The sequence below is a fragment of the Gillisella vitis genome (assembly GCF_001541345.2).
GTDB lineage: Bacteria > Pseudomonadota > Alphaproteobacteria > Rhizobiales > Rhizobiaceae > Allorhizobium > Allorhizobium vitis.
In genome coordinates this window covers 345,306-401,795 of record NZ_LMVL02000003.1, presented here as the reverse complement: position 1 = coordinate 401,795, position 56,490 = coordinate 345,306, and the positions used below count along the sequence as shown (strand labels likewise).

Sequence of the window (56,490 nt, the reverse complement as noted above, 5' to 3'; positions counted from 1 at the left end):
CGCCTTCTTCACATCCTTCTGCTTACCGGCGAAGCCGCGGAAACGCTTAGTCTTGCCCTTGCGGAGCAGCGTATTCACAGCTGTGACCTTGACACCGAACAGTGCTTCGACGGCAGCCTTGATTTCAGGCTTGGAAGCAGTCCGGGCGACGTTGAAGACCACCTGGTTGAAATCGGAAACCAGCGTGGACTTTTCAGTGATCGATGGAGATACGATCACGTCGTAGTGGCGAAGATCAGTCATTTGAACCGCTCCTCCAGAGCTTCAACCGCAGCCTTGGAAAGCACGAGCTTACCGCGACGCAGAATGTCATAAACGTTGATGCCCTGAACCGGCAGAACATCGATATTCGGGATGTTCGCGGCAGCGAGCTTGAAATTGACGTCGAGTTCGACGCCACCGATCACCAGTGCATTCTTCAGCCCGAGAGCCTCGAACACACCAACGGCGGCCTTGGTCTTGGCATCGGCAGCGACCAACTGATCAACGATGATCAGTTCATCAGCCTTGAACTTGGCAGACAGAGCGTGACGCAGGGCGAGAGCGCGAACCTTCTTGGGAAGATCATGCTCGTGGCTACGAACGACCGGGCCGTGGGCCTTGCCGCCGCCGCGGAACTGTGGAGCGCGAGCCGAATGGTGACGAGCGCGGCCCGTACCCTTCTGCTTGTACATCTTGGCACCGGTGCGCGATACTTCGGCACGGGTCTTGGTCTTGTGCGTGCCCTGCTGCTTCTTGGCAAGCTGCCAACGCACCATGCGCGCAATGATATCTTCACGGGGTTCGAGGCCGAAAATGGCGTCGGACAGGGAAACCGTACCGGCATCCTTCCCCTCGAGGGTCTTGACGTTGAGTTCCATGGTTTGGCTCCCTTACTTCGCTGCCGACTTGACGGCGTCGCGCACGATGATCCAGGAACCCTTGGAACCGGGCACAGCGCCCTTCACAAGGATCAGACCGCGATCTTCATCGGTCGAAACGACTTCCAGATTCTGGGTGGTGACGCGGGTCTGACCCATGTGACCGGCCATACGCTTGCCCTTCCAGACCTTACCCGGATCCTGATTGGAACCAGTCGAGCCGTGTGAACGGTGCGAGACGGACACGCCGTGAGTTGCGCGAAGACCGCCGAAGTTATGGCGCTTCATCGCACCGGCAAAACCCTTACCGATCGTGGTGCCGGTAACGTCAACCAGCTGGCCAGCAGCAAAGTGACCAGCCTTCAACTCAGCACCGATGTCGATGAGGTGGTCTTCGGAAACGCGAAATTCGACGAGCTTGGCCTTCGGCTCGACGTTTGCAGCGGCAAAATTACCGCGCATTGCCTTGGATGTATTCTTGACCTTGGCCTGACCAGCGCCGAGCTGAACGGCGGTATAGCCGTGCTTATCGACAGTCCGCTGAGCCAGGACCTGGCAGTTATCCAAGCGTAGTACTGTTACCGGGACATGCTCGCCGGCGTCATTATAGACCCGGGTCATTCCCACTTTCTGTGCAATCACACCTGAACGCATCGGTTCATTCCTCTTGAGAGTAAAACAAGGGCCCTACGGCCCTTGCCCGCCTCTTTGTTTAAGGATTCCATTCCAGTCCTTCCGGACTTTCAGGTTTCCCGTTTCGAGAAGTCGTTGGCAGGTCTTGCCACGTACCTTCCTTGTTATTTCGGCTCTCGCCGGAATTGGTTTTTAAAGCTTGATTTCGACGTCTACGCCAGCAGCCAGGTCGAGCTTCATCAAAGCATCGACGGTCTGCGGAGTCGGATCAACGATGTCCAGCAGACGCTTATGCGTGCGCATTTCAAACTGTTCGCGGCTCTTCTTGTCGACGTGGGGCGAACGGTTGACGGTGAATTTTTCAATACGGGTCGGAAGCGGAACCGGGCCGCGGACGCTTGCACCGGTGCGCTTGGCGGTAGAAACTATCTCCCGCGTAGAGGCATCGAGAACCCGGTGATCAAACGCCTTCAGGCGGATACGGATATTCTGGCCGTTCATTCGACGTGTCCTTATTCGTTTTTCTTAAACGTCCCCGCTCACGCAAAGACAGTGAATTACCAATTTCTGGCCGGCCCCGTATTGTCAAAAATCACAAGGACGTATCGAGGTCCATGTCACCTTACTGCATCAGGGACCCCACCAGTACAACCCAAGACCGGGTCGCGAAACTTAGCAGAGCCAGAGGAAAGAGGAGCGATGCGCCGCTCTTCCTTGTTCGTGGCGGGGGCATACAACGTCCCCGTCAATTCGTCAACTGATTCCCGGAAATAAAGAAGCGCGGCATTGAATGCCGCGCTTCTTCGTCTGTATTAAGACGACTTATTCGATGATCGAAGCGACGATGCCGGCGCCGACGGTACGGCCGCCTTCGCGGATCGCGAAGCGCAGCTTTTCTTCCATCGCGATCGGAACGATCAGCTCAACCTGAACCGTCACGTTGTCACCAGGCATAACCATTTCCGTGCCTTCAGGCAGAGAAACAATACCGGTAACGTCCGTCGTGCGGAAGTAGAACTGCGGACGGTAGTTGGTGAAGAACGGAGTATGACGGCCGCCTTCTTCCTTCGTCAGGATGTAAGCTTCTGCCATGAACTTCTTGTGCGGCTTAACCGAACCCGGCTTGCAGAGGATCTGACCACGCTCAACGCCGTCACGGTTCACACCGCGAACCAGTGCGCCGATGTTGTCGCCTGCCTGGCCCTGATCGAGCAGCTTGCGGAACATTTCAACGCCGGTAACCGTCGTCTTCGAAGTCGCGCGGATGCCGACGATTTCGACTTCTTCGCCAACCTTGACGATACCACGCTCAACGCGGCCCGTCACAACCGTACCACGGCCAGAGATCGAGAACACATCTTCGATCGGCATCAGGAACGGCTGGTCAATCGGACGCTCAGGCGTCGGGATGTAGGCATCAACAGCCGCCATCAGTTCGCGGATTGCGTCTTCGCCGATCTTCTTGTCCGAATCTTCAAGAGCGGCCAGAGCAGAACCCTTGACGACAGGAATATCGTCGCCTGGGAAGTCGTAGGACGACAGAAGTTCGCGCACTTCCAGTTCGACCAGTTCCAGAAGCTCAGCGTCGTCAACCTGGTCAACCTTGTTGAGGAACACGACGATCGCGGGAACGCCAACCTGACGGGCCAGCAGAATGTGCTCGCGGGTCTGGGGCATCGGGCCGTCGGCAGCCGAGCAAACCAGGATCGCGCCGTCCATCTGCGCTGCACCGGTGATCATGTTCTTGACGTAGTCGGCGTGGCCGGGGCAGTCAACGTGAGCGTAGTGACGGGCAGGCGTTTCATATTCGACGTGAGCCGTCGAAATGGTGATACCACGTGCCTTTTCTTCCGGAGCGGCGTCGATTTGGTCATACGCCTTGAACTCGCCGAAATACTTCGTGATTGCTGCCGTCAGCGATGTCTTGCCGTGGTCAACGTGGCCGATCGTGCCGATGTTAACGTGCGGCTTGTTGCGCTCAAACTTACTCTTTGCCATTTTCGGCTCTCCATTATCTCATCCCCATGAAGGGGGAAATTCCTGTTATCAGTTCCGGCGGGTTACCCCGATCATTTCTGACCGGAGTACTTTGCCTGAATTTCGGCAGCGACATTGCTCGGAACGGGCGAATAGTGATCGAACACCATCGAGTACTGAGCGCGACCTTGGCTCATGGAGCGCAGGTTGTCGACGTATTTGAACATGTTGGCCAGCGGCACATGCGCGTTGATGACAACGGCGATACCACGGCTTTCCTGACCCTGGATCTGACCACGGCGGGAGTTCAGGTCACCGATCACGTCACCCACGTAATCTTCCGGCGTCACGACTTCCACCTTCATCATTGGCTCAAGCAGCTGAGCACCAGCCTTCTTGGCTGCTTCACGGAAGCAGGCACGCGAAGCGATTTCGAACGCCAGAACCGACGAGTCGACATCGTGGTAAGCACCATCGATCAGAGTTGCCTTGACGCCGAGCATCGGGAAGCCAGCCAGCGGACCGGAAGACAGCACGCTTTCGATACCCTTCTGAACGCCGGGGATGTATTCCTTGGGAACCGAACCACCAACGATCTTCGAGTCGAACTTGAAGTCATCGCCTTCAGGATTCGGTTCGAAGATGATCTTGACGCGGGCGAACTGACCCGTACCACCAGACTGCTTCTTGTGGGTGTAATCTTCTTCGTGCTGACGCGTAATGGTTTCGCGATAAGCAACCTGCGGCGCACCGACAGTTGCTTCTACCTTGAACTCACGACGCATACGGTCAACGATGATGTCCAGGTGAAGTTCACCCATGCCGGCGATGATCGTCTGGCCGGATTCCTGGTCGGTCTTGACGCGGAAAGACGGATCCTCAGCAGCCAGACGGTTGAGCGCGAGGCCCATCTTTTCCTGGTCGCCCTTGGTCTTCGGCTCGATCGCGATCTGAATGACCGGCTCGGGGAATTCCATGCGCTCAAGGATAACCTGGTTCAAAGGATCGCAAAGCGTATCGCCCGTGGTGCTTTCCTTCAGGCCAGCCAGAGCAACGATGTCGCCAGCAAAGGCTTCTTCGATGTCTTCACGGCTGTTGGAATGCATCTGAAGCATACGGCCAACGCGTTCGCGCTTTTCCTTGACCGTGTTCATGACCGACGCGCCCTTTTCGAGCTTGCCAGAATAGATACGGCAGAAGGTCAGCGAACCAACGAAGGGGTCGTTCATGATCTTGAACGCCAACATCGACAACGGCTCGGCATCATCAGGATGACGTTCGATTTCACCGTCGGTCTTCACGTCGATACCCTTGATAGCAGGGATATCGAGAGGAGAAGGCAGGTATTCGCAAACAGCGTCGAGCAAAGGCTGAACGCCCTTGTTCTTGAAGGCCGTGCCGCAGAACATCGGATGGAACTTGACTTCAATCGTGCCCTGACGAACGAGAGCACGGATCTTGTCATTATCAGGCATGATGCCGTTCAGGTAGTCCTCCATCGCCTGTTCGTCGATCTCGACAACGGTCTCGATCAGCTTTTCGCGATATTCAACGGCCTTTTCCTTCAGATCGTCGGGGATTTCCACAACGTCCCAGGCAGCGCCCAGCGATTCATCACGCCAGACGAGTGCATTCATCTCGATCAGGTCGACAACGCCCTTGAACTCTGTTTCAGCGCCGATTGGCAACTGCATAACAACAGCGGTGGCACCGAGACGGGTCTTGATCATTTCTACCGAACGGTAGAAGTCAGCGCCGGTCTTGTCCATCTTGTTGCAGAAGATCATCCGCGGAACGTTGTACTTTTCAGCCTGACGCCAAACGGTTTCTGTCTGCGGTTCAACACCAGCGTTGGCATCGAGAAGCGCAATTGCACCGTCGAGTACGCGGAGCGAACGCTCGACTTCAATCGTGAAGTCGACGTGGCCGGGAGTGTCGATGATGTTGAAACGGCGCATCTTGCCGTCGCGACCCTTCCAGTAGGTCGTGGTCGCAGCGGAAGTGATGGTGATACCACGCTCCTGCTCCTGCTCCATCCAGTCCATCGTGGCTGCGCCATCATGAACTTCGCCGATCTTGTGCGACTTGCCGGTGTAGTAGAGAATCCGCTCAGTCGTCGTGGTCTTACCGGCGTCGATATGCGCCATGATCCCGAAATTGCGGTAGTCTTCGATTTTATATTCGCGAGCCATAGTGGACTGCCTTTCGATATTCGATCGTCTAAGATTACCAGCGGTAATGCGAGAAGGCGCGGTTGGCGTCGGCCATCTTGTGCGTGTCTTCACGCTTCTTGACAGCGCTGCCGCGATTGTTGGACGCATCAAGCAATTCGCCAGACAAACGATCGACCATGGTGGTCTCGTTGCGCTTGCGAGCGGCGATGATCAGCCAGCGAATGGCGAGCGCCTGGCGGCGCTCCGGACGGACGTCGACAGGGACCTGGTACGTTGCACCACCAACGCGGCGCGAACGAACTTCAACATGCGGGGCGACATTTTCAAGCGCCTGATGGAAGATTGCGATCGGCTCTGCCTTGGACTTGGCTTCAACGACATCGAAGGCACCGTAGACGATGCTCTCAGCGACGGACTTCTTGCCGTGCAACATGATGGCGTTCATGAACTTGGTGACGACCAGATCACCGAACTTTGGGTCCGGGTTGATCTCACGCTTTTCTGCTTTATGGCGACGGGACATTTTACTTCGTCTCTCAACGGTTAGAACGCTTTATCACGCGGAGAACCTCGCGCAGCGCTGAATTTCAAAGAAGGCTTCCGACTTACTTCGGACGCTTTGCACCATACTTGGAACGGCGCTGCTTACGGTTCTTGACACCCTGGGTATCGAGAACACCACGGATGATGTGGTAACGAACGCCCGGCAAGTCCTTGACGCGGCCGCCACGGATCATGACGACAGAGTGTTCCTGGAGGTTGTGGCCTTCGCCCGGAATGTAGCCGATGACTTCGAAGCCATTGGTCAAACGGATCTTGGCAACCTTACGCAGAGCCGAGTTCGGCTTCTTCGGGGTCGTGGTATAAACGCGGGTGCAAACGCCGCGCTTCTGTGGATTTTCCTGCAAGGCAGGAACCTTGTTGCGCTTTACCTGCGCCTGACGCGGCTTGCGGATCAGCTGATTTACGGTAGGCATAGAACCATCCCTTATAATTCTTGTCACTTGAGCCTTTTCAGGCCCGTTTGTGCCGTTTCCGGCGGCGCTCGCACAATTTTCGCCATGCGCGAATGTGGCCCGATCCGGACTTCCGGATGGACCACAAAAAGCAGAGGACGCATGCGACTGCGTCATGCGTGCAGCATTCATGTCTTCAAAGTGCGTTTGGATCCTAAGCCTGGGGCAAACTTCAGAACAATATGTCCTGAAAATTATAACCGTGCATTGGCTCCGATGCGGGGCGTACTACTGTTTTCACCCCGTTCCGTCAAGCCATGGCGCAAAATTAATAGCTCTCCAAAGCCCTATGGCCGCTTTGGTCCCGGCCTGTTTGTGATTATGACGGGTTTCGCTCGATTATGCAATTGTCATCAACCGATTCCGACCTTGCACATACCGATTTTCAGCCTGCGATAGAAGAATCGTTTTCATGCCTGTCAAACGGCGGGTTTTGCACATGAAGCTGAGCGATTTGGGATTTGCAACCAGCCTTCAGCTTGACGACGGCGGATGGCTCTATAACGATGACATTATCGATTAGGTTATTGTGCCGAGGCGATTCCCGTCTACAAGACTTTCTAACCGTTGCTATCGCGGTCACCTGGCGGCTCGCTTGTCTCGAGCTATAAGAAAGGCGACCCGTCATAAGGACCGACTGATGATTTCGACCCCTGACAATGACAATAATTCGGACGGACCAATGGTCTTCATCATCATTGCCAAGGCCTATGAAGAAACGGGCACAGAAGGGATCGACCTGCATATTTTGCTGAGTGCGCCAGATGACGACTCCGCCGTGCGCGAGGCTTTGAATGCACTGGCCGAGGAAGGCTTTCTGGAGGCCGACCTGGACCAGATCGGCATGGTGACAGAGCCTCCTTCCGACGAGCCGCATGCCTCGGCGTATCAGGGCGCACTCGAAGGTGAAGTGGCAATCATCCGCTTCAACTGAGTGAGCGATGAATGACAGGACATGTCATCGAAAAGGTCCTTGTCTATGCAGCCGACCGCAACCGGCTCTTGGTCTTCGATGAGCCGGATTTTCCACATATCCTACCGCAGGTGCCTGGTGGCACCGTTGAACATGGTGAAAGCCCGAGCGCTGCGGCTTGGCGCGAATTCGAAGAGGAGACAGGCTTTGCCTGTCCCTCGCCTCCCCGTTTTCTGACTTCTGTCGATTATCGGGATGCTCGAGATGGGGTTTCCATCCACCACAAGCGCCATTTTTTCCACCTGCCTTTGCTTCACACTCTCTATCCGCAGAGCTGGATTCACAGCGAAACAACGCCTCACGGCGGTGGTGCTCCGGTGCGTTTTTCGTTCTTCTGGTTAGCCCGAGATGAGGCAAGTCAGCGGCTAGGCTATGAGCACGGCGCTGCCCTGCCCCTGCTTCCTTAGATCTGTAAGGTTCTCATTGAGCCAAGCACCGGATTACGTTTCCCACTGGTAAGCCCGAACAAACTCCGACCTTCGCTAGGCAACATCATAAAACGGAAAAGCCGCCCGGATCGCTCCGGACGGCTTTTTTATTTCGATTGCTCAGCACCAATTACTCGGCGGCAGGAGCACCCTCGCCTGCCATGTCGCGCAGCATCGGGGTTGCGAGATCCGCACCGGTTCCCTTGCGACGTTCCTCGAGAATGAGGTCGTCACGCGAGGTGGCGATACGGCGGATCTGCGTCATGGTACCACCGGTACCGGCCGGGATCAGACGACCGACGATGACGTTTTCCTTTAGGCCCTGCAACGTATCGGTCTTGCCGGCAATTGCCGCTTCCGTGAGAACCTTGGTGGTTTCCTGGAAGGACGCAGCCGAGATGAAGGATGGCGTCTGCAGCGAGGCCTTGGTGATACCGAGCAATACCGGGTCGCCAAAGGCAGGCTTCTTGCCTTCTTCAACCAGACGCTCGTTGGCTTCGTCCAGCTCGATACGGTCGACATTGTCGCCAACGATATACTGGCTGTCGCCGCTGTCGGTGATTTCGACCTTTTGCAGCATCTGGCGAACAATCACCTCGATGTGCTTGTCGTTGATCACAACGCCCTGCAAGCGATAGACTTCCTGGATTTCGTTGACCAGGTAGCTTGCCAGCGCTTCGACACCCTTGATCGCCAGAATATCGTGCGGAGCCGGGTTACCGTCGAGGATATAGTCACCCTTCTCGATATAGTCGCCTTCCTGAAGATGGAAGGGCTTGCCCTTCGGGATCAGGTATTCGACAGGCTCGACACCGTCTTCCGCCGGCTCGATGATAACGCGACGCTTGTTCTTGTAGTCGCGGCCCAGCCGGATCGTACCATCGATTTCAGCGATGATGGCGTGATCCTTCGGACGACGGGCTTCGAACAATTCGGCAACACGCGGCAGACCACCGGTGATGTCCTTGGTCTTGGCGCTTTCCATTGGCGAACGAGCAAGCACGTCACCCTGGGAGACACGCTGGCCGGGTTCAACCGACAGGATTGCATCAACCGACAGCTGGAACCGGGCTTCACCACCACGCGGAACCTTGAGCACATTGCCCTGAGTGTCCTTGATGACAATTGCCGGCTTCAAATCGGCGCCACGTGGCGTCGAACGCCAGTCGATAACCTGACGCTTGGTGATACCAGTGGATTCGTCGGTGGCTTCCAGAACGGAAATACCGTCGACCAGATCCTCGAAATGAACGACGCCTTCGACTTCGGTCATCATCGGGCGTGTGTATGGATCCCACTCAGCCAGACGCTGACCGCGCTTGACCTTGTCGCCATCGTCGACAAACAACTTGGAACCATAGGCAACACGCTGCGAGGAGCGCTCGACACCGCGTTCGTCCAGGATCGTCACCGCGATGCTACGGCCCATGGCGACATAAATGCCGTCAGAGTTGCGCAGCATGTTGCGGTTCTTAATCTGGATCGTGCCTTCATAGGAGGCTTCCAAGAACGATTGGTCAACCACGTTGGCCGTACCGCCCAAGTGGAATGTACGCATGGTCAGCTGGGTACCTGGCTCACCGATGGACTGTGCGGCGATAACACCCACAGCTTCACCCATGTTCACAGGTGTACCACGGGCAAGGTCGCGACCGTAGCAGATCGAGCAGACGCCGGTCTGAACTTCACAGGTCAGAGCCGAACGAATACGGATCGACTGAATACCAGCCTTCTCGATTTCGATGACATCGGCTTCAAGGATCATGCGGCCTGCATCAACGATCCGCTCGCCCGTGACAGGATGATCGATATCGTCCAGCGCCGTACGGCCGAGAACGCGTACACCAATCGAAGCCACAACCTGACCGGCGTCAACAATCGCCGTCATGGTCAGGCCCTTGTCGGTACCGCAATCGACCAGATTGACGATGCAATCCTGCGCAACGTCAACCAGACGACGGGTCAAGTAACCCGAGTTCGCGGTCTTCAAGGCCGTGTCTGCAAGACCCTTACGGGCGCCGTGGGTCGAGTTGAAGTACTCGTTAACGGTCAGACCTTCCTTAAAGTTCGAAATGATCGGTGTTTCGATGATTTCGCCCGATGGCTTGGCCATAAGACCACGCATACCACCCAGCTGACGCATCTGGTTCGGAGAACCACGCGCACCGGAGTGAGACATCATGTAAATCGCATTCATTGGCTTTTGACGGCCAGTTTCCGGATCGAACTCAACAGCCTTAATGCGGGCCATCATGTCTTCCGCAACCTTTTCAGTCGCCTTACCCCAGGCATCAACGACCTTGTTGTACTTCTCACCCTGGGTGATCAGACCGTCGTTATACTGCTGTTCGTATTCCTTCACCAAGGATTCGGTGTCGCCTACGATCTTCACCTTGGAGTCCGGAATGACCATGTCATCCTTACCGAAGGAAATGCCTGCCTTACATGCATGGCGGAAGCCAAGCTGCATGATTCGGTCGCAGAAAATCACCGTGTCCTTCTGGCCGCAATGACGGTAGACCGTGTCGATCATCTTGGAGATGTTCTTCTTGGTCATTTCCTGATTGCAAGTGTCGAACGGCACGTTGACGTTCTTCGGCAGAAGTTCGCCAATGAGCATACGGCCCGGTGTAGTTTCGAAAATCTTCGAAACAGGCTTGCCTTCCGCATCCACGGTCTTGAAACGACCACGGATCTTGGAGTGCAGCGTCACCACCTTGTTTTCAAGGGCGTGATGCAGCTCACCAATGTCGGAGAAGACCATGCCTTCGCCCGGCTCATTCTGGTTCATAATCGACAAATAGTAGAGACCGAGAACCATGTCCTGCGAAGGAACAATAATCGGTGCACCGTTTGCCGGATGCAGAATGTTGTTGGTAGACATCATCAACACGCGGGCTTCCAGCTGGGCTTCCAGCGAAAGCGGAACGTGAACAGCCATCTGGTCGCCGTCGAAGTCGGCGTTGAAAGCCGTGCAGACCAACGGATGCAGCTGGATGGCCTTGCCTTCAACCAGGATAGGTTCAAAGGCCTGGATACCCAGACGGTGCAGCGTCGGAGCGCGGTTCAGCAGCACCGGATGTTCGCGGATAACCTCGTCGAGAATATCCCAAACTTCCGGCTTTTCCTTTTCAACCAGCTTCTTGGCCTGCTTGACGGTCGAGGAATAACCCTTGGCGTCGAGACGGGCGTAGATGAAGGGCTTGAAAAGCTCAAGCGCCATTTTCTTTGGCAGACCGCACTGGTGCAGCTTCAGTTCTGGACCGGTTACGATAACCGAACGACCGGAATAGTCGACGCGCTTACCGAGAAGGTTCTGACGGAAGCGGCCCTGCTTGCCCTTGAGCATATCGGACAGCGACTTCAGCGGGCGCTTGTTTGCACCGGTAATGACGCGGCCACGACGACCGTTGTCGAACAGCGCATCCACAGATTCCTGCAGCATGCGCTTTTCGTTACGGATGATGATGCCCGGCGCACGAAGCTCGATCAGGCGCTTCAAACGGTTGTTACGGTTGATCACGCGGCGGTAGAGATCGTTCAGGTCGGAGGTTGCAAAACGGCCACCATCCAGCGGAACCAACGGACGCAGGTCCGGCGGAATCACGGGAACGACCTTCATGATCATCCATTCAGGACGATTGCCTGACTCCATGAAGTTCTCAACGATCTTGAGACGCTTCATCAGCTTCTTCTGCTTCAGATCAGACGTGGTGTCGGCAAGGTCCTGACGCAATTCGCCGGCGATGCGCTCGAGATTCATCGAGGCAAGCATTTCAAAGATGGCTTCAGCACCGATCATGGCGGTGAACTGGTCTTCACCATATTCATCGACCGCCATCATGTATTCTTCTTCGGACAGAAGCTGATTCTGCTTCAGGGCGGTCAGGCCGGGCTCCGTGACGATGTAGTTTTCGAAGTAGAGAACGCGCTCCACATCCTTCAACGTCATGTCGAGCAGGGTCGAAATGCGCGACGGCAGCGACTTCAGAAACCAGATATGGGCAACGGGAGCGGCCAGCTCGATATGGCCCATGCGCTCACGGCGAACGCGCGACAGGGTGACTTCCACGCCGCACTTTTCGCAGATGATGCCCTTGTACTTCATGCGCTTGTACTTGCCGCACAGGCACTCGTAATCCTTGATCGGACCAAAGATACGGGCGCAGAACAGTCCGTCGCGCTCCGGCTTGAAAGTGCGGTAGTTGATGGTCTCAGGCTTTTTGATTTCGCCATACGACCAGGACAGGATCTTCTCCGGCGAGGCAATCGAAATCCGGATGGAATCGAAATGCTGCGCAGGGACCTGCGGGTTGAAAAGGTTCATGACCTCTTGGTTCATGCCTATCTCCTTGTGGGGCCTGAGGCCCTCAGCTTGGCAACGAATGTGGCCCTTCCCGGGAAGCCACAACGCGCCTTAAAACGACAATAACCGCTGAATGCGGCAAAAGTCCCCACGCCGGTTGATGTTTACAACTGGCGGAGGACGGCGCGCGCATCGAAACGCGCGCGCCCCACTGTCACTGTTATTCCGCAGCGTCCGGCAACGGGTTGACGGTATCGGTCGTCTCGAGTTTGGAATTCTCCAACTCGACCGACAGACCAAGCGACCGCATTTCCTTGACGAGAACGTTGAAGCTTTCCGGAATACCGGCTTCGAACGTATCGTCGCCACGCACGATCGCCTCGTAGACCTTGGTACGACCGGCCACGTCGTCCGACTTCACCGTCAGCATTTCCTGCAGGGTGTAGGCAGCGCCGTAAGCTTCCAGAGCCCAGACTTCCATTTCCCCGAAACGCTGACCACCGAACTGTGCCTTGCCGCCCAAAGGCTGCTGGGTCACAAGCGAGTAAGGACCGATGGAGCGTGCATGGATCTTGTCGTCAACCAAGTGGTTGAGTTTGATCATGTACATGTAACCAACGGTGACCTTACGGTCGAAGGTTTCACCCGTACGTCCGTCATAAAGAACCGACTGGCCGGATGTGTGCAGACCGGCGCGGGTCAACATTTCCGAAACGTCGCTTTCATGCGCACCGTCGAAAACCGGCGTGGCGATGGAAAGTCCGCTCTTGGCCTGATCAGCCAATCGCAGGAGCGATTCGTCGTCGAATCTGGCAACTTCGTCATGCGATTCACTGGCGTAGAGATCAACCAGTTCGGTCCTGAGCTCGGTGATGTCGAGATGCTTCTGGTAATCCTCAAGCATCTGCCCGATCTTGCGACCCATGCCGGCGCAAGCCCAGGCAAGGTGGGTTTCAAGAATCTGGCCGACATTCATACGCGACGGCACGCCAAGCGGGTTCAGAACGATATCGACATGCGTACCGTCTTCGAGGAACGGCATGTCCTCGACCGGAACGATGCGCGACACGACGCCCTTGTTACCGTGACGGCCGGCCATCTTGTCACCTGGCTGGATCTTGCGCTTCACAGCAACAAAGACCTTGACCATCTTCATGACGCCCGGAGGCATTTCATCGCCGCGCTGGACCTTTTCGACCTTGTCCATGAAGCGCTGCTCAAGGCGCGACTTGGATTCGTCGTACTGACCACGAAGCGCTTCCAGCTCGCTTTGAACCTTCTCGTCTTCAACGGCAAACATCCACCATTGCGAACGCGGATATTCAGAAATGACGGCGTTGTTGAGTTCGACGCCCTTCTTGAAACCCTTCGGACCGGCAATCGAAACCTGACCACGCAGCGTATCGAGCAAACGACCATAGACGTTGCGGTCCAGGATTGCCTGTTCGTCGTCCCGGTCCTTGGCGAGACGTTCGATTTCCTCGCGCTCGATGGCCATGGCGCGCTCGTCCTTTTCAACGCCGTGGCGGTTGAAAACACGAACTTCGACAATGGTCCCGAACGTGCCCGGAGGCATGCGCATCGAGGTATCACGGACGTCGGAAGCCTTTTCACCGAAGATGGCGCGCAGAAGCTTTTCTTCCGGCGTCATAGGGCTTTCGCCCTTCGGAGTGATCTTGCCGACCAGGATATCGCCCGGCTGCACTTCCGCACCGATGTAGACGATACCGGCTTCATCGAGGTTGCGCAGTGCTTCTTCCGAAACGTTCGGAATATCGCGAGTGATTTCTTCCGGTCCAAGCTTGGTATCGCGGGCCATGACTTCAAACTCCTCGATATGGATCGAGGTGAAGACGTCTTCCGAAACGATACGCTCCGACATGAGGATCGAGTCCTCATAGTTATAGCCGTTCCAAGGCATGAACGCGACGAGCGCGTTGCGGCCAAGCGCCAGGTCACCGAGGTCGGTCGACGGACCGTCCGCGATGATATCGCCCTTGTTCAGAATATCGCCGACGGCGACCAGCGGACGCTGGTTGACGCAGGTATTCTGGTTGGAACGCTGGAACTTCTGCAGACGGTAGATATCAACACCGGACTTGCCGGCATCGAGATCTTCCGTGGCGCGGATAACGATACGCGTCGCATCCACCTGGTCGACCACGCCGCCACGACGGGCGCCGATAGCCGCACCGGAGTCACGCGCCACGATCGGCTCCATGCCGGTCCCAACGAACGGGGCTTCAGCCCGCAGCAGCGGAACAGCCTGACGCTGCATGTTGGAGCCCATCAGCGCGCGGTTGGCGTCGTCGTTTTCCAGGAATGGAATAAGAGCGGCGGCAACGGACACGAGCTGCTTCGGCGAAACGTCCATCAGGTTGATGGTGTCGCGCGGCGACAGCATAACTTCCCCAGCGTGACGGCAAACGACGAATTCCTCGACGAATTTGCCTTCCGCGTTCAGCTCGGCATTGGCCTGGGCAACGTAATACTTGGCCTCTTCCATGGCGGAGAGGTAGATCACGTCCTTCGTCACAACGCCGTCGATGATCTTACGATACGGGCTTTCGATGAAGCCGTATTTGTTGACCCGTGCGAAGGTGGCAAGCGAGTTGATCAGACCGATATTCGGGCCTTCAGGTGTCTCAATCGGGCAGATACGGCCGTAATGGGTCGGATGCACGTCGCGCACTTCAAAGCCAGCGCGCTCGCGGGTCAGACCACCCGGTCCAAGAGCCGAAAGACGGCGCTTGTGGGTGATTTCCGACAGCGGATTGACCTGGTCCATGAACTGGCTGAGCTGGGACGAACCGAAGAATTCGCGCACAGCAGCAGCGGCAGGCTTGGCGTTGATCAGATCCTGCGGCATGACCGTGTCGATTTCGATCGACGACATACGTTCCTTGATGGCGCGCTCCATGCGCAGCAGCCCCAGACGATACTGGTTCTCCATCAATTCACCGACGGAACGAACACGGCGGTTGCCGAGATTGTCGATATCGTCGATTTCGCCCTTGCCATCGCGCAGCTCGACCAGCATCTTGACCACGGCCAGGATGTCTTCCTTGCGCAGAACGCGCACGGTATCGGCCACTTCGAGGTCGAGACGCATGTTCATCTTGACGCGGCCAACAGCCGACAAGTCATAACGCTCGCTGTCGAAGAACAGCGAATTGAACATGGCTTCAGCCGAATCCATGGTTGGCGGCTCGCCCGGACGCATGACGCGGTAGATATCGAACAGCGCATCCTGGCGGTTTTCGTTCTTATCGGCAGCCAACGTGTTGCGGATATAGGCGCCGACATTGATATGGTCGATGCCCAGAACCGGGATCTCGTCGAAGCCTGCTTCCAGAATGATCGGCAGGGTCTTTTCGTCGATTTCGTCGCCAGCTTCGAGATAGATCTCGCCGGTTGCGAAATTGACGATGTCTTCAGCCAGATAATTGCCGTAGAGGTCTTCGTCGGTCGCCTTCAGCGCCTTCAGACCCTTGTCCTGCAACTGGCGCAGAAGACGCGGGGTGAGCTTCTTACCGGCTTCGACAACGACTTCGCCGCTATCGGCATCGACCATGTCGACGAGCGTCTTGGAGCCCTTCAGCGTTTCCGCCTGGAACGGCACACGCCAGCCCTTGCCATCGCGCTTGTAGTCGGACTTCGAATAGAAGGTCGACAGGATTTCTTCGCCGTCCATGCCAAGCGCCATCAGCAGCGAAGTCACTGGGATCTTGCGGCGGCGGTCGATACGGGCGTGGACGATGTCCTTGGCGTCGAATTCGATATCGAGCCATGAACCACGATACGGAATGACGCGGGCGGCAAACAGCAGCTTGCCGGAAGAATGGCTCTTGCCCTTGTCGTGGTCGAAGAACACGCCCGGCGAACGATGCATCTGCGAGACGATAACGCGCTCGGTGCCGTTGACGATAAACGTGCCGTTATTGGTCATCAAAGGCATGTCGCCCATGTAGACCGACTGTTCCTTGATGTCCTTGATCGAGCGGGCGCCCGTATCTTCATCGATATCGAACACGATCAGTCGCAACGTGACCTTCAGCGGCGCTGCATAGGTCAGATCGCGCTGGCGGCATTCATCAACGTCGAACTTCGGCGGCTCGAATTCGTAGGACACGAATTCCAGCATCGAGGCACCGGAAAAATCGGTGATCGGGAAGACGGACTTGAAAACGGTTTGAAGTCCCTCGTCGGGACGACCGCCTTCCGGCTCGTCAACCATGAGGAACTGATCGTAAGATGCCTTCTGAACCTCGATGAGGTTCGGCATTTCTGCGACTTCTGGAATTTTTCCGAAAAACTTGCGTACGCGCCTGCGACCGTTAAAGGAAAGGGTCTGAGCCATCGTCGCTCCTTGTCAGTTTGCACCCGGGCCTGCAACAGACGAACACCGCTGGCCAGGCGGCTCCGTCAATCATGGATTGTCAATCTCGTTCCAGTTCAGGCGGAAAGGCCGGTTTGCCTTGAGCGCCTGATCGGAACCATCCTCTTGAGAACCCATTACCCAAAAGCCGTTTTACCGGCTTTTGGGTAATAATTTCCGTCAGGAGAACAGCTCCGGAGAGAGTTTGCACCCTCGCCGGAGCCAAAAGTATGAATTACTTGACGTCAACCTTGGCGCCAGCGTCTTCAAGCTTCTTCTTCAGGTCTGCAGCTTCAGCCTTGGAAACGGCTTCCTTGACAGCCTTCGGAGCGCCTTCAACGAGGTCCTTGGCTTCCTTCAGGCCCAGACCGGTGATTGCGCGAACTTCCTTGATCACGTTGATCTTGTTAGCGCCGGCATCCGTCAGGATAACGTCAAATTCAGTCTTTTCTTCTTCAGCAGCAGCAGCTGGGCCGGCAACAGCGGCAACAGCAACAGGAGCTGCAGCAGAAACGCCCCACTTTTCTTCGAGCAGCTTGGAAAGCTCAGCAGCTTCCAGAACGGTCAAAGAGGAAAGGTCTTCTACGATCTTAGCGAGATCAGCCATTTTACTAGTCCTTTATCAGTGTTCGGTTCGAAACGAACTGGTTTTGGGTATGAACAGCGAAAAACCGCCTTACGCGGCTTCGTCCTTCTTGGCATAAGCCGCAAACACGCGAGCAAGCTGAGCTGCCGGTGCCTGAACAACGCCTGCGATGCGAGTAGCCGGGGTCTGAATCATGCCGACCAGCTTTGCACGCAGCTCGTCCAGCGAAGGCAGGGTCGCAAGCGACTTGACTGCATCCACGGAGAGCGTGGTTGTTCCCATGGAACCACCGAGAACAACGAGCTTGTCGTTGGTCTTGGCAAAGTCCATGACGACTTTCGGAGCCGTGATCGGGTCGACGCTGTAAGCAATCAGCGTCTGGCCCTTGAAGAGATCTGTCATCCCTTCCGACTCCGTGCCCTGAAGAGCGATCTTGGCCAGACGGTTCTTCGCGACTTTGACGGTGCCGCCAGCAGCGCGCATTTTTGAACGGAAGTCGTTCATCTGCGCAACCGTGACACCAGCATAGTGGGCCACAACAACCGAACCAGAAGCCTTGAAGACTTCGTTCAGTTCTGTGACGAATTCGCGTTTTTCCGCTCTTTCCACTGTCTGTCTCCAGTAGACGGGACCGCAATCCTGCAGGCCCCATCGGGTTTGCCTTTGCCTCAAGGGATCTAAACTCGTCAGATCCCAAGCGACGCTTGAGGATCCTGTCCCCCCGCACTGTCACCCGAAGGCGTCAGGCACAAGGCACACAAGGCTCGAACCGACACTTCCGTAACGCCTTGGCGTCCGTGAAGAATTTCGGGTCTTACCCGTCTCATGCAGGCAGATATTAAGGCCGCAAGGCCGCCCACAATCTCGGACAGGAAATCCGGTTATAAAACCGGACATTCCCGGTCCCGAAGGACCGGGAATTCTTGAATACGGGGTAAAACACCCCGAAAAATTAAGCTGTGACCGACGAAGGGTCGATCTTGACGCCAGGGCCCATGGTCGAGGAAATCGCTACGCGCTTGACGTAGTTACCCTTCGCGCCAGCTGGTTTTGCCTTGATGACGGCATCAGCGAAAGCCTTGATGTTTTCTTCAAGAGCCTTGGCTTCAAACGAGGCCTTGCCGATACCGGCATGGATGATACCAGCCTTTTCGACGCGGAACTCGACGGCGCCACCCTTGGATGCCTTGACAGCACCTGCGACGTCCATGGTCACTGTGCCAACCTTCGGGTTCGGCATCATGCCACGCGGGCCGAGAACCTTACCGAGGCGGCCGACCAGCGGCATCATGTCAGGCGTTGCGATGCAACGGTCGAAGTCGATCTTGCCGCCCTGGACGATTTCGACCAGGTCTTCAGCGCCAACAACTTCAGCGCCAGCTGCACGGGCTTCATCAGCCTTAGCGCCACGAGCGAAGACGGCAACGCGAACGTCGCGACCAGTGCCATTCGGCAGGTTGACAACGCCACGAACCATCTGGTCGGCGTGACGTGGGTCAACGCCAAGGTTCATAGCGATTTCGATGGTTTCATCGAACTTAGCAACCGCACGTTCCTTGACCATCGAAATGGCGTCGGACAGAGCAACCAGCTTGGTGGAATCAACGCCTTCGCGGATCTTCTGAATACGCTTTGCAAGCTTTGCCATGATTAACCTACCACTTCCAAGCCCATGGAGCGGGCAGAGCCCTCAACCATTGCCATAGCGCCGTCAACGTCGGCAGCATTCAGGTCCTTCATCTTGGCTTCAGCGATCGTGCGAACCTGAGCCTTAGTGATAGTACCAGCTTTTCCACCCTTGCCCGGAGTCTTAGAACCGGACTGAATCTTAGCTTCCTTCTTCAACCAGTAAGTCACTGGCGGCTGCTTCATGATGAAGGTGAAGGACTTATCCTGGTAATAGGTAATGACGACCGGGATCGGCATGCCCTTTTCCATTTCCTGCGTAGCGGCATTGAACGCCTTGCAGAATTCCATGATATTTACGCCACGCTGACCAAGCGCAGGACCGATTGGCGGGGACGGGTTAGCCGATCCTGCCTTGACCTGAAGCTTGAGCTGGCCTGCAACTTTTTTAGCCATTTCTCTCTGCCTTTCTATCAGACCGGTGGCCCGGCCCACTCATGCCGGACATGCCGGCGGCTGCGGTTGCGTGGTGCGTATGAACGGTCCGGCTTAAGAGACCGCCGCACTCCCACGCGAAACGGGAGGTTTCCCTCCCGCAGCAATCAGACCTTTTCGACCTGACTGTATTCAAGCTCGACCGGTGTAGCGCGACCAAAGATCGACACTTCGACCTTAAGACGCGACCGCTCTTCATCGACATCCTGAACAACACCGTTGAAGGATGCAAAAGGACCGTCGGAAACACGAACCTGCTCGCCGATCTCGAAGGACAGCGACGACTTGGGACGCTCGACACCCTCTTGAACCTGACCGAGAATCCGGTCAGCTTCATAGTCAGGAATCGGAACCGGCTTATTGTCGGAACCAAGGAACCCCGTAACCTTCGGGGTATTCTTGATCAGGTGATACACCTCATCCGTCAAATTCGCCCGCACCAGCACATAGCCGGGGAAGAACTTGCGCTCACTATCCACCTTGCGGCCGCGACGAACCTCGACGACCTTTTCAGTCGGAACGAGGATTTTCTCAAAGAGATGCTCAAGGCCCTTCTGGCGAGCCTTCTCTTCAATCGATTCCGCGACTTTCTTTTCAAAATTAGAATATGCGTGGACGATATACCAACGTGCAGCCATGTTCGTTCCCGTCCTGTTAATTGCCGAGATTCAGGACAAGGCTCAAAACCCAGCCAATAACCTGATCCGCCGCAAAGAAAAACAGCGAGGCAAAAATCACCATGGCCAACACCATCAACGTCGAGATCACAGTCTCGCGGCGCGACGGCCAGGTGACTTTGGACGTTTCGGAGCGAACCTGCTGCAAAAACGCAAATGGATTAGTCTTCGATGCCATCTAATGCCCACGCATTTACGGCACGTAAAGCTGAAAAGATCAGCCCCACGCACCGCGTGTCTGTTTGAGTGTTACATAAACGCCGATTCTCACTTTAACAAGGGCAAAACCGACATTTAAACAAATTCTACAACACCAAAATCCACAAGTCGAAAAAATCAATTCCAACACTGTGTGAAAAATGGCAGGGGCAGTAAGGCTCGAACTTACGACCTGCGGTTTTGGAGACCGCCGCTCTACCAACTGAGCTATACCCCTATCTGCACGTCCGAGTGATGTGCCGATGGCCATCCCGTCCGTTGCTTGGCGCTCCGTTTAAGACGGTCGGTGACGATTGGCAAGAGGGTTTTTTGCACATTCAAAACAAAATACCGTTTTCCTACCAGTGACGACTATAGCTCGCCCGGAAGGTCGTCGAGGGATCATCGAGCAGATTGGTCATAGCGGCGGAAAGACCAACATCGCCGAAAACCTTTTTCTCAATACCGACAGATCCCGTGGTTGTCGCATCAAGCTGATCGATACCCGCTTCGCTGTAAAGCGACGCCGACCAATCCGGCATGGACAGATCCAGCCGCTGGCTCGCCGACAGCCCCGCACCGTCACCACTGACCCGGCGCACCTCGATAATGCGCGTCGAACCAAGCGTGAAATCGGGCGTCAGCGTCCAGTTCCAAGCGCGCTCCATCGACAGGCTGGATGCACCCGTTGCGGGCGTGAAACTGGTATTGAGGTAGGTCGCAGGCCCATTCGTTTTATCGTTGCCTTCCAACCGCAACCGTCCCCAGAGCCGCACCGGCAGAGTGGATTGATCCACCTGCCCGCTCTTGGTGGCAATGATCGAGGTATCGACACCTATTTTTGGTTCAAAGGCATTGCGCAACTGAACGCCGGTTTGAATGGCAACGCCGCTCGTGCCGTTGCGTGAGACGTTCCAGATCAGCGGTCGGCCCAAGTCGGCGGCCTGGCCAACCCAGGAAAATGGTAGAATCAAAAAAGGCGCAATCGCAACCGCGCACATCAGACGAATCATAGATACATCTTTATGTGTTCAGGGTGGGCTCGGCCCCAGGCAAAACGGGACGGTGTAGATAGTTATATCACTATATTACAGAACAGCATTTCCGACCGCAAATCACATTTTTGCGTTGCAGCATAACAAGGCTTTGATCAGCTCTTTGCCTTCTTGGCATTCAATCGCTGTTTTCGGGTTTTGGGCTTCAGCTTTTTGGAGAGTTGATAAAACCACCTCAGGATCTTGGTGACGGAAATCAGCTTATCGATCTCCTTGTTTGCGCCTTCAAGGCGGCTGGCCAACACGTCGGCAGCAGACAGAGCAACCGCCCCCTCGCTCAAGTCTGGAAATCGTTGCAGTAGCGCAGCATAGGCATTTTTCTCAGCCGCGCCCGGTGCAACCAGTTTGCCGGAATGGATGAACAATCGCAGCACGACCTGTTCGAATGTCCAGTCATGCAGATGAAAGACTTTCCATTTCTCGCTGCGACGAGCTGAAAATCCATCCAACAGGATGGTCTTTTCGGGCAGGTGCTCGCTCAGCCACAAGGCCAAGGCAAAACCGCTGGTGGGAATATGATCGTCAGGATAAAAACTGGAAAAATGGCTGGAGAGATCCAGATGGCCGACCGCAGCCCCTTCGAATTTTGTGGTATCACTGAACAATTCGCCAGGATGGGCCCTGACATTCATCACGCCCAGAAATGCATCGCCCGGAAAATAGCCAAGCACGTTCTTGACTTCCTTGCGGTAAACGATGTTGGCACCAACCGAACCACTGCGCGCAACCAGCAGCGACGGGCGATCGAACGGTTTGTCGAGGATCTTGTAGACCTTGTTGAAAAACACGAACAAAGCGGTTTGCGGCAGTTCGCGCCGCAGCCTTTCCACATTGGCCTCCTCACTGTTGGCGACGAGGACAATGTGAGTGAAACGGCCGAGCAACGCCTGCCAGTCCGTAAAGGCCTGAATGCCGGCGGTCGTGGGGAGCGCGCTGCCGTTCTGGACTGTCATGGTCACAGGCTCTGCGTGACGTGCAGCATGCGTTCGCGGGCAGCAAACCACTCTTCTGCATAGTCGTCACTCTTGTACTGTTCGAAATAAGGACCGCCATCGGTGAAATGGACGATCTTGGCAGCCGGGTCATGGTCATATTCATTGACCAGATAATTCCAATGCAGCGGCAGCCCACCAATCAAATCGTCACTTTCAAGCCATTTGAACTGGTGCAGTTGCAGACCGGTTGCGGTGTTGACGTAATCCTTGGTCAATGCTGTGCATTTGGCATTGTTGAACAGCATGACGCTCGACCAGTTCTTCTTTTCGTATTTGGTCTGAGTCTGACCGAGAAACTTGGTTTCCACTTTCGGCTGATAGTCATGCTTGACGCACATTACGGCGTAGCGGTCGTCGCGCAGCGCCCAGAGTTCGGCCAGATCGGCACGTGCCAGCATGTCGCAGTCCATGAACATGCTCCAGCCCTGGTAATCGCTCAGATAAGGCACGAGAAACCGGGAGAAGGAAAACTCCGTCGATTGCAGCGGATTGCGCTCGCGTGTGAAAATACCGGCCAGATTGTCGAGGACGATGGGCGTGAAGGCGACAGGAATGGACGAGTGTTCAAGAATACTCTGGGCGAGCACATGATAGGCCACGACTTCCTTTGTATCGAAGCCAATGAAGATCTGAAGCTTGTTGTCCAACACCGCAACTCCTGAAATTGTACGTCTGTTTTCTATTAAAGGATAGGGGCCGGTGCAGACAAGAGAACCAAGCTCTTAACTGCATTAGCCACCAAGAATTTGCAGTACGGCTTGGCGTTTGCAAATATTCTCATGGTCTCCATCGCAATAGCGTCCAATTTGAGGAAGACCATCCCTGAAAACTGGCTCAGTCCAATCGTAACGTCCTAAACGAAGAAACCCCGCTGTTGCCAGCGGGGTCCATTTCATCCCCTAAGGGAAGACATCATTATTCGATGATCGAAGCGACGATGCCGGCGCCGACGGTACGGCCGCCTTCGCGGATCGCGAAGCGCAGCTTTTCTTCCATCGCGATCGGAACGATCAGCTCAACCTGAACCGTCACGTTGTCACCAGGCATAACCATTTCCGTGCCTTCAGGCAGAGAAACAATACCGGTAACGTCCGTCGTGCGGAAGTAGAACTGCGGACGGTAGTTGGTGAAGAACGGAGTATGACGGCCGCCTTCTTCCTTCGTCAGGATGTAAGCTTCTGCCATGAACTTCTTGTGCGGCTTAACCGAACCCGGCTTGCAGAGGATCTGACCACGCTCAACGCCGTCACGGTTCACACCGCGAACCAGTGCGCCGATGTTGTCGCCTGCCTGGCCCTGATCGAGCAGCTTGCGGAACATTTCAACGCCGGTAACCGTCGTCTTCGAAGTCGCGCGGATGCCGACGATTTCGACTTCTTCGCCAACCTTGACGATACCACGCTCAACGCGGCCCGTCACAACCGTACCACGGCCAGAGATCGAGAACACGTCTTCGATTGGCATCAGGAACGGCTGGTCGATCGGACGCTCAGGCGTCGGGATGTAGGCATCAACAGCCGCCATCAGTTCGCGGATTGCGTCTTCGCCGATCTTCTTGTCCGAATCTTCAAGAGCGGCCAGAGCAGAACCCTTGACGACAGGAATGTCGTCGCCTGGGAAGTCGTAGGACGACAGAAGTTCGCGCACTTCCAGTTCGACCAGTTCCAGAAGCTCAGCGTCGTCAACCTGGTCAACCTTGTTCAGGAACACGACGATCGCGGGAACGCCAACCTGACGGGCCAGCAGGATGTGCTCGCGGGTCTGGGGCATCGGGCCGTCGGCAGCCGAGCAAACCAGGATCGCGCCGTCCATCTGCGCTGCACCGGTGATCATGTTCTTGACGTAGTCGGCGTGGCCGGGGCAGTCAACGTGAGCGTAGTGCCGAGCAGGCGTTTCATATTCGACGTGGGCCGTCGAAATGGTGATACCACGTGCCTTCTCTTCCGGAGCGGCGTCGATTTGGTCATACGCCTTGAACTCGCCGAAATACTTCGTGATTGCTGCCGTCAGCGATGTCTTGCCGTGGTCAACGTGGCCGATCGTGCCGATGTTAACGTGCGGCTTGTTGCGCTCAAACTTACTCTTTGCCATTTGAATGCTTCCTGTGAACGTAAAAGGTTGACGCGGCGAACCGGTTTAGTGCCGCCGTTTAAGGCTTTCGGTCCGATTGCGCAAGCCATAAATGCGCATGGCCCAAAGCGGGTGCTTTCCGAGGGTGTCCACCAGCGCAATTCCTGCAAATGCGCGTGATAACGGCACAGATCGCAAATCGGAAAACGGCTGAAGATAAACTGAAAGAGACTATGGAAACTGGAGCGGGTAGCGGGAATCGAACCCGCGTATTCAGCTTGGAAGGCTGCTGCTCTACCATTGAGCTATACCCGCGGCGGTTTTAGATCCAGGTGTCGAAATGGTGGAGGGAGTTGGATTTGAACCAACGTAGGCTGAGCCAACGGATTTACAGTCCGTCCCCTTTAACCACTCGGGCATCCCTCCAGTATTTCGACCGGATCAAGCAACCAAGCTTACTATCCCGGTGCGTTGAACTTCGCTTTCAAGCTTGGCTCACCGCGTTCCGTGGCGGCTATATGACGGCCCGAAACGGAGATGTCAACACGCCTTCTGTGGAAAATTTTCATGTTTTTTCCTCGTTCGGGCATCCCGGCAAACCGGGGGTCTCTATCCCCTGGCACGCAAGCCCGCTATAAGGCGCCATGAGCAAAGATAACCCAAACGACACGTCCGACCGCGATAGCCACTATGCAACTTTGCGCCGTCAGGTGCGGGATGCAAAGCGTGAACGCGGTGAGATTCCCACCCCGCAACCGCAAAAGCGGCGCAAGTCCAACGCCGATTGGACACCGCCGCCAATCGCCCCCGATCAGGTATTTTTATACGGCCTGCATACGGTGCGTGCCGCCCTCAACAATCCCGAACGCAAGCCGATCAAGCTGTCGCTGACCCAGAATGCGCTGGTACGGCTGGAAATCGGCCCGGTCGACGCCCTGCCCTTTCCTGTGGAAATCGTCACGCCGCAGGATCTCGACAAGCATCTGGGGCCGGAAGCCATTCACCAGGGCGTCATGCTGGAAACCCGGCCGCTGCCGCCTCGCCGTCTTGAAGCGCTGAAGGAAAGTCCACTGTTGCTGGTGCTGGACCAGGTGACCGATCCGCATAATGTCGGGGCAATCATGCGCACCGCCGTCGCGTTCGGTGCTGGCGCGGTGATCACCACCATGCGCCACAGCCCGACCGAATCGGGCGTGCTGGCAAAATCTGCCTCAGGTGCGCTGGAATTGATTCCCTATATCCAGATCACCAATCTCGCCGATGCGCTGGGTGAGTTGCATAAGCTCGGCTTCGTGTCGATCGGGCTCGATTCGGAAGGGCCACGCCCGCTGGAAGAGACATTCAGTGGCGAAAAACTGGCGTTGGTGCTGGGTTCCGAAGGCAAGGGCCTGCGCCAGAAAACGCGTGACACGGTCAACGCACTGGCGCGGCTCGACATGCCCGGCGAGATCAAATCGCTGAATGTGTCGAATGCGGCGGCTATCGCCTTGTATGCTTCACGCCAATTCCTGCTGCGCAAAAGCTGACATCACTGCGTCGGTTCCAATGTCCTCGACCTTGGAACCGACCATCTCCCAAGTCTTTCCAGGAATGCTGCCCAGAGAATAGTGCCTCTGAGGCAGAGCCTATCATTCCCGCCCGGTCATACGCCAATACGGCTTGCTGATATCATCGCGGTACGTTTGACATTTGGCGAGACGTCAAAATCTTCGGAACCAATGCCCAGCCCTATGGTTGTCCTTCTGAACAGAAGAAGGAGGATAACCATGCCAACCACAATTCCTGAAAGACCAGAAGGCGCACCGCGCGGCCCGCAGGGCACCCCCGGCATTCCAGATCGCAAACAGGATGGCGCGGTAAAACCGCCAATCCAGGATCAGGGCGACACCAAAAATCCGAATGATCCGGTGCCGAGCCCGCCGTTGCTGCCAATCGGCGACCCTGCTGGAATGGCCTGACAACTCTCTTGGAATACTCTCCCCGGCGCATTGTGAAGCGGCGGGGATATTTTTTTTGCATCGATTGCGAGGCAATGCCATCCGGTTCAAGGCAGTCGCTGGCTTTTGCATCCACCGATTTTCTGGCTCATCGTAACCATGCCGCAAGCTTTGCGTGAAATAAATGCCGCCAATCATGCATGGCTGAATCAGAGCCATGAGAGGAGGCACCCATGAGCGACAATGTCATAAAATTCAGAAAACCCGTACCGCCGAAACAACCGCGCCCGGGATTGCGCAAACTGGTGGTCGTTCTCTGTGTTGTCGCGGCTTTCGCGCTTGCCTGGGCATATTTCGCGTTTATCGCACCCGGCGGAATTTGACGAAAGCCGTCGCGACGCCGATCCTAGGAGCGGCAGTTTAAACGATGGAATTGATGTGAAAAAATGGTGCCCCCGGCAGGATTCGAACCCGCGACCCCCTGATTACAAATCAGGTGCTCTACCAACTGAGCTACAAGGGCAGTGGCGTCTGACTACCAGATTTTCGTTCGCTGTAAAGAGGCAATTGTCAAAAAGCTTTGGGCGACAGTGGCCAAAATTCATTTGGTTGGCGTAGGTCTTGATTGCCGGGAGACCGATCGCTTTGTCCAGACACAGCTGGATATCCAAAGCTTTCGACAACAGGAAAATCCTTGGCACGGGCCGGACTTATCATGTACGAAGAAGGCCCTTTCCAACAGGTTTTTTCGCATGGCGCGTTCCTTCCGGTCGCTTTCTTTCGTCGCAACGAACACTCCGGAGGCACTTGCATCCCGCGAAGAGCTGATTCGAACCTATGGCTACACGCCTCCCGAAGACGCCGATGTGTTGGTTGTGCTGGGCGGCGATGGCTTCATGCTGCAAAACCTGCATGACACCATGAATTCCGGGCGGCTGATCTATGGCATGAACCGAGGAAGCGTCGGCTTCCTGATGAATGATTACCGGATTGAAGACCTCCCGGAGCGAATCGCCATCGCCACCGAGAATGATTTTCATCCCCTGAAAATGACCGCGCTCAGCGAAGACGGCACGCAAACCGTCGCGCTTGCCATCAACGAGGTCTCGCTGCTACGACAATCCTATCAGGCGGCGAAATTAAGGGTACTGATCGACGGCCAGGAGCGCCTCGATGAGTTGATCTGCGATGGGTTGATGGTGGCGACGCCGGTCGGCTCCACCGCCTATAATCTTTCCGCCCATGGGCCGATTCTACCGCTCGATGCGCCCTTGCTGGCGCTTACACCCGTCTGCCCGTTTCGGCCCCGGCGCTGGCGCGGTGCCTTGCTTCCCGACCGGGTCACGGTGACGATCGAGGTTCTCGAAGAACGAAAGCGCCCAGTGAATGCCGTCGCCGACAATATCGAGGTCAAGTCGGTGCTCACCGTCCAGATCGAACAGGCCAAGGATATTACCGCGCGGATATTGTCAGATCCCGATCATTCCTGGTCGGAACGAATCCTCGCCGAGCAATTCGCCAATTGAAACATATTGTACAGCACAAGGGGCGTAAGCCGGAGTGAACCGATGCAGATGAAGGGACGCCTGGATTTTTCAGCATCCGCCACCGCTTTTGCCGTGGCGCTGACGGTCTGCACCCTCCCCTTCTTGTTCACGAACGCTAGCGCCTTGGCACAGGAAGCCGAAACGGTACCATCAGCTGTGACATTCCTAATCAGCGGTGGCTATTGGGAGGATCCCGGCACGGCAAACAGCACCGGCATCGTCAAAAGCCCTGGCGTCATCGACGCAAGCAAGGACGGGACGCGGCGCGGTTATTACCGGCTCTACGCCCTGCGCCAGCCGGATCGCACCGCCAAGGTTTTCCTCAGCCAGATGTCCGTTGCCGATCAAGGATCACAGATTGTCGACACCGTCGAATTGCAGGAAATCACCGATCTGCATGCCTATGTCACCGATATTCGCAGCGAAGATCCCTCCGGGGTCAATCGCGGTTTCGGTCTTTCGGCAACCGTCTATCTGAAGCAAGACGCCCGCTCGAACGATCCGGAAAGCTGGACGGTGGTTGTCGATGAATTCGGTGAAATCCAGGTCGAGCGCGAGAGCCACTGAATAACATCAAATCGCTCTGGCCCGTGGCTGGCTGTAATTATAGGCAATGGACTGCTTGAAACTGTCCAGCCTGCCAAGGATCAACTCGGCATACGCGCTCAGGGAAAGGCTTCTGTCTTCGACCTTCGTCAGGCCACGGGACACAGGCACCAACAAATCACCGGGAACGGTTCCGCGCAAGGAGTGGATGGCCAGCGGATCAGCGCCTTGCGCACCCAATCCTGGTGCAAGAATGATCGAACGGGGCATAAATTGCCTAAGGCGGCGGCCTTCCGCAGGAACCGTCGCGCCGATGACCGCCCCAATGGCACTGAGATCACCGTCCGCAATCGTGTCAGGGATAAAACCACCGATCAGCCCAGCCAGCCGGTCCGAGATAAGCTGGTTGCCTGTCATCTTGTCCTGTAACCAGCCTGCGCCCGGATTGGACGTGCGGCAGAGGACAAACAGGCCTTTGCCATGCGCCTGCGCCGCCTCGACAAAGGGGGCAAGCGTGTCGGGTCCCATCAGCGGATTGACGGTCAGGCAATCCGCCTCGAAGTCACCGCTCCCCCCTTCAGCGCCGGGAACCAGATAAGCCCTCGCATAGGCTGAGGCTGTTGCGCCGATATCGCCGCGCTTTGCATCGAGTATAACGCCAATGCCCGCCGCCCGCGCGCGTGCCATGCCCATCGACAGAGCCTTCAAGCCTTTGATGCCGCAAGCCTCGAAGTAAGCCGACTGGAACTTGACGAAGCCAACATGTCCCTCGATCGTATCGAGAAGAAAGTCCACATAGTCTTCGATCCAGCAGCCATCGCCATTCTCGAAGAGTGCGGGGACATCGCCAAGCGCTGGGTCAATTCCTGCGACCAGATCACCATAGTGCTCGACATTGGCTTTAACGATTTCAGTCCATGTCGGCATGAGGTACTTCCCTTTTGCTCGCGATCCGAAAATCATTATACAAAAAAACCGCCTGAACAGAAACTCAGACGGTTTGCATTTCACTGCATGCAAGAGGCGCGGCACAAGAACCGCCAAACCTGGCCCGACATCAGTCGATATCGGAAACCGAATCAGCACTACCGCTAATGCGATGGGCGAGTGCGGCCTCCATGAACGGGCTTATGTCGCCGTTCAGGACATCGTCTGGCGCCGTACTTTCGACGCCAGTGCGGAGATCCTTGACCAACTGATAGGGCTGCAACACGTAGGAACGAATCTGGTGACCCCAGCCGATATCGGTCTTGGAGGCAGCCTCAGCATTGGCCGCTTCCTCGCGTTTCTTCAGCTCGACTTCGTAGAGACGGGCGCGCAACATGTCCCAGGCCTTGGCCTTGTTCTTATGCTGAGACCGTTCCTGCTGACACGAGACCGCAATCCCACTTGGAATATGGGTGATGCGCACTGCCGAGTCGGTGGTGTTGACGTGCTGACCGCCTGCACCGGAGGAGCGGTAGGTATCGATACGGCAATCGCTTTCGTTGATGTCGATCTGAATCGAATCATCCACCACCGGATAGACCCAGATGGAGGAAAACGAGGTATGGCGCCGCGCATTGCTATCATAAGGCGAAATGCGCACCAGGCGATGCACGCCCGATTCGGTCTTCATCCAACCATAGGCATTATGGCCCTTGACCAGAATGGTGGCCGACTTGATGCCAGCTTCTTCGCCGTCATGCACTTCCAGCAATTCCACCTTGAAGCCATTGCGCTCAGCCCAGCGGGTATACATGCGCAGCAGCATGTTGGCCCAGTCCTGGCTTTCCGTGCCGCCAGCACCGGAATGTACTTCGACATAGGTGTCATTGCCATCGGCTTCGCCGGACAGCATGGCTTCAACCTGCAATTTACCAGATTCGGCTTTAAGGGCTTTCAGGCCTTCCTCTGCCTCCTTGACGATGCTCTCGTCGCCCTCTTCCTCACCCATCTCGATCAGCTCGATATTATCCTTCATCTGCTGTTCAAGACGGCGCACGCCGGCAATGCTGTCTTCCAGCTGCTGGCGCTCGCGCATCAGCTTCTGGGCCTCAGCCGCGTCGTTCCAGAGGTTGGGGTCCTCAGCCTTGTTATTCAACCAGTCCAGTCGTCTTACCGCCTGATCCCAGTTAAAGATGCCTCCTCAGCAGGCTTATGGCCTGCTTGATTTCGTCGACGACATTTTCGATTTCGTTACGCATGGGTCCTTTTCTCGGAATCTGGTTTTTCGATATCGTGCCCGGTCCATAATTGCCGATGCCCCGGAAGTAAAGTCCGGGGCATCGCTACACGCTTGATCGTTCTATTAAAACAGGCCGGGCGTCCCAGACTGAACGGCCTGATTGACCTGCGGCGAGCTTTTCATGATCTCGTCCGGCTGCATATTGCTGTCCATGCCAATGACCGAGAGGCTGTCGGCCGGGCCGGTGCCGGGCTTGAAGGCCTCGACAATCGTATCCGGATCGCCCTCGACCGCCGCCATGCCGGTCTTGCGGTTGACAGCAATCATCTGCATACCGTCAGGCACCTTGAACTTGCTGGGCGGTGTGCCCTTCACTGCGGTCTGCATGAATTCATTAAACACCGGTGCCGACATCGAGCCACCCGTCGCACCCCGGCCCATTGGGGTCGGATTGTCGTAACCGATATAAACACCGGCGACGATATTCGGGGTGAAGCCGACGAACCAGGTATCCTTGGCGTCGTTGGTGGTGCCGGTCTTGCCCGCCACGTCGCGGTCCAGCTTGATCTTGCCATAAGCGGTGCCGCGCTGGATAACACCCTGCATCATCGAGGTGATCTGATAGGAGGTCATCGGATCAAGCACCTGCAACCGGTTATCGGCCAGAACCGGCTCATCCTGATTGTGCCATTCGTCCGCATTGCAGCCTTCGCAGATCCGCTCTTCATGCTTGAAGATCGTCTTGCCGTAGCGGTCCTGGATCCGGTCGATCAGGGTCGGCTTGATCTGCTTGCCGCCATTGGCAATCACCGCATAGGCGGAAACCATGCGCATGACTGTGGTTTCACCTGCCCCGAGCGACATAGCCAGCACGGGCTGCATGTGATCGTAAATGCCGAAGCGTTCGGCATATTCGGCCACCAGATTCATGCCCATGTCATTGGCCAGGCGCACCGTCATAAGATTGCGCGAATGCTCGATGGCAAAGCGCAGCGTCGCCGGACCGATGGAGCCGCCGCCATCGTTCTGCGGCCGCCAGACCTCGCCACCGGACACGAATTCCACCGGAGCATCGAGCACGACGGAAGCCGGTGTATAGCCGCTATCCAGCGCCGCCGCATAAACGAACGGCTTGAAGGACGAACCCGGCTGACGCATGGCCTGTGTCGCGCGGTTGAATTCCGATTGGGCGTAGGAGAAGCCGCCAACCAGTGCCAGAACACGACCCGTATGCGGGTCCATGGCAACGAAACCGCCTTGGACTTTCGGCGGCTGCCGCAGGCGATAATTCGTGGAGGTATCGGCGCCGATCTTTTCGGCATAGACCACGTCACCGGGCTGCAAGACACCGTCAGGCGATTTGGCCGTCTTGCGGTCACCGCGTCCCGACCGATAGGCCCAGTCCATGGCATCAGCCTTGATGGTGCCAGTCAGACGCTCGGGCACCACTTTGCCCGCGCCGTCACGATCCGGTTTCAGGCCGATCTGCACCTCGGTCTTGGAGGTCGAAAGCACGACCGCGACTTCCCATTCCGGCACGTCGGCAAGGCTTGCCACATCGGCTAGCGGAACGCCCCAGTCAGACCCCATTTCAATATGGGTGATCGGACCGCGATAGCCGCGCCGTTCGTCATAGCTCAGCAAACCATCCTGAAGCGCCTTGCGGGCGGCGACCTGTAGCTCGGGATCGAGCGAGGTGCGAACCGAAAGCCCACCTTCATAAAGGGACTTGGTGCCGTATTTATCGATAATCTGACGGCGGACTTCTTCGGAGAAATAATCCGAGGCAAAAACATTGCCGCCACCGCGCCGCAGGTTGACGCCCAGATCTTCCTTCTTGGCCGCCTCACCATCGGCCTGGCTGACGAAGCCGTTTTCTACCAGCCGGTCGATAACCCAATTGCGGCGCTCGATAGCAGCCTGGGTATGGCGGTAGGGATGGTAATTGGCCGGGCCTTTAGGCAGCGAGGCAAGGTAGGCGGTTTCGGCAATGGTCAGTTCGGTAACAGGCTTGTCGAAATAGGTCAAAGCCGCAGCAGCGATACCATAGGAATTCAGGCCGAAGAAAATCTCGTTCAGATAAAGCTCGAGGATCTTGTCCTTGGAATAGGCTTGCTCGATGCGGAAGGAGAGAATGGCCTCCTTGATCTTGCGGTCCATGGTCTGGTCGGAAGACAGAAGAAAGTTCTTGGCGACCTGTTGGGTGATGGTCGAAGCGCCGACAGGACGGCGACCGGAGCCGAAATTCTGCAAGTTTACCAGGATGGCGCGGCCAAGGCCCCAGATATCAACCCCGGGATGGGTGTAGAAATTCTTGTCTTCCGCCGACAGGAACGCCGCCTTTACACGATCGGGAATGGCCTGGATCGGCATGAACAACCGCCGTTCATGGGCATATTCGGCAATCAGCGCGCCGTTACCGGCATGGACGCGGGTCATCACGGGCGGCGCATACCGGCTCAACACCTCATAATCAGGCAGATCCTTGGTAATGGTCGTCAGATAGATGGCAGCAGCGGCCGCCGCGGCAAGCGCGGCAACGGAAGCCAATCCGAAGAGATATCCAATCAGTCTTATCATCGTGAAGCTACCGGCAATCGCTTTCGGTTCGCATACGCCTGTATGTCAAGCATCGCTTATATCGTGGCGTTTTGCATACGACGCCACCAATTACAAGTCGGGAGGCGCATTGAACACCACCGCCCGGGTGTTTCCTGGTGTTGTTGTGACAATGTGCGTAAAATAGGGCCTCGCCCCTGTTACACACAGCCATCGCGATCAACTTTCATGTTTCCGCATTACTCTTCGATAGATCGGCACACGCAGAGACATTCACAGTAAACACCAGGCTTTGCCTTTAGAACATTTCCAGCCAAAATGTATCGCGGTTTGGCGTCCCGAGCGTCAACCACCTTTGGCAACAAGCGGCTGGCGATATTTCTTCACCGCCTCGGCGATCAGTTTCACCACTTTGCCGCGCCAGGCCGGATCGAGCAAGAGCTTCTCGTCTTCCTTGTTGGACAGAAACCCAAGTTCGAGCAGCACCGACGGCACATCCTGGGCCTGCAACACCCGGAATCCGGCAAAGCGATGCGGATTGTTGATCAGGTTGATTTGCCCGTCGAACGACGTCACCACCGATTTGGCCATGGCGATGGAAAAGGCCTGGGTCTCGCGCCGGGTGAGATCAGCCAGGATATCGGAAACCTCCTGCGGTTCGGCGCTCGCATCGACACCACCAACCTCGTCCGATTGGTTTTCACGCGCCGCTGCCGCCTCAGCAAGATGGTCGGATGCCTTGTCTGAAATGGTATAAACGGTTGCGCCGCGAATATTGGCCTGGCCCAGCATATCGGCATGCAGCGAAATAAACAGGTTTGCGCCCTTCTGCCGCGCCAGCGTCACACGCTGCGACAGGGAAAGAAACGTATCGCCATCGCGGGTCAGGAAGGCCTTGACGCCCTTTTGCCGGTTAAGCTCGGCAGCCAGCGCCCGGGCAAAGCCAAGCGTCACAGTTTTTTCCGGCGTATTGGTGGTCTTGCCTGTGGCCCCGGTATCGATACCGCCATGGCCGGCATCGACGGCAATCAGAAACTCGCCATCCGTCGCTGGTGCCGCCTGTTCTATGCGCGGGCTCTTGCCATTGTTGTAGGCATCGGCCTCCCAGGCCTGGGAAGCGACCAGTTTGGAAAATGTGTCATTATCGGTCATCTCCGCATCGAGAATCAGCCGAAACCCCTGCCCCTCGTCGTTCTGACGAATGTCTGTCAGGACGAGTTTGGCAGGGCGTGCCGTCGTCAGCACGATACGGGAATGGGTGGCGTCGATGGAGCCGAAACGGATATCCCGAAACAGGCCGCGCGCCACCAGTGCATCGGCTGGAAAGGCAAAGACGGTGGCTGGCAGATCGACGACGATGCGATCCGGATTGCCGATATAGCGCACGGTCGTTTCCGGCTTCTGGTCGAAATCCATGACGATACGGGTGCGGGCATCGTCACCGGCAACCCGGGCTGCAAACGCGGCGAGACGATCCGCCGAAAAGGCTTTTGCAGGCGCGAAACCCGAGACAATACAGGCCAATAGCCACAGGATCGCCACGCCAGGCCGCTTGCCTTGCCTCATGCTTTCCATCGTTGAACGCACCATCCGTCCATGCCGCGACACCATTTCACTCACGCTTTAAAAGTCCCGATCATTCACACCCATCCTTCAACCCTGCCCAAACGACCGGACCGACTGGCAACTGGAAATTACAACCACCGGCGGCACATGATGCGATCCTAACCGTAAACCGGAGCGCGCATACCGACTATCCATCATTCCTCATCGGCGCGCGCAAGTGCAACAATTCTAATCTATTGGTCTTATCAATATTATGGCAGGGCAGGCTTTGCCGCTTGCCAATGTGACACAGACGACATACAACAGAAATAAGGGTTAAAATTGTCGACGGGATAGAGTCATCCGACGGCTGCCAACCAATAACGGACCTGGCGCCATTTGTCTGATTTTTCATCCGCCGCCAAGGCATTTTTGTCCCGAAACTGAATCGTCCAGCCGGAATCTCCGGCAAAATAACAGGGCGGGAAACCGCCAAACGCTCTTTTGAGCATTCATTGGGCCTTATCAAGAGGCCTTTGTCATTGTCGCTTTTGTTTTGGTATTTGATGTCGTTGCAGCAGCCTTTGTCCAATGTTGTCCGCCTTGGGGCCTTTGATGCCCTGAACGCTGACGGACTGCTGCCAGGAAAGATACCGCAGACGAGAGCACCGATATCCGGCGCATCGCTCACGAGATCAGCCCCGCTTGGCACCAGGCCTGCGGCATTGCTCGCCACCGGTCGCGCCGAGGAGCAGAGCTTACATGGCAGACAAAATGCTAATCGATGCGTCTCACGAAGAAGAGACGCGCGTCGTTGTCGTTCGCGGTAACAGGATCGAAGAATTCGATTTTGAATCCCAGCATAAGAAACAGATCCGCGGCAACATCTATCTGGCCAAAGTCACACGGGTCGAGCCTTCCTTGCAGGCCGCCTTCGTCGATTACGGCGGCAATCGCCACGGCTTCCTGGCTTTTGCAGAAATCCATCCCGATTATTATCAGATTCCGCTTGCCGATCGTCAGGCCCTGCTGAAGGCTGAAGCCGAAGAGCACGGACGTCACGACGACGGCGATTTCGAGCCGGTGCGCAGCAGAGATCCCGGCGAACGCGACCAGCCGGTGATTGCCGATCCGGCCGAATTCGCCAATGAAGCCGAAGAAGTCGCTGGTCTCGCTGTCAACCAGGCCGATGACGATCACGCGCAAACCACAGCCGAGCAACCGGCAGAAACAACAGATTCGCCGCAATCCGAAGCAGTACCGGCTGAGCAGCAAGCGGACGAGGCAACCCCTGAGGCCGCAGCCAAGCCCAAGGCACGCCGTCCGCGCAAGCCCCGCAAGAAGGCAGGCGATGTTGAAGCCAGTGCCGATGAAGCCTCCGCAGAACCGGTCGCCGTCGAAAGTGACGAGACACCGGATGACGGATCGAGCAATGGCAGCATGGCCGCCATGGTCGACACGGACTCGATCTCCGAAGAAACCGATAGCCGCCATCGTCATGACGATGATGACGACGACGATGATGATGACGGCGAAAAGGAAGAAATCGAATCCGTTGGCGCCGAAGACGCCATGGAAGAGGTTCCTGACCGGGTGCGCCGCACGCCGCGCAAGCAATATCGCATCCAGGAAGTTATCAAGCGCCGCCAGATCCTGCTGGTCCAGGTTGCCAAGGAAGAACGTGGCAACAAGGGTGCTGCGCTGACCACATATCTGTCTCTGGCAGGCCGCTATTCTGTTCTGATGCCAAATACGGCCCGCGGCGGCGGCATTTCCCGCAAGATTACCAACCCCGCCGACCGCAAGCGGTTGAAGGAAGTGGCTCGCGATCTGGAAGTGCCGCTGGGCATGGGCGTTATCCTGCGCACCGCAGGCGCCAATCGCACCAAAGTCGAGGTCAAGCGCGATTTCGAATATCTGATGCGTCTCTGGGAAAACGTTCGCACCCTGACGCTGAATTCCACCGCACCTTGCCTCGTCTATGAGGAAGGCTCGCTGATCAAGCGCTCGATCCGCGATCTTTACAACAAGGATATCAGCGAGATCGTGGTATCAGGCGAAGAAGGCTATCGTGAAGCGAAAGACTTCATGAAAATGCTGATGCCGAGCCATGCCAAAGTGGTTCAGCCCTACCGCGACATTCACCCGATCTTCTCGCGCTCCGGCATCGAGGCGCAACTGGACCGGATGTTGCAGCCGCAGGTGACGCTGAAGTCCGGTGGGTATATCATCATCAACCAGACCGAAGCGCTGGTGTCCATCGACGTGAACTCGGGTCGTTCGACCCGCGAATATTCCATCGAAGACACGGCGCTGCAAACCAATCTGGAAGCCGCGGAAGAAGTGGCCCGCCAGTTGCGCCTGCGTGACCTTGCCGGTCTGATCGTCATCGACTTCATCGACATGGAAGAGAAGCGCAACAACCGCTCTGTCGAGAAGAAGCTGAAGGATTGCCTGAAAAACGACCGCGCCCGTATTCAGGTCGGACGTATTTCTCATTTCGGTCTGCTGGAAATGTCGCGTCAGCGCATTCGCGCCAGCGTGTTGGAATCGACCACCCAGGTCTGCCAGCATTGCTCCGGCACGGGCCTGATCCGCTCGCAGTCCTCCGTTGCCCTGCATGTGCTGCGCGGCGTCGAAGAATATCTGCTGAAAAGCACCACACACGACATTACCGTGCGTACCCTGCCGGAAACGGCGCTTTATCTGCTCAACCACAAGCGCGGCTCGATTGTCGATTATGAAAACCGCTTCGGCGTGTCGATCATCATCGACTCGGATGCCAGCGTCGGCCACCAGCATTTCGCCATCGACAAGGGCGAGCCTGTTGCCAATCCCGTCCGCATCGAAACCTTGCTGCCGCTGATCAGTGAGCCGGAAGAGGACGATCCGATCATCGAGATCGAGGAAGAGGATGACGAGGACGTCGTCGAGGCTCCTGTTCAGGCACAGCCCGCATCAAGTGGCAATGCCGCAGCAAACGCCGCCGAAGACGGTAATCGCAAGCGCAAGCGCCGCCGTCGGCGCCGTGGAAAGAATGGCAATGGCCATGCCGATGGACAGCAGAACGCTGCCAGCGGTGACGAAGGCGACGACGATAGCGAAGGCGAGGACGACGCCGAAGATACGGCAGAAGACCGTGACGATAGCGTCGAGGCCTCCGAAGCGTCTGAAGACGGCAACAGCGAAAGCCAGCGCCGCAAGCGCCGCCGTCGCGGCAAACGCGGTGGACGTCGCGGTCGCGATGAAAATGGCGTCAGCGCCGATGCCGAAGGCAATGACACTGCCGAAGATGACGACTCTGCTGAAGAGTCGGCGGAAGCCGACACCGATCAGGTTGTCGCCGTTGTTGCGGCTCAGTCCGAAGCAGTCGCCGACAGTGTTGAGGTCAATGTCCCAGCGACAGAAGCCGTGAAAGCTGATGAGCCAGTGGCTGCCAAGCCACGCCGGGCTCGCAAGCCGAAAGCGTCAGCCAAAACCGAAGCCGCCGACAGCGTCGAAACGATAGCGGAACCTGCTGCTGTGCCTGAGGCTGTGGTTGTCGAAGCACCGGCTGCTGCCGAGCCTGTCGCCGCCTCCCCCACCTCGGAAGAGCCGGCAGCAGCACCTGCTCAGGACGTCTCTGCGCCAGAGCCTGCGGTCGAAGCGCCTGCTCCTGAAGTTGCGAGCGAGCCAGAGGCCGTAAGTGACGCCAGTGCCGAAAAGCCGGTGCGCGCCAATCGGTCGTCCAATGTCAGCACATCCGAACCGGTCGTTACCTCGGTGACCAACGGCGACGAAGCTCCGAAGCCCAAGAAGGGCGGATGGTGGCAGAAGCGTGGTTTCCTCTAGGAGGGACTTGCGTCTTAAACATTCAAAAACGGCCACGCTCCAGCGTGGCCGTTTTCGTTTAATGGCAAGCGTTCATCAGTCCTATGGTCTGTGAAACAGTGTGATCAGCCGAAGTCCGGCGCGGTCTCAGATAATGGCTTTATACGCTGCATGACCAGCGTCGGTCTGCCCATATAGGTCACCTCACCCTTACGAATATAACCGCTTTTCTTCGCAACCCGGATCGACGCCTGGTGCTGTGGGTCGAAAAGGCAGACTGTTTCTCCATGGGCAAAATTCCGGTCACCCCAGCCAAGCGCGGCGGCGACGGCTTCGGTGGCAATGCCCCGGCCATGGGCGTCCGCAATCAGCACCCAGCCAATTTCCGGCACCTCGTCCAAGGGCGGGGTGATATCGCGCTTGTAATTGGCAAAGCCGACTTCGCCGAGAAAGGCGCCGCTGGTCCGGTCTTCGACAACCCAATAGCCGAAGGACAGCGCCTGCCAATGGCCGATATAGCGCAGCAGCCGCGACCAGCTGTCGGATCGGCTCGATGGCTTCCCGCTGATATAGCGCACCACTCTCTCGTCCGACCACATCCTGGCCGATGCCTCGAAATCCTCCAGGCGATGACCGCGCAACCGCAGCCTTTCCGTTTCAAGAACAGGCACACGCGACACCATTGGCTCATCCTGCATTTGACATCCCCTGCTGCGTCTTGAACGATCCTGACAAACAGAATCAACCCTTTCACAGATTGATTCAAGAGCTTGCGACATTGAGTCTGAGATCGATCTCAAGCCATTGAAATCTTGGAAAAATCACGCAAGCCAGTTGGCGATGCGGTCGGTGGCATCGGTCAGGTCTGCCAGTGTTCCGGCATAGGAAATCCGCAAGGCCCGGTGACCTTCCAGCGGATCGAAATCCAGGCCAGGCGTTGCCGCCACATGGGTCTGCGCCAGCAGTCTTCGGGCAAATTCCATGCTGTCATTGGTGAAGCGGCTGACATCGACATAGGCATAGAAAGCGCCATCCATGGGAGACAGCAGCGGCATGCCCAGCGCCGGCAGTCGAGCCTGGAGGAAGTCGCGATTGGCGCGGCAACCGGCTCGATACTCTTCCAGTTCGTCGCCTGCCTCCAGCGCAGCCATGGCGGCGATCTGCGATAATTCGGGTGCAGAGATATACAGGCTCTGGGCGACGCATTCCACGCCACGCACCAATGCGGGGGGCAGGACCATCCAGCCGATCCGCCAACCGGTCATCCGATAATATTTGGAGAAGGAATTGATGACGACGGCGTCAGGCGCAAATTCCACAGCACTTGCCTCCTCAACGCCATAGGTCAAACCGTGATAGATCTCGTCAGAGATGAAGCTGACGCCGTTGTCGTCGCACCACAGCGCCAGACGCTGTAACGCAGCCCGGCCTGTGACCGTACCAGTGGGATTGGCAGGGCTTGCCAAAAGCACGCCTTTTAGCCGCACACCCACCGCCCTTGCCGCACGCTCCAGGCTATCGGGCGTCAGAGTATAATCGGTCTCAGGGCCAACAGGCACTTCAATCACCACCAATCCCAGCGCCTTCAGGATGTTGCGATAGGCCGGATAGCCGGGACGGGCGATGGCCACCGCGTCGCCTGCCTCAAACAGCGCCAGGAACGCCAGGTTGAAACCCGCCGACGAGCCGGTCGTCACCATGATCCGTTCCGCCGCGACCTCCGTGCCGTGGCGACGGTGGTAATAATCGGCTAGCCCCTGACGCAGGTCGGCGCGGCCGAGGGCGTCGGTATAGCCGATCTGGCCCGCCCGCAAGGCCACTTCCGCCGCCCGGATCGCTCGCTCGGGCGCTGGTGCGCCAGGCTGGCCAACCGCCAGCGAAATTACCGGATGGCCAGCGGCCTTCAACCGGTTGGCCTCGGCCAGAATATCCATGGCGTGGAACGGTTCGACAGCACTGCGGGTGGAAAGCATAACCAAGATGGATCTCTTTCTATTCTATTAGGAGGCTTAGACGGACATGCGCCCGACATTTGCCGCATTGCGCACCCTATCACAATGGTAAGAGCCGTGCCGGAATGCGTTTTCCCGCTTTTCCCGGTCGGGGAATGAGCTACGGTCACACGTCCAATTCGAGTCGGATTGAGCAGGAAAATAACCGGATAGACTAGACCGCCAGCGCTGCGGCTGGCACAAAGCCCCAAGACCGGCAAGGCGGACATGCATGCCGCCGAAAACGCAGGCCAAAAATGATGGCCGAAGACAATGGCCAGAGACGAGGATTGACATGAAGACACGATTTTTTCGCAGCGCCGTTTTGGCAACGCTCATTGCCTCGACCGGCCTCGGCGCACCAGCCTACGCGCTGGATGACAAGCAGAAGCAAGAAATCGGCGACTTCATCAAGGAATATCTGATCGCCCATCCGGAAATCATGCTGGACGTGCAGGATGCCCTGCAAAAGAAGCAGGAAGCGGTCCGCGCTAGCCAAGCCTCCAGCGGTATTGAGCGCAACAAGGCGGAGATCTTCAATTCGAAGGATGATATCGTCCTTGGCAATCCAAAGGGTGACGTGACCATTGTCGAGTTCTTTGACTATAATTGCGGCTATTGCCGCCATGCGCTGGCGGACATGGATACCATTCTGAAGACCGACAAGAATGTACGGTTCGTGCTGAAGGAATTCCCGATTCTTGGGCCGGATTCGATGGCCGCACACCGGGTTGCAGACGCTTTTCGCAAGCTGGCTCCGGAAAAATACAGCGACTTCCACCACGCCCTGCTGGGCAGTGAAGGCCGCGCCACGGAGGCAAGCGCCATTGACGCCGGTGTGACGCTGGGAGTTTCGGAAGCAGCCCTTCGTAAGGAAATGACTGATAGCCCCAATGACACATCGGTCAAAAAGGTCTATCAACTGGCCCAGGCCCTGGGCATCAACGGCACACCCGCCTATGTGATCGGCAACGAACTGGTTTCCGGTGCCATCGGTGCAGATGCTCTCCAGGAGAAGCTGACGAATGTTCGCACCTGCGGCAAATCAACCTGCTGAATCCACCAGATAGTCTCGATATCCAGCTGATTTTACAGTGAAGCCATAGGGAGAAAAGCGCAAAGGGCTTTTCCTTCAACGGATGCCGGTTTATAGGAGGCGGTCGAAAACGCGACGGAACAGCAATGAGCAGAACAATTTTCGTGCTGAACGGCCCCAATCTGAATGCGCTAGGCAAGCGGGAGCCAGGGATTTACGGCGGTAAGACACTGGCCGACATTGAGGCGGATTGCATTCGGTTCGGTGAGCAGCTCGGCATTCTTGTCGACTGCCGCCAGAGCAATCATGAGGGCGATCTGGTCGATTGGCTGCATGAAGCGGGCGATAAAGCTGTCGGTGTCGCGCTCAATGCCGGTGCCTACACGCATACATCGATCGCACTGCATGACGCCATGCGGGCGATTGCTGTTCCGGTCGTTGAAGTTCATATTTCGAATGTCCACGCGCGGGAAGAATTCCGCCATACCTCGATGATAGCGCCCGCCGCCAAGGGAGTTATTTGCGGTTTCGGGCCGCATTCCTACCTCCTGGCGCTGCAAGCGCTTGATAACCTCACACGATAGAACAAGAAATTCAGGGACAACCTCCATGGCAGAGAAGAAAACCGGCATCGATCAGGCGCTTATCCGCGAGCTGGCGAATATCTTGAACGAGACCGATCTGAGCGAGATCGAAGTGGAACAGGATGCGCTGAGAATTCGCGTTTCCCGCGCTGCGCCGCAAATGGTGGCTCCGCAGATGATGGCAATGCCGCAGATGCAGTATGGCGCGCCTTATGGTGCCCCGGCACCTGCCGCAGCACCTGCTCCGGTCGCGGTCGCGGCTCCTGCTGCCCGCGATCTGTCCAAAGCCGTCACGGCGCCCATGGTCGGCACGGTCTATATGTCGCCCGCCCCCGGTTCCAAGCCCTTCATCGAAGTCGGCGCGACGGTCAAGGAAGGCCAGACGCTGCTGATCATCGAAGCCATGAAGACAATGAACCAGATCCCTTCGCCTCGTTCCGGCAAGGTCGTCGAAATCCTCATCGACGATGCAAGCCCGGTCGAATACGGCGAAGCCATGGTCATCATCGAGTAAGCCGATGCCAGTCATCTCAAAAATACTCATCGCCAATCGCGGCGAAATCGCCCTTCGCGTGCTGCGCGCCTGCAAGGAGCTTGGCATTGCCTCCGTTGCCGTGCATTCCACAGCGGATGCCGACGCCATGCATGTGCGCCTTGCCGACGAAAGCGTCTGCATCGGCCCCCCGCCTTCGCGTGACAGCTATCTGAACATTCACCAGATCGTTGCCGCCTGCGAAATCACCGGGGCGGATGCCGTCCATCCCGGCTACGGCTTCCTCTCGGAAAACTCCAAATTCGCCGATATTCTCGATGCCCATGGCATTACCTTCATCGGACCGACCGCCGATCATATCCGGCTGATGGGCGATAAGATCACCGCCAAGGAAACCGCAAAATCGCTCGGCATTCCCGTGGTTCCGGGTTCTGCTGGCGAAGTAAAGCCGGAAACTGCCCTGGAAATCGCCCGGGAAATCGGCTTTCCCGTGCTGATCAAGGCGACGGCCGGTGGCGGCGGACGCGGCATGAAAGTCGCAAACACCGAAGCAGAGCTGGAAGAAGCCGTTTCCACGGCCCGTTCGGAAGCCGCAGCTGCTTTCGGTAACGACGCCGTTTATATGGAAAAATATCTCGGTACGCCCCGGCATATCGAAATCCAGGTATTTGGCGATGGTGAAGGCAATGCCATTCACCTGGGCGAACGCGATTGCTCGCTTCAGCGCCGCCACCAGAAGGTCTGGGAAGAGGCCAATTCCCCTGCCCTGACCCAGGAACAGCGGATGAAGATCGGCCAGATCTGCGCCGACGCCATGAAAAAGCTGAAATATCGCGGCGCTGGCACGATCGAGTTCCTCTATGAAAACGGCGAGTTCTATTTCATCGAAATGAACACCCGTTTGCAGGTGGAGCATCCGGTGACGGAAGCCATTACCGGCATCGATCTGGTCTATGAACAGATCCGTGTTGCTTCGGGCGCAGGCCTTTCCGTGACGCAGGAAGAAGTGGAATTCCGTGGCCATGCCATCGAATGCCGCATCAATGCCGAGGACCCTCGCACCTTCACGCCATCTCCAGGCACGATCACCCATTTCCACGCTCCTGGAGGACTTGGGGTGCGGGTGGATTCCGGCGCGTATGCTGGCTACAAGATCCCGCCCTACTATGATAGCCTGATTGGCAAACTGATCGTGCATGGTCGCACCCGCGAAGAATGCATGATGCGCCTGCGGCGGGTTCTCGATGAATTCGTCATTGACGGGATTAAGACGACCCTGCCATTGTTCCAGGATCTGATCAACAATCCGGATATTGCCAAGGGCGATTACGACATCCATTGGCTGGAGCATTATCTGGCCAAGACGTCCGCGAAATAAGGACAGAGAATGGGTCGGCGCAGCAGCAAGGATAGAAGCATCACACCCGACATCCTGTTGCGCGCCTATTCCATCGGCCTGTTTCCCATGGCCGAATCCAGCGACGACCCAGAGCTGTTCTGGGTCGAGCCGGACCTACGGGGCATCATCCCCCTCGACAGTTTTCACTATTCCAAAAGCCTGGCCAAAATTATCCGGCAAAAGCCGTTTGATATCCGCTTCGATACGGCTTTTGCCGCGGTTCTGGACAAATGCGCCGAGCCCGCGCCAGACAGGCCCAGCACCTGGATCAACCAGACAATCCGCGGTCTATACACAGCCCTGTTTCAGATGGGCCACGCCCATAGCGTCGAAGCCTTCGAGGGCGATGAACTGGTTGGTGGCCTTTACGGCGTGTCCCTGGGGGCGGCCTTCTTCGGCGAAAGCATGTTTTCCCGCCGTTCCAATGCATCGAAAATCTGTCTTGTGCATTTGGTGGAAAGGTTACGGGCGCAAGGCTTCGTGCTGCTCGATACCCAGTTCACCACCGAGCATCTGAAAACCTTCGGTGCGATAGATGTGCCGAAAGACGAGTACGCAAAGATGCTGGAAGAGGCCGTAACCATGGCGAATGTGCCGTTTCTATTGCCGGAAGAAACCAGTCCGGAATAGTCTGTTTTTCAACATTCCGCTCTGGGCTTATTTTACTGGTTTCGGCACATCGGAGGTCTCCTTGCAATCCTTCAGCCAGACATCGTAGATCGGGTGTTCGATGGCGTTCAGCGCAGGGCTATCGGCAAACATCCAGCCTGAAAAGATCTGGCGAATGCGGCGATCCAGGGTGATTTCCTCGACCTGCACGAAGGCGTCGACATGCTGGGCCTCGGTTTCATCGCGGGAATAACAGGCCTTGGGCGTCACCTGCAAGGCGCCAAACTGGACTGTCTCATTGATATAGACGTCGAATTCAGTAATCCGCCCGGTGATCTTGTCCAATCCTGAAAAGACCGCGACGGCGTTGGAAATGCGGGCGGCATCGGCTGGAGCAGTGGCCGTCATCGAGAACGCTGCCGTGAGGCTCGTTGCGGCCAGAACCGCTCTCAACACCCTTTTCGTCTGTTTCACAGATCGTATTCCTGTCGTTTCCGGCCGTCGTCGCTCAGATGGGCCAATTTTCAAATGCGCCGACTACCGGACCGGTGATCCGAATTGCAGACACGTCTGCCCACTGCGCAAAAACAAATGTCAGCAGCAAAGCGCTGACAAACCCATGTACCGGAAATTTGTGGCCAAAACCGGAAGAGCGCATAACGTGTTAACCCCGTCATGCGCTCACAAAGTCTCTATTAGTTGCCCGGCGTCCAGGCGTCGTAGTCACCGGTGACGCGCGGACGGGCACCGGTCGCAGCAATCGAGCCCTGTGGACGATAGGCTTTGGCGGTGCCGGTCAGGTTTGCCTCATGCGGCTTTTCCCATTCCCGTGGCACGTAATTGTCCTTGGTGGGCGGCACATCGGTACGGTGATGCATCCAGCCATGCCAGCCGGGCGGAATGGCGGAGGCGTCAGCATAGCCGTTATAAATCACCCAGCGGCGTTGCAGGCCAAAGCTGCTCATGCCGCCTTCATAATAGACATTACCGGCCTCGTCTTCGCCAACACGCTTGCCTTCACGCCAGGTGAAGAAACGGGTTCCGACGGTCTGGCCACTCCACCAGGTGAAAATCTGCAACAAAAGCTGCTTCATGTCTTTTCCTCGGCTCCGCCACGGTCCGGCGGCTTTCAATGATGATTTGCTTATGACGCCTTGACGGGCTCTTGTCCAGAGAGTCGGGTCAAAGCCCTGTTCATTTCAGCTTGAACTTGAAGCCGAAATGGCTCTTCTTGAAGCCCAGCCGTTCATAAAACCGATGCGCGTCAAGCCGCATCGCGTTCGACGTCAACTGCACCTGCCGCAAGCCCTGCTCTCGTGCCTGTTCAAGGCAAAACTCAATCATTTGTGCCCCGATCCCCTGCCCCCGGCAATCGGCCCGTGTCTGCACCGCCTCGACAATCATCGAAGACGAACCGCGCCCGGTCAATGTCGTGGTGACCATGGTCTGGAAGGTGCCAACCACCGCGCCATCACGCTCCGCCACATACAGGATCTCATTGCTCGATGCGGCAATGCGTTGAAAAGCAGCAAGATAGTCCGGAAGGGCATCGGGGACCGTGGTATCGCCATGTCCGCCGAGATCGTCGGCGGCAAACAACGCCACCACCGCGACAATATCCGTTTCTTGCGCCGGGCGAATGGTCAAGGGAGGCATGATGATCCTGAAGGTTTCGGGCTGATGGTTATATATGCCCTAGAATGGCCCGGATAAAACATTGACCAGCGGCTTTTCCATGACCAAGCCTTCGATGCCGCTGCCCGCTGCCCCGCAATTTTGGGTGCGATCGACCTCCACGAAGCCGTGGGTGGTGTAAAAAGTGACGGCACCGGTATTTTTGGGCTCCACGTCCAGCCGCAGGATCTCGGCGTCCGGGAAGCAGGTTTCCAGTTCGGCCAGAATGTCGGTGCCAATGCCCTGACGGTGAAAGCTGGGATGGACGTAAAGCTGATGCAGAATGGCGGTCTTGGCCATATTATCAGCCATGGCAGCAAAACCCATGCCGCCGAGGCGCTTGCCATCATCAGCCACCAGAAATTCGCCGCCCTTTTTGGCCAGCCTCGCTTTCAGCGCGGCAGCCGAATGCCAGGTATCAATAATCTTCTGCACCTTGGCCACGCCATAGAGGGCGTCATAGGTGGCATGCCAGGTTTCCCCCAGCAGCACCCGCACCTTTTCCAGATCCCGGTCATTGGCGGTGCGGATGAAGAACATCGGACGTTACTCCTCCAGGCCCAGTTTGGCCTTGACCAGCGCCTGCACTGCCTGTGGGTTGGCCTTGCCGCCAGTCGCCTTCATCACCTGACCGACAAACCAGCCGGCCAGCGTTGGCTTGGCCAGCACCTTGGCGACCTGATCGGGATTGGCGGCGATGATCTCGTCCACAGCCTTTTCGATGGCGCCGGTGTCAGTCACCTGTTTCATGCCCCGGCTCTCAACGATATCGGCGGGATCGCCGCCTTCGTTGAAGACGATTTCAAACAGGTCCTTGGCGATCTTGCCGGAAATGGTCTCGGCCTTGATCAGGTCGATGATACCGCCGAGCTGGGCAGGCGAAACCGGAGTCTCTTCAATGCCTTTGCCCGCTTTGTTCAAGGCGCCCAGCAAGTCGTTGATCACCCAGTTGGCAGCGATCTTGCCGTCCCGGCCCGCAGCCACGGCTTCGTAATAATCGGCGATCGCCTTTTCAGACACCAGAACCGAGGCATCGTAGACGGAAAGACCCAGAGAGGCGACAAACCGCGCCTTCTTGTCGTCGGGCAATTCCGGTAGGTCCTTCTTCAGGGCCTGCACAAAGGCATCGTCAAATTCCAGCGGCAGCAGGTCAGGATCGGGGAAATAGCGATAATCATGCGCGTCTTCCTTGGAGCGCATCGAACGGGTCTCGCCCTTGCCCGGATCAAACAGCCGGGTTTCCTGATCAATCGAGCCGCCATCTTCCAGAATAGCGATTTGACGACGGGCTTCATATTCGATGGCCTGGCCGATGAAGCGAATGGAATTGACGTTCTTGATTTCGCAGCGCGTGCCGAATTCGCCGCCCGGCTTGCGCACCGAGACGTTGACGTCGGCGCGCATCGAGCCTTCGTCCATATTGCCGTCGCAGGTGCCGAGATAGCGCACGATGGAGCGAAGCTTGGTCATATAGGCCTTGGCTTCGTCGGACGAGCGCATGTCCGGCTTGGAGACGATTTCCATCAGCGCCACGCCGGAGCGGTTCAGATCGACATAGGACATGGTCGGATGCTGGTCATGCATCGACTTGCCGGCATCCTGTTCCAGATGCAGCCGTTCGATGCCGATTTCGATATCCTCGAAATTTCCCTGACGGTCCGGGCCGAGCGAAATAATGATCTTGCCTTCGCCGACAATCGGGTCCTTGAACTGCGAGATCTGGTAGCCCTGCGGCAGATCGGGATAGAAATAGTTCTTGCGGTCGAAAATCGAGCGCTTGTTGATTTTCGCCTTCAGGCCGAGACCGGTGCGCACCGCCTGGCGAACGCATTCCTCGTTGATAACAGGCAACATGCCGGGCATGGCCGCATCGACCAAGGAGACGTTGTCGTTCGGTGCATTGCCGAATGTGGTCGATGCTCCGGAAAACAGCTTGGACTGGCTCAACACCTGGGCATGAACTTCCATGCCGATAACGATTTCCCAATCGCCGGTCGCGCCGGGAATCAGGCGTTTCGGGTCGGGGGTGCGCGTATCGACAAGGGTCATGACATGCTCTTTTCAGACCAATTCCGGCAAAACCAAAAGAGATTTCGCCTGAGGAATTGCACAAACATAAAGAAGCCGGAGCGGTCGGCGATCTGGAAAAAACAGCAATGCTCCGACAGGTGATTTTCACCTTCCCGGTTAAAACAAATGCGCGCAAGGCGCAAGACGGCGCAGTGACCTCGCCGGTCAAGGAATGGCCTGGCACCACTGAAAAAAGCGGATGACGTGGCAAAATTAGCAATTGCTCGCAAAATGCAGGGCAAAGCAGCCGTAACAGCCTTTCAAGGCGGATGACGCGCCCTGGAAAACAGGCTATGGGGGCGGCGGAGAACAGTCCTTGGAACCAGACATGACCGCCCAATTGCCCCGCTTTGCCGTTGTCGTCCCTATGAAGAATGAGGCGGATAATATCGACCTGCTGATCGGCGAGATCGAAGCGGCCTGTCAGGGCGAGAATTTCGAGGCGATTTTCGTGGATGACGGATCGACGGACGCCACACTTGCCCGGCTAAGGCAAGCAGCCAGCCTCAAGCCATGGGTGCGCGTGCTGCATCATCCCGTCTCCGGCGGTCAATCGGCCGCGATCCATTCGGGCGTCAACGCGGCGCGTGCGCCGATCATCTGCACCATGGATGGCGACGGCCAGAACCCGCCCTCGGAAATCCCCCGGCTCGTCGCTCCGCTTTTGGGCGATAACACCGCTCCCGATCTGGGCCTGGTCGCCGGACAGCGGGCCAAGCGGCAGGACACTTTGTCGAAGAAGATCGCCTCGCGGCTGGCCAATGGCATTCGCCAGAGTATCTTGCAGGACAAGACCCGCGACACCGGCTGCGGGCTGAAAGCCTTTCGGCGCGATGCCTTTCTAGACCTGCCGTTTTTCAATCACATGCACCGCTATCTGCCGGCATTGTTTTCCGCCTATGGCTGGCGAGTGGCGCATGTCGATGTCGGTCATCGGCACCGCCATGCCGGAACCTCCAATTACAACAATCTTCAGCGCGCCCTGGTCGGCATTCACGACCTGATCGGCGTCAGCTGGTTGATCAAACGCCGCAAGACCGTGCGCCCGCAGGATATCGGACCGTCATCCCATGAATGATCTTCTCGCCTATTTCAAAATCCATGACACCAACGACCTGATCTGGCTGGCGCTGGGGGTGATTGCCCAGTTGATGTTTTCACTGCGATTCATCATCCAGTGGCTCGTCTCGGAAAAGCAGAAGCGCTCGGTCATTCCCGCCGCATTCTGGTGGTTTTCGGTGATCGGCGGCATCATGCTGTTGGCCTACGGCATTCACCGTGGCGAGCCGATCATCATGCTTGGCCAGGGCCTTGGCATCATCGTCTACATCCGCAACCTGATGCTGCTGCATCAGGGCCGCAAGACCGACCTGCCCTCCGAATCCAAATCATAACCCGGCGGCCCCGATGCGCATTACTCTGACCACCAGCGTCTTCCTCATCCTTGCCATCACGCTCTACCGGATCGTGATGCTGCATTTCGACGGCACAGACCTGTTTGTGGATGAGGCGCAATACTGGCTATGGTCGACCCATCTCGACTTCGGCTATTATTCCAAACCACCGATGATCGCCTGGGTGATCCATCTGTTCACATTGATCGGTGGCAGTCAGGATATTTTCTGGATCCGTGTGGCAAGCCCGCTGTTCCATATGGCAACAGCGCTGCTGCTAATCCCGGCAACGGCCCGCCTGACGGGCTCTGAAAAGGCCGGGCTGTGGACGGGACTAAGCTATGCGACCCTGCCGGGTGTGGCGTTATCCTCGGTGTTCATGTCGACCGACACGATCCTGTTTCCCTTCCTGGCGCTGACGTTATTGTGCTATTCGCATCTGATCGAGCGCCGCTCGGCTGGCTATGCGGTTCTGATGGGCATTGCCATCGGCTGCGGCACTCTGTCGAAATATGCGATGCTGTATTTCGCCGCGACTGCGATCATTGCCGCCATCGCCCTCCCCAAAGCCCGGATCGCCCTGAGAGACACGGTGCTTGCCATCTTCGCGGCAGTCGTTGTTATCGCTCCGAATATCTGGTGGAACAGCACACATGGCGGCGCCACGCTGAAACACACTTCGGAAAATGCCGATTGGCACGGGCTGAACTTCAAGATCGGCAAGGCGGCGGAGTTTCTCGGCAGTCAGTTCGGCGTGGTTGGACCGGTGTTGTTTGCCGCGCTGCTGATCGTGTTTTACCGGCTGCTGCGGGGCCGTGCCTCCACCACCGAAAAACATTTGTTCATCCTCTCCTGGCCGATCATTCTCGCCATCGTTTTCCAGGCCTTAATGTCGCGCGCCTATGCCAATTGGGCAGCCACCGCTTACGCAGCAGGGACCATGTTGGCGGTCTGGCATCTGCTCCAGTCCTCGCCCCGGGCGCTGAAAATCTCGCTGGCAATCAACGGCATCATCGCAATTGCCTTTCCGCTGCTGACGGCCTTTCCCCAGGATGTCACAACACCAAAAGGCCAATCGGTGCTGGCCCGCTATCTGGGACGGACCGATTTGAGCTGGGCGATTGCCACGACGGCTGCGAGGACCGGCACCGCGACCATCGTTGCTGACAACCGCGATATTCTCGCCGACCTGTTTCACACGCTGCGCGACGAACCCTTCGCCATCAAGGCCCGAACCGTCGGTGGTTTTCCGCGCAATTATTATGAACAGGAATTTCCGCTGACCTCGGCGCTCGGAACGGAAACCGTACTCTATGTGACCGGAGCCAATGTCACCTGCCACGGCGCGGTGGTCGATCCCGTTGCCGATCTGACGCCAAAGGATGGCTATCTCATGGGGCGCAAGCTGAAAGCCTACGCAATATCTGCCAGTTGCCTGACCAACCAGCTGACATAAGCCGCCCGCCCCTATTCGAACCCGCCACCGGGGCCATAGGTAAAGCTGCGTTTTTCAACGAGACGCTTCGACATGCCGACCGTTTCCACATCCCTGTCCAACTTCGGATTATAGACCACTGAAAGCCAGTGGACGCTATAGCCATGATGCTCGAAAAAGCCGACGGCCTGACGGTTGCGGGCATGGGTTTCCAGATGGGCTTCCTCAAAGCCCAAGTGAACGATATCCTCCTCGATGGAGGCAAGAAGCGCCTTGCTATAGCCACGCCGCTGGTAATCCGGATCGATCCAGAAATCGGAAATCTTGTCATCCAGATTTTCGCGCGCCGCCCAGCCGACAGGGTGGCCTGCATGTTCGACCACGGACATGGTGATCAGGTTCGAGCGGGCAAAATTGGTGAATGCGTTTCGGGCGGTGTCGACCATCGTCAGCGTTTCACCGACGGGAATCATTGCCTGTTCCCAGGCGCGAAAGCCGATATCGGCCAAAACCCCTGCTTCGTCGGAATGCGCGCTGCGAATCGTCGACATCGGCTCCTCACCTGAATGATCAATTCAGTAGATCACCGGGAATGCAACAGCGCCAGTGGCGTTAAGGTTTTATGAACACTTTGGTGATGAGAGCGTTTAATAAAGCCGTCGCCGCAGCCGCACCTTGGGAATTTCCAGTTCCATGACAGCGTCGCGTTCCATGCCTTGCCAGACGGTCTCAAAACCGCAGCTTTTATAAAGGACCTGGGCGGCAAAATTGTTCTGGTGGGTGGAAATTCGGGCCTGCTTCACGCCTTCGCGCCGCATCGTCTCGCAAAAATGCAGCACCAGGGACCGGCCAATGCCACGCCGATGATGGTCCGGCGAAATCCAGATATCGGAAATCACATCCCGCTCTGCCTCACGCGCGCCCCAACCGGCAATCGCCCCTTCGATCTCGGCGATCGTCACATCCAGCGCAGGCTCGAAGGGGAAGCGCAAAAACGCCTCCTTGACCTTTTGCGCGACAGCCGGATCGGTCATGGCGCGATCCAGCGGCCCCGTGGAGCGCCAGCTGTCCCAGCCGATGTGGCCGACCATCTGCCGGTCAGCCTCCTCCATCGGCCTCAGGATCAACAGCTTACCACCATTGAGCGGGCGTGAACTTTCCGGCGGCCTGTTCGATGACATGAGCGGTCTTGAAAAGGGTTTCTTCCTCGAAGGGCTTGCCAATCAGTTGCAGGCCGAGCGGCAGGCCTTTGGCGTCGAGACCAGCGGGAACCGAAAGGCCCGGCAGACCCGCCATGTTCAGCGTCACCGAGAAGATGTCATTCAGATACATCTTCACCGGATCGGCGGCCAGATCCTTGTCGCCGATGGCGAAGGCCGAGGATGGAGTTATCGGCGTCAGGATCGCATCGACACCATCGGCAAACACCTGTTCAAAATCGCGCTTGATCAGCGTGCGGACCTTCTGGGCGCGCAGGTAATAGGCATCGTAGTAGCCAGCCGAAAGCACATAGGTGCCCATCAGGATACGGCGCTGCACTTCCTTGCCGAAGCCTGCCGCACGGCTCTTCTCATACATATCTGCAATGTCCTTGCCGTCGACGCGCAAGCCATAGCGCACGCCGTCGTAGCGGGCGAGGTTCGATGAGGCTTCGGCGGAGGCGACGATATAATAGGCAGGCAGCGCGTATTTGGTATGCGGCAGGGAAATCTCGACAATCTCGGCACCGGCCTCCTTCAGCCAGGCCATGCCCTTCTGCCAGAGGGCCTCGATTTCTTCCGGCATGCCATCGACGCGGTATTCCCGGGGAATGCCGATTTTCATACCCTTGACCGACTGGCCGATAGCAGCCTCATAGTTTGGAGCGAGCAGATCGACCGAGGTCGTGTCCTTCTCGTCGATGCTGGCCATGGATTTGAGCAGGATCGCGGCGTCGCGTACGTCGCGGGCAATTGGCCCGGCCTGATCAAGCGACGAGGCATAGGCAACCATGCCCCAGCGTGAGCAACGGCCATAGGTTGGCTTGATCCCGACGGTGCCGGTGAAAGCTGCTGGCTGGCGGATGGAGCCACCCGTATCGGAGGCGGTGGCACCAGCGCAAAGCCGCGCGGCGACAGCAGCCGCCGAACCGCCGGATGAGCCGCCCGGCACCAGCTTTTCCTCAGATCCCGTGGCGCGCCACGGATTGACCACAGGGCCATAATGGGAATTTTCATTGGACGAGCCCATGGCGAATTCGTCCATGTTCAGCTTGCCCAACATCACCGCGCCATCGTTCCAGAGGTTCTGGGTAACGGTCGATTCGTATTTCGGCTTGAAGCCGTCGAGAATGTTGGAGCAGGCCTGGGTATGGACGTCGCGGGTGGCGTACAGGTCTTTCACGCCGAGCGGAATGCCTTCCAGCGCGCCAGCCTTGCCGCTGGCCAGCCGCGCATCCGAGGCCTTGGCCATATCGCGGGCAATCTCTGGCGTCACCGTCACATAGGCATTGATCGCACCATTGGCGGCTTCGATGGCGCCCAGATAGGCATCGGTCAACTCGACGGCGGTGATATCCTTGGAAACCAGTTTTTCGCGGGCTTCGGCAATGGTGAGGCTGGTGAGTTCGCTCATGAATACGGTCACTTTATAGTTGGCGCGGCTGCGTCGAGGGCGTCGATGGCACAGTGGAAAACCCAAACGGCTTATTCAACAACCTTCGGCACCAGGAAGAAATGGCGGTCGGTTTCCGGCGCATTGGCAACGATATCATCAGCCTTGCCGCCATCGGTAACGGCGTCCTTGCGCTTGCGCATCGCCATCGGCATGACAGAGGTCATCGGCTCGACGCCATCAACATTCACTTCCGACAATTGCTCGACAAAACCGAGAATACCATTCAACTCCCCCATCACCCGTTCAGCCTCGTCTTCGGGCAGAGCAATACGGGCAAGCTTGGCGACACGCTTGACGGTGGTGAGATCAACGGACATCGGCATTCTCCAGATCGATTATCAGACCCGCTATAATCGCCGAACCGCGCCCGCGCAACGGGCAGGTTTTTACGACCCTCGAATTTTCACCTCTGGCCCAGATTTTTACCCCTGGAATACTGACCCAGGGGTAAAGACTGAGTTTTTTAGCAGGGCATCATGTCAAAGCGACAGCGTCTCGCCCGGCTTGGGTGCCTTGACCTCGGTTTTCGAGCCTTCCATGCCGCCCACGAATTTTTCCGGGGTCTGGTCGATGATCGGGAAGGTGCCGTAATGGGCGGGGATAGCGGTCTTGAAGTTGAAGAATCGCTGGCAGGCAAGTGCTGCAACCGCACCGCCCATGGTGAAACGGTCACCAATCGGTACGATGCCGATATCGGGCTGGTGCAATTCGTTGATCAGCGCCATATCCGAGAAAATATCGGTATCGCCCATATGCAGCAGCGACGCTTCATCCTGGAAATGCAGCATCAACCCATTGGCATTGCCCAGCGCATGCGACACGCCATCCTCGGTGATCTGTGCGGAGGAATGCAGCGCATTGGTGAAGGTCGCGGTAAAGCCGCCGAGATCGATCGTGCCGCCCGTATTGCCCATTTCGATTTTGGACACACCCTTGGCGCCAAGCCAGGCGGCGAGATCGGCATTGGCCAGCACGGTCGCGCCGGTATCCTTGGCAATTGCCACGGTATCACCCACATGGTCGCCATGACCGTGGGTGAGCAGAATATGAGTGACGCCCTTGGTCATATCCTTCATATCCAACCCGGAAAAGCTGGCATTGTGGGTCAGGAACGGGTCGATCAGAATGGTCGCCTTGGCGGTTTCGAGACGAAAGGCCGAATGGCCGAGCCAGGTGAGTTTCATGGAATATCCTCTATGGATGAATGAAAATGGTTTGCCCGCCAAGACATATGGCATAAGCAGCGCAAGAAAAGACCAAACCACGAGGATATCCCCGTATCCCCACAGTTTGGCATGAACACACTATTCACATTTTGAGAAACAGTTATGGCGACCTTGGACATCGAAGAACTGGCGCAAAGCCTGCAACCGGGTCAGGCCATAGCGGGGCTTGATCTCGGCACCAAGACCATCGGCCTTGCCATGTCCGATCTCGGACGCCGCTTTGCCTCGCCGCGCACGGTGATCAAACGGACGAAGTTTACCAAAGATGCCGAGGTTCTGCTGGCTTTTGCCGCCAAGGAAAAAGTCGCCGCCTTCGTCATTGGCCTGCCGATCAACATGGATGGCTCTTCCGGGCCGCGTGTCCAGGCCACCCGCGCCTTTGTGCGGGCCATGGCCGAGAAGACCGACATTCCCTTCGTCTACTGGGATGAGCGGCTATCGACGGTCGCGGCAACGCGGGCGCTGCTGGAAATGGACGTGTCGCGGGCCAAGCGTGCAGAACGGATCGATTCGGCCGCGGCCAGCTTCATTCTTCAAGGGGCGCTGGACAGGCTGTCTGGCCTTGCATCTCCGCTCTGAAGCTGACGCGCTTTCCACCAAGCAGCAATCTGCTTACGGCGACGAAAAGCAACTAGGCTGAACAGCACAGTGCTATCGACGACGATGGCACGCATGACCAACGGCGGAATGCTTTCTGGCGCGATGCCCAGAACATTGCCATAGATGGTAAACACCAGATCATGGGTCTGGCGGGTCAGCATGAAAAAGCCGAAGCTCATGTCGTTGAGCGACAGATAATACCAGCTTCCCAAAAGCAGGATTGGCCCAGCCCAGAAGATCAGCAGATATTTCATACCAGCCTCCCCTTAACCGAGACGGATAGACGCGGCAGGAGATGGTCGAAAAGATCATCCGGTGCCTTCAGCACCAGCCAATTGATCGCCGCCATGACAGACAGCACCAATGCCGGCACCGCAATATCCAATGCCAAAACGGCAAAGAACGCCATCATGACGCCCAGTGCCAGATATTTCCGAAGGCCAGTCATCATTACCCGCCCCTATTGGTTGCATTCACCAGCAGAGTTAACGGTTAATGAATGCCGCACAACGTAAACCTTTTATTAAGGTTAATTTTTGGAGGTGGGGCTGTGGATAGATTGGCGGCGGGTCTTCACCCCACATTAAAAGCGCTTTTTCAGAAAAAATTGTCCATGGGCTTTTTCGCCTGCCTCAAGCTCGCCAAACAGCTGAAATCCAAGCTTTTCATAGAACGGACGGGCCTGAAAATCGAAGGTCTCCAGCCAAAGTCCTTCGCTTTCGTGGCGGCGGGCGATCGCCTCTGCTTCCGCCATCAGGCGTCGGCC

The 56,490-nt window shown here is 57.0% G+C and carries 58 protein-coding genes and 4 tRNA genes (2 of these 62 running past the window's edge); 18 read left to right on the top strand and 44 right to left on the bottom strand.

Annotated features, from left to right (window positions below):
• The 8 genes from ASB66_RS11975 to rpsL form a co-directional block, all read right to left on the bottom strand.
• On the bottom strand, nt 1–243 hold the 5' portion of the coding sequence (locus ASB66_RS11975) for a 50S ribosomal protein L23 (RefSeq protein WP_015915740.1). Its footprint begins 51 nt before the window's first position; the window shows 243 of its 294 coding nt (coding positions 1–243); it begins with the start codon at nt 241–243; its stop codon lies off the left edge, out of view.
• Nucleotides 240–860: a 50S ribosomal protein L4 gene (rplD, locus tag ASB66_RS11970; RefSeq protein WP_060715703.1), complete on the bottom strand. Its 621-nt coding sequence runs from the start codon at nt 858–860 to the stop codon at nt 240–242. Before rplD ends, ASB66_RS11975 begins: the two co-directional genes overlap by 4 nt.
• A 12-nt stretch (nt 861–872) precedes the next feature.
• A complete protein-coding gene (rplC, locus tag ASB66_RS11965; protein ID WP_060715704.1) occupies nt 873–1,514 on the bottom strand; it encodes a 50S ribosomal protein L3 in 642 nt (213 codons plus the stop codon).
• A gap of 171 nt (nt 1,515–1,685) precedes the next feature.
• Entirely contained in the window at nt 1,686–1,994 is a 309-nt protein-coding gene (rpsJ, locus tag ASB66_RS11960; protein WP_006728688.1) for a 30S ribosomal protein S10, read from the bottom strand.
• A gap of 321 nt (nt 1,995–2,315) precedes the next feature.
• On the bottom strand, nt 2,316–3,491 hold the full coding sequence (gene tuf, locus ASB66_RS11955) for an elongation factor Tu (protein WP_060715705.1): 1,176 nt from the start codon (nt 3,489–3,491) through the stop codon (nt 2,316–2,318).
• Between the two features lie 71 nt (nt 3,492–3,562).
• Nucleotides 3,563–5,662, bottom strand: coding sequence for an elongation factor G (gene fusA / locus ASB66_RS11950; RefSeq protein WP_060715706.1), 2,100 nt, complete (start codon nt 5,660–5,662; stop codon nt 3,563–3,565).
• Between the two features lie 34 nt (nt 5,663–5,696).
• Entirely contained in the window at nt 5,697–6,167 is a 471-nt protein-coding gene (gene rpsG / locus ASB66_RS11945) for a 30S ribosomal protein S7 (RefSeq protein WP_015915736.1), read from the bottom strand.
• 82 nt (nt 6,168–6,249) lie between these two features.
• Entirely contained in the window at nt 6,250–6,621 is a 372-nt protein-coding gene (gene rpsL, locus ASB66_RS11940; RefSeq protein ID WP_003507760.1) for a 30S ribosomal protein S12, read from the bottom strand.
• Between the two features lie 679 nt (nt 6,622–7,300).
• Between rpsL and ASB66_RS11935 the strand changes: the two genes are divergently transcribed.
• Nucleotides 7,301–7,594, top strand: a complete 294-nt coding sequence (locus ASB66_RS11935; RefSeq protein WP_015915734.1) for a hypothetical protein — start codon at nt 7,301–7,303, stop codon at nt 7,592–7,594.
• A gap of 11 nt (nt 7,595–7,605) precedes the next feature.
• Nucleotides 7,606–8,040: an NUDIX hydrolase gene (locus ASB66_RS11930; RefSeq protein WP_060715707.1), complete on the top strand. Its 435-nt coding sequence runs from the start codon at nt 7,606–7,608 to the stop codon at nt 8,038–8,040.
• Nucleotides 8,041–8,191: 151 nt separating this feature from the next.
• Here the strand turns inward: ASB66_RS11930 and rpoC are convergent, their stop codons facing one another.
• The 15 genes from rpoC to ASB66_RS11855 all read right to left on the bottom strand — a co-directional run bounded on the left by rpoC (nt 8,192) and on the right by ASB66_RS11855 (nt 24,873).
• A complete protein-coding gene (rpoC, locus tag ASB66_RS11925) occupies nt 8,192–12,403 on the bottom strand; it encodes a DNA-directed RNA polymerase subunit beta' (RefSeq protein WP_060715708.1) in 4,212 nt (1,403 codons plus the stop codon).
• A 184-nt stretch (nt 12,404–12,587) separates the two neighbouring features.
• Nucleotides 12,588–16,727: a DNA-directed RNA polymerase subunit beta gene (gene rpoB / locus ASB66_RS11920; protein ID WP_060715709.1), complete on the bottom strand. Its 4,140-nt coding sequence runs from the start codon at nt 16,725–16,727 to the stop codon at nt 12,588–12,590.
• Between the two features lie 253 nt (nt 16,728–16,980).
• Complete coding sequence (rplL, locus tag ASB66_RS11915) at nt 16,981–17,352, bottom strand: 50S ribosomal protein L7/L12 (RefSeq protein WP_060715710.1); 372 nt, start codon at nt 17,350–17,352, stop codon at nt 16,981–16,983.
• Between the two features lie 69 nt (nt 17,353–17,421).
• The gene (gene rplJ / locus ASB66_RS11910) at nt 17,422–17,940 is read right to left on the bottom strand and encodes a 50S ribosomal protein L10 (protein WP_015915729.1); all 519 of its coding nucleotides are present in this window, start codon (nt 17,938–17,940) and stop codon (nt 17,422–17,424) included.
• A 343-nt stretch (nt 17,941–18,283) separates the two neighbouring features.
• Nucleotides 18,284–18,979, bottom strand: coding sequence for a 50S ribosomal protein L1 (rplA, locus tag ASB66_RS11905; RefSeq protein ID WP_060715711.1), 696 nt, complete (start codon nt 18,977–18,979; stop codon nt 18,284–18,286).
• 2 nt (nt 18,980–18,981) lie between these two features.
• Nucleotides 18,982–19,413 (bottom strand): 50S ribosomal protein L11, encoded by a 432-nt coding sequence (gene rplK, locus ASB66_RS11900; RefSeq protein ID WP_015915727.1) that lies wholly within the window; start codon nt 19,411–19,413, stop codon nt 18,982–18,984.
• 146 nt (nt 19,414–19,559) lie between these two features.
• On the bottom strand, nt 19,560–20,090 hold the full coding sequence (nusG, locus tag ASB66_RS11895; protein ID WP_060715712.1) for a transcription termination/antitermination protein NusG: 531 nt from the start codon (nt 20,088–20,090) through the stop codon (nt 19,560–19,562).
• A 16-nt stretch (nt 20,091–20,106) separates the two neighbouring features.
• Nucleotides 20,107–20,307 (bottom strand): preprotein translocase subunit SecE, encoded by a 201-nt coding sequence (gene secE, locus ASB66_RS11890; protein ID WP_015915725.1) that lies wholly within the window; start codon nt 20,305–20,307, stop codon nt 20,107–20,109.
• A gap of 182 nt (nt 20,308–20,489) precedes the next feature.
• Nucleotides 20,490–20,565, bottom strand: a tRNA-Trp gene (locus ASB66_RS11885).
• Nucleotides 20,566–20,686: 121 nt separating this feature from the next.
• Complete coding sequence (locus ASB66_RS11880) at nt 20,687–21,340, bottom strand: hypothetical protein (RefSeq protein WP_060715713.1); 654 nt, start codon at nt 21,338–21,340, stop codon at nt 20,687–20,689.
• Between the two features lie 137 nt (nt 21,341–21,477).
• On the bottom strand, nt 21,478–22,335 hold the full coding sequence (locus tag ASB66_RS11875; RefSeq protein ID WP_234614339.1) for a 3-deoxy-manno-octulosonate cytidylyltransferase: 858 nt from the start codon (nt 22,333–22,335) through the stop codon (nt 21,478–21,480).
• A gap of 2 nt (nt 22,336–22,337) precedes the next feature.
• Nucleotides 22,338–23,027 (bottom strand): glycosyltransferase family protein, encoded by a 690-nt coding sequence (locus tag ASB66_RS11870; RefSeq protein ID WP_060715714.1) that lies wholly within the window; start codon nt 23,025–23,027, stop codon nt 22,338–22,340.
• Between the two features lie 265 nt (nt 23,028–23,292).
• Nucleotides 23,293–24,468 carry an elongation factor Tu gene (tuf, locus tag ASB66_RS11865; RefSeq protein ID WP_060715705.1) on the bottom strand — a complete coding sequence of 392 codons (1,176 nt, stop codon included), beginning with the start codon at nt 24,466–24,468 and terminating at the stop codon, nt 23,293–23,295.
• Nucleotides 24,469–24,688: 220 nt separating this feature from the next.
• Nucleotides 24,689–24,762 (bottom strand) — tRNA-Gly (locus ASB66_RS11860).
• A gap of 26 nt (nt 24,763–24,788) precedes the next feature.
• Nucleotides 24,789–24,873: transfer RNA gene (locus ASB66_RS11855), tRNA-Tyr, on the bottom strand.
• Nucleotides 24,874–25,091: 218 nt separating this feature from the next.
• Between ASB66_RS11855 and rlmB the strand changes: the two genes are divergently transcribed.
• From rlmB to ASB66_RS26475, 3 genes are all read left to right on the top strand, one after another.
• Nucleotides 25,092–25,973 (top strand): 23S rRNA (guanosine(2251)-2'-O)-methyltransferase RlmB, encoded by an 882-nt coding sequence (gene rlmB / locus ASB66_RS11850; RefSeq protein ID WP_060715715.1) that lies wholly within the window; start codon nt 25,092–25,094, stop codon nt 25,971–25,973.
• A 240-nt stretch (nt 25,974–26,213) separates the two neighbouring features.
• Nucleotides 26,214–26,405: a hypothetical protein gene (locus tag ASB66_RS11845; protein ID WP_060715716.1), complete on the top strand. Its 192-nt coding sequence runs from the start codon at nt 26,214–26,216 to the stop codon at nt 26,403–26,405.
• Nucleotides 26,406–26,617: 212 nt separating this feature from the next.
• On the top strand, nt 26,618–26,767 hold the full coding sequence (locus ASB66_RS26475; RefSeq protein WP_171430950.1) for a hypothetical protein: 150 nt from the start codon (nt 26,618–26,620) through the stop codon (nt 26,765–26,767).
• A gap of 64 nt (nt 26,768–26,831) precedes the next feature.
• Here ASB66_RS26475 and ASB66_RS11840 read toward each other — a convergent pair.
• Nucleotides 26,832–26,907, bottom strand: a tRNA-Thr gene (locus ASB66_RS11840).
• Nucleotides 26,908–27,136: 229 nt separating this feature from the next.
• On the opposite strand from ASB66_RS11840, the gene ASB66_RS11835 reads away from it, so the two are divergent.
• Together ASB66_RS11835 and ASB66_RS11830 are read left to right on the top strand one after the other, a co-directional pair.
• Nucleotides 27,137–27,910 (top strand): NAD kinase, encoded by a 774-nt coding sequence (locus tag ASB66_RS11835; RefSeq protein ID WP_060716008.1) that lies wholly within the window; start codon nt 27,137–27,139, stop codon nt 27,908–27,910.
• 42 nt (nt 27,911–27,952) lie between these two features.
• Nucleotides 27,953–28,498, top strand: coding sequence for a hypothetical protein (locus ASB66_RS11830; RefSeq protein ID WP_060715717.1), 546 nt, complete (start codon nt 27,953–27,955; stop codon nt 28,496–28,498).
• A gap of 6 nt (nt 28,499–28,504) precedes the next feature.
• Here ASB66_RS11830 and pyrF read toward each other — a convergent pair whose 3' ends face one another.
• The 5 genes from pyrF to ASB66_RS26065 form a co-directional block, all read right to left on the bottom strand.
• Entirely contained in the window at nt 28,505–29,404 is a 900-nt protein-coding gene (pyrF, locus tag ASB66_RS11825; protein WP_060715718.1) for an orotidine-5'-phosphate decarboxylase, read from the bottom strand.
• Nucleotides 29,405–29,534: 130 nt separating this feature from the next.
• Nucleotides 29,535–30,663 (bottom strand): peptide chain release factor 2 gene (prfB, locus tag ASB66_RS11820; protein WP_114386556.1). Its coding sequence is split into 2 segments (ribosomal slippage): nt 29,535–30,593 and nt 30,595–30,663, totalling 1,128 coding nucleotides; the frame shifts between segments, so codons are not numbered across the junction.
• Between the two features lie 104 nt (nt 30,664–30,767).
• A complete protein-coding gene (locus tag ASB66_RS11815; protein ID WP_060715720.1) occupies nt 30,768–33,224 on the bottom strand; it encodes a penicillin-binding protein 1A in 2,457 nt (818 codons plus the stop codon).
• A 324-nt stretch (nt 33,225–33,548) separates the two neighbouring features.
• The gene (locus ASB66_RS11810) at nt 33,549–34,778 is read right to left on the bottom strand and encodes an N-acetylmuramoyl-L-alanine amidase (protein WP_234612443.1); all 1,230 of its coding nucleotides are present in this window, start codon (nt 34,776–34,778) and stop codon (nt 33,549–33,551) included.
• A gap of 178 nt (nt 34,779–34,956) precedes the next feature.
• Nucleotides 34,957–35,484: a hypothetical protein gene (locus ASB66_RS26065; RefSeq protein ID WP_141748755.1), complete on the bottom strand. Its 528-nt coding sequence runs from the start codon at nt 35,482–35,484 to the stop codon at nt 34,957–34,959.
• A 26-nt stretch (nt 35,485–35,510) separates the two neighbouring features.
• Here ASB66_RS26065 and ASB66_RS11805 point away from each other — a divergent pair, with 26 nt between their 5' ends.
• Nucleotides 35,511–38,579 (top strand): ribonuclease E/G, encoded by a 3,069-nt coding sequence (locus ASB66_RS11805; protein WP_060715721.1) that lies wholly within the window; start codon nt 35,511–35,513, stop codon nt 38,577–38,579.
• 104 nt (nt 38,580–38,683) lie between these two features.
• On the opposite strand, the gene ASB66_RS11800 is transcribed toward ASB66_RS11805, so the two are convergent.
• Entirely contained in the window at nt 38,684–39,256 is a 573-nt protein-coding gene (locus tag ASB66_RS11800; RefSeq protein WP_081088843.1) for a GNAT family N-acetyltransferase, read from the bottom strand.
• Nucleotides 39,257–39,379: 123 nt separating this feature from the next.
• Nucleotides 39,380–40,537, bottom strand: coding sequence for a pyridoxal phosphate-dependent aminotransferase (locus tag ASB66_RS11795; protein ID WP_114386552.1), 1,158 nt, complete (start codon nt 40,535–40,537; stop codon nt 39,380–39,382).
• 307 nt (nt 40,538–40,844) lie between these two features.
• Here ASB66_RS11795 and ASB66_RS11790 point away from each other — a divergent pair, with 307 nt between their 5' ends.
• From ASB66_RS11790 to aat, 5 genes are all read left to right on the top strand, one after another.
• The gene (locus tag ASB66_RS11790; protein WP_060716011.1) at nt 40,845–41,606 is read left to right on the top strand and encodes a DsbA family protein; all 762 of its coding nucleotides are present in this window, start codon (nt 40,845–40,847) and stop codon (nt 41,604–41,606) included.
• Nucleotides 41,607–41,731: 125 nt separating this feature from the next.
• A complete protein-coding gene (gene aroQ, locus ASB66_RS11785; RefSeq protein WP_060715723.1) occupies nt 41,732–42,169 on the top strand; it encodes a type II 3-dehydroquinate dehydratase in 438 nt (145 codons plus the stop codon).
• A 25-nt stretch (nt 42,170–42,194) separates the two neighbouring features.
• Nucleotides 42,195–42,683, top strand: a complete 489-nt coding sequence (gene accB, locus ASB66_RS11780; protein ID WP_060715724.1) for an acetyl-CoA carboxylase biotin carboxyl carrier protein — start codon at nt 42,195–42,197, stop codon at nt 42,681–42,683.
• Nucleotides 42,684–42,687: 4 nt separating this feature from the next.
• Nucleotides 42,688–44,040, top strand: a complete 1,353-nt coding sequence (gene accC / locus ASB66_RS11775) for an acetyl-CoA carboxylase biotin carboxylase subunit (RefSeq protein ID WP_060715725.1) — start codon at nt 42,688–42,690, stop codon at nt 44,038–44,040.
• Between the two features lie 9 nt (nt 44,041–44,049).
• Nucleotides 44,050–44,691 (top strand): leucyl/phenylalanyl-tRNA--protein transferase, encoded by a 642-nt coding sequence (gene aat, locus ASB66_RS11770; protein ID WP_060715726.1) that lies wholly within the window; start codon nt 44,050–44,052, stop codon nt 44,689–44,691.
• A 27-nt stretch (nt 44,692–44,718) separates the two neighbouring features.
• On the opposite strand, the gene ASB66_RS11765 is transcribed toward aat, so the two are convergent.
• The 5 genes from ASB66_RS11765 to gatB all read right to left on the bottom strand — a co-directional run bounded on the left by ASB66_RS11765 (nt 44,719) and on the right by gatB (nt 48,393).
• On the bottom strand, nt 44,719–45,078 hold the full coding sequence (locus tag ASB66_RS11765) for a DUF2155 domain-containing protein (protein ID WP_081088844.1): 360 nt from the start codon (nt 45,076–45,078) through the stop codon (nt 44,719–44,721).
• 287 nt (nt 45,079–45,365) lie between these two features.
• Nucleotides 45,366–45,764 carry an NADH:ubiquinone oxidoreductase subunit NDUFA12 gene (locus ASB66_RS11760; protein WP_015915703.1) on the bottom strand — a complete coding sequence of 133 codons (399 nt, stop codon included), beginning with the start codon at nt 45,762–45,764 and terminating at the stop codon, nt 45,366–45,368.
• Nucleotides 45,765–45,864: 100 nt separating this feature from the next.
• A complete protein-coding gene (locus ASB66_RS11755) occupies nt 45,865–46,326 on the bottom strand; it encodes a GNAT family N-acetyltransferase (RefSeq protein WP_060715727.1) in 462 nt (153 codons plus the stop codon).
• Nucleotides 46,327–46,365: 39 nt separating this feature from the next.
• Nucleotides 46,366–46,884 (bottom strand): GNAT family N-acetyltransferase, encoded by a 519-nt coding sequence (locus ASB66_RS11750; RefSeq protein WP_060715728.1) that lies wholly within the window; start codon nt 46,882–46,884, stop codon nt 46,366–46,368.
• 6 nt (nt 46,885–46,890) lie between these two features.
• Nucleotides 46,891–48,393 (bottom strand): Asp-tRNA(Asn)/Glu-tRNA(Gln) amidotransferase subunit GatB, encoded by a 1,503-nt coding sequence (gene gatB, locus ASB66_RS11745; RefSeq protein ID WP_015915700.1) that lies wholly within the window; start codon nt 48,391–48,393, stop codon nt 46,891–46,893.
• A 56-nt stretch (nt 48,394–48,449) separates the two neighbouring features.
• Here gatB and ASB66_RS26230 point away from each other — a divergent pair, with 56 nt between their 5' ends.
• The 4 genes from ASB66_RS26230 (at nt 48,450) to ASB66_RS11730 (ending at nt 51,264) form a co-directional block, all read left to right on the top strand.
• Nucleotides 48,450–48,617: a hypothetical protein gene (locus ASB66_RS26230; protein ID WP_156545040.1), complete on the top strand. Its 168-nt coding sequence runs from the start codon at nt 48,450–48,452 to the stop codon at nt 48,615–48,617.
• Nucleotides 48,618–48,742: 125 nt separating this feature from the next.
• Complete coding sequence (locus tag ASB66_RS11740; RefSeq protein ID WP_081088845.1) at nt 48,743–49,492, top strand: glycosyltransferase family 2 protein; 750 nt, start codon at nt 48,743–48,745, stop codon at nt 49,490–49,492.
• Nucleotides 49,485–49,808, top strand: a complete 324-nt coding sequence (locus ASB66_RS11735) for a lipid-A-disaccharide synthase N-terminal domain-containing protein (RefSeq protein WP_060715729.1) — start codon at nt 49,485–49,487, stop codon at nt 49,806–49,808. Before ASB66_RS11740 ends, ASB66_RS11735 begins: the two co-directional genes overlap by 8 nt.
• Before the next feature lie 13 nt (nt 49,809–49,821).
• Nucleotides 49,822–51,264: an ArnT family glycosyltransferase gene (locus ASB66_RS11730; protein ID WP_060715730.1), complete on the top strand. Its 1,443-nt coding sequence runs from the start codon at nt 49,822–49,824 to the stop codon at nt 51,262–51,264.
• An 11-nt stretch (nt 51,265–51,275) separates the two neighbouring features.
• Here the strand turns inward: ASB66_RS11730 and ASB66_RS11725 are convergent, their stop codons facing one another.
• The 5 genes from ASB66_RS11725 to ASB66_RS11705 all read right to left on the bottom strand — a co-directional run bounded on the left by ASB66_RS11725 (nt 51,276) and on the right by ASB66_RS11705 (nt 55,082).
• Nucleotides 51,276–51,794 carry a GNAT family N-acetyltransferase gene (locus ASB66_RS11725; protein ID WP_060715731.1) on the bottom strand — a complete coding sequence of 173 codons (519 nt, stop codon included), beginning with the start codon at nt 51,792–51,794 and terminating at the stop codon, nt 51,276–51,278.
• 96 nt (nt 51,795–51,890) lie between these two features.
• Nucleotides 51,891–52,424, bottom strand: coding sequence for a GNAT family N-acetyltransferase (locus ASB66_RS11720; protein ID WP_081088846.1), 534 nt, complete (start codon nt 52,422–52,424; stop codon nt 51,891–51,893).
• Entirely contained in the window at nt 52,375–53,856 is a 1,482-nt protein-coding gene (gene gatA / locus ASB66_RS11715) for an Asp-tRNA(Asn)/Glu-tRNA(Gln) amidotransferase subunit GatA (protein ID WP_060715733.1), read from the bottom strand. Before gatA ends, ASB66_RS11720 begins: the two co-directional genes overlap by 50 nt.
• A 71-nt stretch (nt 53,857–53,927) precedes the next feature.
• Nucleotides 53,928–54,215, bottom strand: coding sequence for an Asp-tRNA(Asn)/Glu-tRNA(Gln) amidotransferase subunit GatC (gene gatC / locus ASB66_RS11710; RefSeq protein ID WP_060715734.1), 288 nt, complete (start codon nt 54,213–54,215; stop codon nt 53,928–53,930).
• A gap of 162 nt (nt 54,216–54,377) precedes the next feature.
• Nucleotides 54,378–55,082, bottom strand: a complete 705-nt coding sequence (locus tag ASB66_RS11705) for a metal-dependent hydrolase (RefSeq protein WP_060715735.1) — start codon at nt 55,080–55,082, stop codon at nt 54,378–54,380.
• Between the two features lie 144 nt (nt 55,083–55,226).
• On the opposite strand from ASB66_RS11705, the gene ruvX reads away from it, so the two are divergent.
• Entirely contained in the window at nt 55,227–55,703 is a 477-nt protein-coding gene (ruvX, locus tag ASB66_RS11700) for a Holliday junction resolvase RuvX (protein WP_060715736.1), read from the top strand.
• On the opposite strand, the gene ASB66_RS11695 is transcribed toward ruvX, so the two are convergent.
• The 3 genes from ASB66_RS11695 to ASB66_RS11685 all read right to left on the bottom strand — a co-directional run.
• Nucleotides 55,658–55,978 carry a DUF6105 family protein gene (locus ASB66_RS11695; protein ID WP_060715737.1) on the bottom strand — a complete coding sequence of 107 codons (321 nt, stop codon included), beginning with the start codon at nt 55,976–55,978 and terminating at the stop codon, nt 55,658–55,660. The two genes, ruvX and ASB66_RS11695, sit on opposite strands and share 46 nt — an antisense overlap.
• Entirely contained in the window at nt 55,975–56,175 is a 201-nt protein-coding gene (locus ASB66_RS11690) for a hypothetical protein (protein WP_060715738.1), read from the bottom strand. Before ASB66_RS11690 ends, ASB66_RS11695 begins: the two co-directional genes overlap by 4 nt.
• Before the next feature lie 132 nt (nt 56,176–56,307).
• A protein-coding gene (locus ASB66_RS11685; protein WP_060715739.1) for a GNAT family N-acetyltransferase crosses the window boundary here: on the bottom strand, nt 56,308–56,490 show its end. Its footprint extends 246 nt past the window's final position; the window shows 183 of its 429 coding nt (coding positions 247–429); its start codon lies off the right edge, out of view; it ends in the stop codon at nt 56,308–56,310.

Bases quoted from the DNA above. Each gene is read 5' to 3' on its own strand.
- rplD (WP_060715703.1), bottom strand. From the start codon at position 860: ATGGAACTCAACGTCAAGACCCTCGAGGGGAAGGATGCCGGTACGGTT.
- rplC (WP_060715704.1), bottom strand. From the start codon at position 1,514: ATGCGTTCAGGTGTGATTGCACAGAAAGTGGGAATGACCCGGGTCTAT.
- rpsJ (WP_006728688.1), bottom strand. From the start codon at position 1,994: ATGAACGGCCAGAATATCCGTATCCGCCTGAAGGCGTTTGATCACCGG.
- tuf (WP_060715705.1), bottom strand. From the start codon at position 3,491: ATGGCAAAGAGTAAGTTTGAGCGCAACAAGCCGCACGTTAACATCGGC.
- fusA (WP_060715706.1), bottom strand. From the start codon at position 5,662: ATGGCTCGCGAATATAAAATCGAAGACTACCGCAATTTCGGGATCATG.
- rpsG (WP_015915736.1), bottom strand. From the start codon at position 6,167: ATGTCCCGTCGCCATAAAGCAGAAAAGCGTGAGATCAACCCGGACCCA.
- rpsL (WP_003507760.1), bottom strand. From the start codon at position 6,621: ATGCCTACCGTAAATCAGCTGATCCGCAAGCCGCGTCAGGCGCAGGTA.
- ASB66_RS11935 (WP_015915734.1), top strand. From the start codon at position 7,301: ATGATTTCGACCCCTGACAATGACAATAATTCGGACGGACCAATGGTC.
- ASB66_RS11930 (WP_060715707.1), top strand. From the start codon at position 7,606: ATGACAGGACATGTCATCGAAAAGGTCCTTGTCTATGCAGCCGACCGC.
- rpoC (WP_060715708.1), bottom strand. From the start codon at position 12,403: ATGAACCAAGAGGTCATGAACCTTTTCAACCCGCAGGTCCCTGCGCAG.
- rpoB (WP_060715709.1), bottom strand. From the start codon at position 16,727: ATGGCTCAGACCCTTTCCTTTAACGGTCGCAGGCGCGTACGCAAGTTT.
- rplL (WP_060715710.1), bottom strand. From the start codon at position 17,352: ATGGCTGATCTCGCTAAGATCGTAGAAGACCTTTCCTCTTTGACCGTT.
- rplA (WP_060715711.1), bottom strand. From the start codon at position 18,979: ATGGCAAAGCTTGCAAAGCGTATTCAGAAGATCCGCGAAGGCGTTGAT.
- rplK (WP_015915727.1), bottom strand. From the start codon at position 19,413: ATGGCTAAAAAAGTTGCAGGCCAGCTCAAGCTTCAGGTCAAGGCAGGA.
- nusG (WP_060715712.1), bottom strand. From the start codon at position 20,090: ATGGCTGCACGTTGGTATATCGTCCACGCATATTCTAATTTTGAAAAG.
- secE (WP_015915725.1), bottom strand. From the start codon at position 20,307: ATGGCATCGAAGACTAATCCATTTGCGTTTTTGCAGCAGGTTCGCTCC.
- ASB66_RS11880 (WP_060715713.1), bottom strand. From the start codon at position 21,340: ATGATTCGTCTGATGTGCGCGGTTGCGATTGCGCCTTTTTTGATTCTA.
- ASB66_RS11875 (WP_234614339.1), bottom strand. From the start codon at position 22,335: ATGACAGTCCAGAACGGCAGCGCGCTCCCCACGACCGCCGGCATTCAG.
- tuf (WP_060715705.1), bottom strand. From the start codon at position 24,468: ATGGCAAAGAGTAAGTTTGAGCGCAACAAGCCGCACGTTAACATCGGC.
- rlmB (WP_060715715.1), top strand. From the start codon at position 25,092: ATGAGCAAAGATAACCCAAACGACACGTCCGACCGCGATAGCCACTAT.
- ASB66_RS11845 (WP_060715716.1), top strand. From the start codon at position 26,214: ATGCCAACCACAATTCCTGAAAGACCAGAAGGCGCACCGCGCGGCCCG.
- ASB66_RS26475 (WP_171430950.1), top strand. From the start codon at position 26,618: ATGAGCGACAATGTCATAAAATTCAGAAAACCCGTACCGCCGAAACAA.
- ASB66_RS11835 (WP_060716008.1), top strand. From the start codon at position 27,137: ATGGCGCGTTCCTTCCGGTCGCTTTCTTTCGTCGCAACGAACACTCCG.
- ASB66_RS11830 (WP_060715717.1), top strand. From the start codon at position 27,953: ATGCAGATGAAGGGACGCCTGGATTTTTCAGCATCCGCCACCGCTTTT.
- pyrF (WP_060715718.1), bottom strand. From the start codon at position 29,404: ATGCCGACATGGACTGAAATCGTTAAAGCCAATGTCGAGCACTATGGT.
- ASB66_RS11815 (WP_060715720.1), bottom strand. From the start codon at position 33,224: ATGATAAGACTGATTGGATATCTCTTCGGATTGGCTTCCGTTGCCGCG.
- ASB66_RS11810 (WP_234612443.1), bottom strand. From the start codon at position 34,778: ATGGAAAGCATGAGGCAAGGCAAGCGGCCTGGCGTGGCGATCCTGTGG.
- ASB66_RS11805 (WP_060715721.1), top strand. From the start codon at position 35,511: ATGGCAGACAAAATGCTAATCGATGCGTCTCACGAAGAAGAGACGCGC.
- ASB66_RS11800 (WP_081088843.1), bottom strand. From the start codon at position 39,256: ATGCAGGATGAGCCAATGGTGTCGCGTGTGCCTGTTCTTGAAACGGAA.
- ASB66_RS11790 (WP_060716011.1), top strand. From the start codon at position 40,845: ATGAAGACACGATTTTTTCGCAGCGCCGTTTTGGCAACGCTCATTGCC.
- aroQ (WP_060715723.1), top strand. From the start codon at position 41,732: ATGAGCAGAACAATTTTCGTGCTGAACGGCCCCAATCTGAATGCGCTA.
- accB (WP_060715724.1), top strand. From the start codon at position 42,195: ATGGCAGAGAAGAAAACCGGCATCGATCAGGCGCTTATCCGCGAGCTG.
- accC (WP_060715725.1), top strand. From the start codon at position 42,688: ATGCCAGTCATCTCAAAAATACTCATCGCCAATCGCGGCGAAATCGCC.
- aat (WP_060715726.1), top strand. From the start codon at position 44,050: ATGGGTCGGCGCAGCAGCAAGGATAGAAGCATCACACCCGACATCCTG.
- ASB66_RS11765 (WP_081088844.1), bottom strand. From the start codon at position 45,078: ATGACGGCCACTGCTCCAGCCGATGCCGCCCGCATTTCCAACGCCGTC.
- ASB66_RS11760 (WP_015915703.1), bottom strand. From the start codon at position 45,764: ATGAAGCAGCTTTTGTTGCAGATTTTCACCTGGTGGAGTGGCCAGACC.
- ASB66_RS11755 (WP_060715727.1), bottom strand. From the start codon at position 46,326: ATGCCTCCCTTGACCATTCGCCCGGCGCAAGAAACGGATATTGTCGCG.
- ASB66_RS11750 (WP_060715728.1), bottom strand. From the start codon at position 46,884: ATGTTCTTCATCCGCACCGCCAATGACCGGGATCTGGAAAAGGTGCGG.
- gatB (WP_015915700.1), bottom strand. From the start codon at position 48,393: ATGACCCTTGTCGATACGCGCACCCCCGACCCGAAACGCCTGATTCCC.
- ASB66_RS11740 (WP_081088845.1), top strand. From the start codon at position 48,743: ATGACCGCCCAATTGCCCCGCTTTGCCGTTGTCGTCCCTATGAAGAAT.
- ASB66_RS11735 (WP_060715729.1), top strand. From the start codon at position 49,485: ATGAATGATCTTCTCGCCTATTTCAAAATCCATGACACCAACGACCTG.
- ASB66_RS11730 (WP_060715730.1), top strand. From the start codon at position 49,822: ATGCGCATTACTCTGACCACCAGCGTCTTCCTCATCCTTGCCATCACG.
- ASB66_RS11725 (WP_060715731.1), bottom strand. From the start codon at position 51,794: ATGTCGACGATTCGCAGCGCGCATTCCGACGAAGCAGGGGTTTTGGCC.
- ASB66_RS11720 (WP_081088846.1), bottom strand. From the start codon at position 52,424: ATGTCATCGAACAGGCCGCCGGAAAGTTCACGCCCGCTCAATGGTGGT.
- gatA (WP_060715733.1), bottom strand. From the start codon at position 53,856: ATGAGCGAACTCACCAGCCTCACCATTGCCGAAGCCCGCGAAAAACTG.
- gatC (WP_060715734.1), bottom strand. From the start codon at position 54,215: ATGTCCGTTGATCTCACCACCGTCAAGCGTGTCGCCAAGCTTGCCCGT.
- ASB66_RS11705 (WP_060715735.1), bottom strand. From the start codon at position 55,082: ATGAAACTCACCTGGCTCGGCCATTCGGCCTTTCGTCTCGAAACCGCC.
- ruvX (WP_060715736.1), top strand. From the start codon at position 55,227: ATGGCGACCTTGGACATCGAAGAACTGGCGCAAAGCCTGCAACCGGGT.
- ASB66_RS11695 (WP_060715737.1), bottom strand. From the start codon at position 55,978: ATGAAATATCTGCTGATCTTCTGGGCTGGGCCAATCCTGCTTTTGGGA.
- ASB66_RS11690 (WP_060715738.1), bottom strand. From the start codon at position 56,175: ATGATGACTGGCCTTCGGAAATATCTGGCACTGGGCGTCATGATGGCG.